At 56.8% G+C, this 57,671-nt stretch carries 39 protein-coding genes and 2 pseudogenes (1 of these 41 running past the window's edge); 18 read left to right on the forward strand and 23 right to left on the reverse strand.

Annotated features, from left to right (window positions below; all coding sequences use genetic code 11):
* Positions 1 to 541: 541 nt before the first annotated feature.
* Positions 542 to 760: a hypothetical protein gene (locus tag J5276_RS15105; protein ID WP_013760948.1), complete on the forward strand. Its 219-nt coding sequence runs from the start codon at positions 542 to 544 to the stop codon at positions 758 to 760.
* A 46-nt stretch (positions 761 to 806) separates the two neighbouring features.
* Positions 807 to 1,211, forward strand: a complete 405-nt coding sequence (locus J5276_RS15110) for a hypothetical protein (RefSeq protein WP_003518904.1) — start codon at positions 807 to 809, stop codon at positions 1,209 to 1,211.
* A gap of 110 nt (positions 1,212 to 1,321) precedes the next feature.
* Here J5276_RS15110 and J5276_RS15115 read toward each other — a convergent pair whose 3' ends face one another.
* Both J5276_RS15115 and J5276_RS15120 read right to left on the reverse strand, forming a co-directional pair.
* Positions 1,322 to 1,699 carry a hypothetical protein gene (locus tag J5276_RS15115; protein ID WP_035253150.1) on the reverse strand — a complete coding sequence of 126 codons (378 nt, stop codon included), beginning with the start codon at positions 1,697 to 1,699 and terminating at the stop codon, positions 1,322 to 1,324.
* Positions 1,700 to 2,023: 324 nt separating this feature from the next.
* Complete coding sequence (locus J5276_RS15120) at positions 2,024 to 2,377, reverse strand: cupin domain-containing protein (RefSeq protein ID WP_209159558.1); 354 nt, start codon at positions 2,375 to 2,377, stop codon at positions 2,024 to 2,026.
* A gap of 327 nt (positions 2,378 to 2,704) precedes the next feature.
* Here J5276_RS15120 and J5276_RS30785 point away from each other — a divergent pair.
* Both J5276_RS30785 and J5276_RS15130 read left to right on the forward strand, forming a co-directional pair.
* Positions 2,705 to 2,950, forward strand: a pseudogene (locus J5276_RS30785) (hypothetical protein); the annotation flags it as partial.
* A gap of 380 nt (positions 2,951 to 3,330) precedes the next feature.
* On the forward strand, positions 3,331 to 4,404 hold the full coding sequence (locus J5276_RS15130) for a GSU2403 family nucleotidyltransferase fold protein (protein WP_112493356.1): 1,074 nt from the start codon (positions 3,331 to 3,333) through the stop codon (positions 4,402 to 4,404).
* Between the two features lie 505 nt (positions 4,405 to 4,909).
* On the opposite strand, the gene J5276_RS15135 is transcribed toward J5276_RS15130, so the two are convergent.
* From J5276_RS15135 to J5276_RS15155, 5 genes are all read right to left on the reverse strand, one after another.
* Positions 4,910 to 5,281 carry a hypothetical protein gene (locus J5276_RS15135; RefSeq protein WP_113076846.1) on the reverse strand — a complete coding sequence of 124 codons (372 nt, stop codon included), beginning with the start codon at positions 5,279 to 5,281 and terminating at the stop codon, positions 4,910 to 4,912.
* Positions 5,282 to 5,697: 416 nt separating this feature from the next.
* On the reverse strand, positions 5,698 to 7,362 hold the full coding sequence (locus tag J5276_RS15140; RefSeq protein WP_209159559.1) for a type IV secretory system conjugative DNA transfer family protein: 1,665 nt from the start codon (positions 7,360 to 7,362) through the stop codon (positions 5,698 to 5,700).
* Positions 7,359 to 7,667: a mobilization protein gene (locus J5276_RS15145; RefSeq protein WP_019567428.1), complete on the reverse strand. Its 309-nt coding sequence runs from the start codon at positions 7,665 to 7,667 to the stop codon at positions 7,359 to 7,361. Before J5276_RS15145 ends, J5276_RS15140 begins: the two co-directional genes overlap by 4 nt.
* Positions 7,668 to 7,853: 186 nt before the next feature.
* Positions 7,854 to 8,780, reverse strand: a complete 927-nt coding sequence (locus J5276_RS15150) for a nucleotidyltransferase and HEPN domain-containing protein (RefSeq protein WP_209159560.1) — start codon at positions 8,778 to 8,780, stop codon at positions 7,854 to 7,856.
* A gap of 677 nt (positions 8,781 to 9,457) precedes the next feature.
* Positions 9,458 to 10,564, reverse strand: a complete 1,107-nt coding sequence (locus J5276_RS15155) for an IS110 family transposase (RefSeq protein WP_255610212.1) — start codon at positions 10,562 to 10,564, stop codon at positions 9,458 to 9,460.
* Between the two features lie 301 nt (positions 10,565 to 10,865).
* On the opposite strand from J5276_RS15155, the gene traA reads away from it, so the two are divergent.
* A complete protein-coding gene (gene traA / locus J5276_RS15160) occupies positions 10,866 to 14,666 on the forward strand; it encodes a Ti-type conjugative transfer relaxase TraA (RefSeq protein WP_209159561.1) in 3,801 nt (1,266 codons plus the stop codon).
* Between the two features lie 235 nt (positions 14,667 to 14,901).
* Here the strand turns inward: traA and J5276_RS15165 are convergent, their stop codons facing one another.
* A complete protein-coding gene (locus tag J5276_RS15165) occupies positions 14,902 to 15,474 on the reverse strand; it encodes a hypothetical protein (protein ID WP_219256714.1) in 573 nt (190 codons plus the stop codon).
* A gap of 73 nt (positions 15,475 to 15,547) precedes the next feature.
* On the opposite strand from J5276_RS15165, the pseudogene J5276_RS15170 reads away from it, so the two are divergent.
* Positions 15,548 to 15,667: pseudogene (locus J5276_RS15170) on the forward strand (transposase domain-containing protein); the annotation flags it as partial.
* 374 nt (positions 15,668 to 16,041) lie between these two features.
* Here the strand turns inward: J5276_RS15170 and J5276_RS15175 are convergent.
* The 8 genes from J5276_RS15175 to J5276_RS15210 all read right to left on the reverse strand — a co-directional run bounded on the left by J5276_RS15175 (position 16,042) and on the right by J5276_RS15210 (position 33,059).
* Positions 16,042 to 17,100, reverse strand: coding sequence for a DUF5655 domain-containing protein (locus J5276_RS15175; protein ID WP_209159563.1), 1,059 nt, complete (start codon positions 17,098 to 17,100; stop codon positions 16,042 to 16,044).
* Positions 17,093 to 18,187, reverse strand: a complete 1,095-nt coding sequence (locus tag J5276_RS15180; RefSeq protein WP_209159564.1) for a hypothetical protein — start codon at positions 18,185 to 18,187, stop codon at positions 17,093 to 17,095. Before J5276_RS15180 ends, J5276_RS15175 begins: the two co-directional genes overlap by 8 nt.
* Entirely contained in the window at positions 18,187 to 19,944 is a 1,758-nt protein-coding gene (locus J5276_RS15185) for a restriction endonuclease subunit S (protein ID WP_209159565.1), read from the reverse strand. Before J5276_RS15185 ends, J5276_RS15180 begins: the two co-directional genes overlap by 1 nt.
* Positions 19,944 to 21,503 (reverse strand): class I SAM-dependent DNA methyltransferase, encoded by a 1,560-nt coding sequence (locus J5276_RS15190; protein ID WP_247749970.1) that lies wholly within the window; start codon positions 21,501 to 21,503, stop codon positions 19,944 to 19,946. Before J5276_RS15190 ends, J5276_RS15185 begins: the two co-directional genes overlap by 1 nt.
* 15 nt (positions 21,504 to 21,518) lie before the next feature.
* Complete coding sequence (gene hsdR / locus J5276_RS15195) at positions 21,519 to 23,900, reverse strand: EcoAI/FtnUII family type I restriction enzme subunit R (protein ID WP_209159566.1); 2,382 nt, start codon at positions 23,898 to 23,900, stop codon at positions 21,519 to 21,521.
* A 114-nt stretch (positions 23,901 to 24,014) separates the two neighbouring features.
* Positions 24,015 to 24,269 carry a hypothetical protein gene (locus J5276_RS15200; RefSeq protein ID WP_209159567.1) on the reverse strand — a complete coding sequence of 85 codons (255 nt, stop codon included), beginning with the start codon at positions 24,267 to 24,269 and terminating at the stop codon, positions 24,015 to 24,017.
* Positions 24,270 to 24,507: 238 nt separating this feature from the next.
* Complete coding sequence (locus J5276_RS15205; protein WP_209159568.1) at positions 24,508 to 25,059, reverse strand: recombinase family protein; 552 nt, start codon at positions 25,057 to 25,059, stop codon at positions 24,508 to 24,510.
* A gap of 368 nt (positions 25,060 to 25,427) precedes the next feature.
* Positions 25,428 to 33,059, reverse strand: a complete 7,632-nt coding sequence (locus tag J5276_RS15210; RefSeq protein ID WP_209159569.1) for a CHC2 zinc finger domain-containing protein — start codon at positions 33,057 to 33,059, stop codon at positions 25,428 to 25,430.
* A 221-nt stretch (positions 33,060 to 33,280) separates the two neighbouring features.
* Here J5276_RS15210 and J5276_RS30790 point away from each other — a divergent pair, with 221 nt between their 5' ends.
* From J5276_RS30790 to J5276_RS15230, 4 genes are all read left to right on the forward strand, one after another.
* On the forward strand, positions 33,281 to 33,421 hold the full coding sequence (locus J5276_RS30790) for a transposase (protein WP_370647623.1): 141 nt from the start codon (positions 33,281 to 33,283) through the stop codon (positions 33,419 to 33,421).
* 14 nt (positions 33,422 to 33,435) lie between these two features.
* A complete protein-coding gene (locus tag J5276_RS15220; protein WP_209159570.1) occupies positions 33,436 to 33,798 on the forward strand; it encodes a transposase in 363 nt (120 codons plus the stop codon).
* A 303-nt stretch (positions 33,799 to 34,101) separates the two neighbouring features.
* Positions 34,102 to 34,368, forward strand: coding sequence for a DDE-type integrase/transposase/recombinase (locus J5276_RS15225; RefSeq protein WP_209159571.1), 267 nt, complete (start codon positions 34,102 to 34,104; stop codon positions 34,366 to 34,368).
* Positions 34,365 to 34,589, forward strand: coding sequence for an integrase core domain-containing protein (locus J5276_RS15230; RefSeq protein WP_209159572.1), 225 nt, complete (start codon positions 34,365 to 34,367; stop codon positions 34,587 to 34,589). The genes J5276_RS15225 and J5276_RS15230 overlap by 4 nt, the downstream gene beginning before the upstream one ends.
* Before the next feature lie 52 nt (positions 34,590 to 34,641).
* On the opposite strand, the gene J5276_RS15235 is transcribed toward J5276_RS15230, so the two are convergent.
* A complete protein-coding gene (locus J5276_RS15235; protein ID WP_209159573.1) occupies positions 34,642 to 34,956 on the reverse strand; it encodes a hypothetical protein in 315 nt (104 codons plus the stop codon).
* 45 nt (positions 34,957 to 35,001) lie between these two features.
* Positions 35,002 to 40,077: a hypothetical protein gene (locus J5276_RS15240; protein ID WP_219256716.1), complete on the reverse strand. Its 5,076-nt coding sequence runs from the start codon at positions 40,075 to 40,077 to the stop codon at positions 35,002 to 35,004.
* 111 nt (positions 40,078 to 40,188) lie between these two features.
* On the opposite strand from J5276_RS15240, the gene J5276_RS15245 reads away from it, so the two are divergent.
* On the forward strand, positions 40,189 to 40,791 hold the full coding sequence (locus J5276_RS15245; protein WP_219256718.1) for a hypothetical protein: 603 nt from the start codon (positions 40,189 to 40,191) through the stop codon (positions 40,789 to 40,791).
* 88 nt (positions 40,792 to 40,879) lie between these two features.
* Here the strand turns inward: J5276_RS15245 and J5276_RS15250 are convergent, their stop codons facing one another.
* From J5276_RS15250 to J5276_RS30380, 4 genes are all read right to left on the reverse strand, one after another.
* The gene (locus tag J5276_RS15250; protein WP_209159575.1) at positions 40,880 to 46,138 is read right to left on the reverse strand and encodes a hypothetical protein; all 5,259 of its coding nucleotides are present in this window, start codon (positions 46,136 to 46,138) and stop codon (positions 40,880 to 40,882) included.
* The gene (locus J5276_RS15255; protein WP_209159576.1) at positions 46,138 to 47,385 is read right to left on the reverse strand and encodes a hypothetical protein; all 1,248 of its coding nucleotides are present in this window, start codon (positions 47,383 to 47,385) and stop codon (positions 46,138 to 46,140) included. The genes J5276_RS15250 and J5276_RS15255 overlap by 1 nt, the downstream gene beginning before the upstream one ends.
* Before the next feature lie 16 nt (positions 47,386 to 47,401).
* Positions 47,402 to 49,147, reverse strand: a complete 1,746-nt coding sequence (locus J5276_RS15260) for a hypothetical protein (RefSeq protein ID WP_209159577.1) — start codon at positions 49,145 to 49,147, stop codon at positions 47,402 to 47,404.
* Between the two features lie 250 nt (positions 49,148 to 49,397).
* Positions 49,398 to 49,643 carry a hypothetical protein gene (locus J5276_RS30380; protein ID WP_247749971.1) on the reverse strand — a complete coding sequence of 82 codons (246 nt, stop codon included), beginning with the start codon at positions 49,641 to 49,643 and terminating at the stop codon, positions 49,398 to 49,400.
* 259 nt (positions 49,644 to 49,902) lie between these two features.
* Between J5276_RS30380 and J5276_RS15270 the strand changes: the two genes are divergently transcribed.
* Both J5276_RS15270 and J5276_RS15275 read left to right on the forward strand, forming a co-directional pair.
* Positions 49,903 to 50,466, forward strand: coding sequence for a hypothetical protein (locus J5276_RS15270; RefSeq protein ID WP_209159625.1), 564 nt, complete (start codon positions 49,903 to 49,905; stop codon positions 50,464 to 50,466).
* The gene (locus J5276_RS15275; RefSeq protein ID WP_019566310.1) at positions 50,441 to 51,649 is read left to right on the forward strand and encodes an MFS transporter; all 1,209 of its coding nucleotides are present in this window, start codon (positions 50,441 to 50,443) and stop codon (positions 51,647 to 51,649) included. Before J5276_RS15270 ends, J5276_RS15275 begins: the two co-directional genes overlap by 26 nt.
* A gap of 100 nt (positions 51,650 to 51,749) precedes the next feature.
* Here the strand turns inward: J5276_RS15275 and J5276_RS15280 are convergent, their stop codons facing one another.
* A complete protein-coding gene (locus tag J5276_RS15280) occupies positions 51,750 to 52,838 on the reverse strand; it encodes a hypothetical protein (protein ID WP_209159578.1) in 1,089 nt (362 codons plus the stop codon).
* A 347-nt stretch (positions 52,839 to 53,185) separates the two neighbouring features.
* Between J5276_RS15280 and J5276_RS15285 the strand changes: the two genes are divergently transcribed.
* The 5 genes from J5276_RS15285 to J5276_RS15305 form a co-directional block, all read left to right on the forward strand.
* Positions 53,186 to 53,623, forward strand: coding sequence for a hypothetical protein (locus J5276_RS15285; RefSeq protein ID WP_209159579.1), 438 nt, complete (start codon positions 53,186 to 53,188; stop codon positions 53,621 to 53,623).
* A gap of 129 nt (positions 53,624 to 53,752) precedes the next feature.
* On the forward strand, positions 53,753 to 54,262 hold the full coding sequence (locus J5276_RS15290) for a cytochrome P460 family protein (protein WP_080850132.1): 510 nt from the start codon (positions 53,753 to 53,755) through the stop codon (positions 54,260 to 54,262).
* A gap of 183 nt (positions 54,263 to 54,445) precedes the next feature.
* Positions 54,446 to 56,200 carry a cytochrome c biogenesis protein DipZ gene (locus J5276_RS15295; protein WP_209159617.1) on the forward strand — a complete coding sequence of 585 codons (1,755 nt, stop codon included), beginning with the start codon at positions 54,446 to 54,448 and terminating at the stop codon, positions 56,198 to 56,200.
* A 46-nt stretch (positions 56,201 to 56,246) separates the two neighbouring features.
* Positions 56,247 to 57,005, forward strand: a complete 759-nt coding sequence (locus tag J5276_RS15300) for an alpha/beta fold hydrolase (protein WP_209159618.1) — start codon at positions 56,247 to 56,249, stop codon at positions 57,003 to 57,005.
* 201 nt (positions 57,006 to 57,206) lie between these two features.
* A protein-coding gene (locus J5276_RS15305; protein ID WP_209159580.1) for an alpha/beta fold hydrolase crosses the window boundary here: on the forward strand, positions 57,207 to 57,671 show its 5' portion. 582 nt of this gene lie beyond the right edge of the window; only the first 465 of its 1,047 coding nucleotides appear in the window; its start codon is at positions 57,207 to 57,209; its stop codon lies off the right edge, out of view.

Consider the following 57,671-nt stretch of genomic DNA (forward strand, 5'->3'; position numbering starts at 1 on the left):
TGTTATTGTAATCGATCGCCGCTAATTTTCGTCGCCTTTTCAATCCACTTCCCAATCAGATTCCTTCCCGCTTCCCATATAAATAAACCCACCTCGCTGTAAAAACCTATATAAAATCACATGGTTATAGCGGTTCAAAATTATCTGCACACAAACAGACGAACTTTACCAATCAAATCCCCACTCTCCCCTTAATGCGGTTAGTTTATAATTATTTATATGTTTTGTGCGTCCAGCTGAATAAATTATATGTTTTATCGACACTCTCGTTGATCCAATCCTAACCAAACCACCCACTCACCCTCACCAAAGGAAAATTCATTCCCGGAAACAAGTATAAATATACAAATATATGTATTAATAGCGATTACGAAGGTATAATATTCCACCTGTACACCCTGCAGCGCGTGCTACCCTCATCGCAATCGAATGACAGGTAAATACGGATCGTTCAGCCTATCAAAAGTTGCAAAAATGATTGACTATCGCGGCTGCGTGAGGGAGCCTCAGCAGGGAAATACGGGGAACATAACAAATCATCATGTCGCCAGAACGCTTTAATGAATGCCTGCGGGTGATCCGCTGGACGCCAATCAATATTGCCTCTGCCTTGCAATGTGAACTCTCATGGATCGAGGCGCTGGAAGCCGGCAACGATGCAGTTCCCGATGGCCTCGCAACATGGCTGGAAACGCTTGCGCAAGCCCATGAAGCATTACCGCCGCCATCAACCTACAGAGGAAAACGGTCGACATTATGATGCGGCCAACAGCTGAAAACCTTCACCAACAACCGGATTACGCAATATGAAACATGCCATCGCAATTCTCGGTCTGATCACCGTCTCCAGCCCGGCTTTCGCAGCATCGTGCGAGAAAAACTTCACAGTCTCAGGTGTGCCGATGGTCACGGCTGTCTCTTACAAATCCTTTCAGGAACTGCCGAAAGCCAAAGCACCCGCTGTCCTTCAAAAGCTAGCCCAGGCCGTCGCAGCAGAAGGTTTCTCAGGTATCCAGATCAACAAGGCACTGTCGTCAATCGATGCCCACCAGGAAACCAGCGGAAGTGGCAGGATTCAGACGCTGCGCGTTGTCGCCCGCCAGAAAGGCGCAGCTGTCCGGATCGATGCTGTTTTCAACATTCAGGCAGGACAGATCGCCGACAAGGATGTCATCCGCAAGGGCATCTGCGACATCATAAAAGGCGTGTAAGCCATGGCTTGAAGACACCCGGTACAGCAGCACCTCGAAGCTGACCTTGCAATCTCCGCAGCCGGCAACAGGCGGCGCGAAAGGAGCTAAGCGCCGCCTGCCGGGCTCTATCAGGACTTCATGTTCAGCAACTCAGGAAAATCGTAGTACCGCAGCCGCTTGTCACGGCAGCGGTAGTCATTCTTTGAGGCGTCCACGCTCACGTTGTGTTTTAAGGCTACGCCGATATAGGACCAATTCGGATCTGCACGTTCCGCCGTCCGCGTGCAAAAAGCATAAATCCGCCTTTCAGGATCGAGCAGAACTACGCTCGAAATCTCGGCTTTCGTGAAATCTCCGGGTTTGATGGTTCCGCGCAATGCGTCCACGTAGTCACGTTTAATCGATTTGGACGGAGGGCGCTGCGAATCCAAAACCGATTGTGGTGCCGGAGTTTGGCAGCCAGTCAATGACATCGCGGCAGCACAGAGAAGTAAAGCTGTCCTCATTCAATTCAATCCCCAAAAGTCAAAGCACAACACGCACAATGCACCCTGCAGCTATTGAGTTAAAATTGCGCAACACACACGGATCCACAGCCGAAAATAGAAAGGTCACGCTTCGATAGACCTGGCACTAACCATCAAACAGGTTGCGGCACGCTTTCGGCAGACGCAGGATCAGGCCTACTTCAACGCGCTGGCATCAATGATGGTGGCTGCATAATCGAGGCGGAAATCCACTTAGTGAAACGCCCGAAACTGTTCAAACAAACCGAGCCACCTCTAAACCGCCCGACTAAATCAACAGTATCGTCCCAAAGCAGCCGATGGCTACTCCAAGTCTTCTTGAGCAAATTCACCGGTAACATGAATATCGATCATCTCAAGACGGCCCGGACCCATGTTTACATATTTGTGCGGTAAGTCGGCCGGTCCGAACACGATCTGACCCTCCCTAGCGTCCAACTGCTGCTCCCCGACGGTAAAGAGCGCTCGTCCTTGCCGCACTATAAATACTTCATCATAAGGATGTTTGTGTAGCTTGGGGCCTCGGCCGATTTCGTCGGTGGTGTAAAACATGACCGAGACGTTTGCACCAAATACGCTCCCTTCGAATTCGCCTTGCCATACGCTCTCTTTCTCGGCCCATTGAGCCCGCTCGAGGAGCACTGCTTTCTTTTGCATTGAAATTCCTCTGCTGGTCAGGCCGGCCGTTCAAGCCCAGACTAAACACCAAACATGCAGCAGTGCAAATGTCGTTAATTGATCGACCGTGACGCTGAGCGATCTGGGCGTATGACTACCGTTAGCGCGAAGCGGAAGGCGCCTCTCAGGCCTTAGCGGACAGTCGGAAGCGTGATTTCGTTCAGATACTGCTCTGTAAAATTGCTCGCCTCTGTGTCCACGCGCCGTGATGCATCTGCGTCACAGCCTGGCGTCAACTTCAGGGCTTGAATCCCACCTTGAAGGCCTTCCATTGACGCCCGTCAGCCGTCCCGGCAACCTCATACCATGACCCAGACCAACAGTTTCCTTGCCGAACTCGTCCGTGACGCCAACCGGCTCGAGAACCTCGACGAGTTTAAGAAGCGCCGTATTCTCGAACGGGCCGTCACAACAATTCGCGACATGCGCGAAACAATCGGAATTCCCTCCGGTCCCGGTCGCGACAATGTCGTCGACATCCACACCGTCGCCCTTTCCATCGAACACGGATGGCGCAGCGATGACGACGTACGAAACGCCCTGCTGCACGCCAATGTACCGAATAGGGGCTTTGACCTGAGTGAAAACGCAAGTCGTGCGGTACATGTCTTTCAACTGACATGGGGGAGGATTTCCAAGTTCGGTACTCGCCAACTACGATCTCAACGCGGTCGCCTGGAACATCGATCCCATCCGCCAGAGCGTGTATCCCTCTCTACTATTTCGTTTGTGGTCGAAGGAGCGGACGACGGCGTTTCAGTCTGGCAGTTGCGGCCGTCTACAGTCTCCGCCTCGACGGCCTGAATGCAATGGTGTCGAAACGAACCAGTGTCCCCTTTCTGAATGAAAACGAAGCGATCTTGCCTCGCTCCATTGACATCTAACAGTATAGTTATAATGTTTTTACAAATTCATTATAACGGGATTGGGCGATGAAACAGATTGACCTCGTTTATAGAACGGCGTTCGCTGAACTCGCGCAGCGGACGTTCGATGCACAGTTTCAGGCAGATTTTCCCCTTGAAGGTCGGTTTGTTGCCGTTCCGGTCAAGGGCCGCAATTACTGGTATTTTGATCTCCCTACTCCCGAGGGTAAGGACAAGAGACGCTATGTCGGCCCGCAGGATGACGTCGACATTACGGCTCGGGTGAAAGCCCATAGACAAGTCAAAGACGACATCCGGGAGCGGCGCAAGCTCGTCGGCATGCTGCTGCGAAGCGGTGGCATGTCCGCGCCGGATCGCTTCGCTGGTGAAGTGACCAAAGTACTCGCTGACGCGGGCCTATTCCGTCTGAGGGCACTCCTCGTCGGTTCTGTCGCTTTCAGCTGTTACTCAGGCCTCCTTGGCGTTCGTCTCCCTGGTACCTCTATGCAAACGGGCGATGCGGACTTCGCGCAGGACTTTGCGATCTCGGCGGAAGTCGAGGACAGCCTGCCTCCGATCCTCGATCTCCTGAGGTCTATAGACAGCACGTTCAGGGCGGTCCCGCACCAGGCCGATAACGCAAAGGTGGTGGCCTTTTCGAATTCGGTAAACTACCGCGTCGAATTCCTGACGACCAACCGTGGATCGGACGACTACACGGGCAAGCCGTCCCCAATGCCTGCCCTTGGAGGCGCGTCTGCTGAAAACTTGCGGTTCCTGGACTTCCTGATCTACGAACCCGTAAGAACGGTACTGCTGCACCGGGAAGGTGTTAGCGTGAATATCCCCGCTCCCGAGCGGTATGCCATCCACAAGCTGATCGTTGCATCCAGGAGGCGCACGGATGCCCTCGGGCGAGCCAAGAGGGATAAGGACCTCGTACAGGCCTCGCTGCTGTGCGAGGCGCTCGTGGAGACGCGACAGAGCTATTTGCTTGCCGATGCCTACCGCGAAGCGTGGACGCGCGGAGAGGCGTGGCAGCAAGCGATCCTGTCGGGCCTCGTATTAATGCCAGACAACGGCAAGCTCGCGTTGGCAAATGCCCTTGGTGTCACGGTAGACCGACTGGGTAAGGCGTAGGGAAATGGACGCAGAAGACAGCACATGCGACCCGGACCTCGCCAAAGATGCGGCGGGCGCTTTCATGGTCGTTGACGTCGCAGACCTGCAGCAGGCCTCCGTTTTTATGACTTCGCAGCAAAACGCACGCCTGTCCTGTTGCTCACTTCGGAGCTATGGGGGAGTGCGTTCCCGTTAGGACACTCTCCCACATCAGTTGATCCTGATGGATGATGAGCAGCGCTTGTCACGCTGAAACCGCTGTGAAATCTCCGCAGGCGGCAAGAATGCATCTGAAACACCCATTATAATGGGTCAATTAATTGAAAATCCGCCATAAATGACCCACTGAAATGGGTCAATATACACTGCCTGACGCCCATGCTGCGAGACGGAGGACATCAAGTCCGGCTCGCCACTGTATTCGTGTGGAGGAGATTATCGAGCCGGAAAGCTTGATCTGCACCTGTGGCGGCGGAGAGGACGTGTGGGGCACATGCGTCTGCCCTTTCACTGCAGGAAGAGCTCAGAGGGGATACTTTTGATCGCAGAAACGGACGAGTCCCGCCGTCATTTGGGTATCCTTTTCCATCATGGTAGCGAGAATGCCGCGACGTTCTTGGTAAATTTGTCTTGCTTCTAGTTTAGGTCGCCCTATGCTTTCAAATTCTTCCTCAGAAGCCTTCAACTGCTTAGCGAATTTCTGTTGGTAATCGACGGATTTACCTTTTTCGCCTGCCTCTTCGTAGCCGTCGGCAAGGAGGGCGAACAACGCGCCGCATTGGATTGCAGTGTCGTTGTAAGGTGCTTTCTCATATGGAATTCGCGTCTGCGCTTGGACCGGCGATCCGCTAATGGCCACGCCCAGAGCAATACACGATAAAACGACGCTCCGCATATTCGCTCCCAAAGCAATCTCACATACAAATTGTCAATGCCAACACGACCAAACTTTACCTCGTATTTCTAAACCATTCGATGAGCGCATTAGGAAAACTGTCTCGAACGTCTTTGGTCGAAAATTCTCACAAAGACCGAGTCGAGGTGTAAGGCGCACACCGAATACGGTGCACGTCTCGTGTCACTACGAAGACGGGCTTGGCAAAAGTGAAACTCTCTCCATCAGTCTCGAAGCTCTCGATTTTCTGCCGAACAGCATTAAGCGGTCGGACTTTGATATGGCCGAATAACTTGCGTTCGCGAACCGCGTGGCCAGTGAATTGCGCGCAAATTGCCTTCACATCAAGATAGCCGGAAGGCCGCGCATACAAGGATTTGATGGGTTGTCGAACTGCCTTTTTACCACCATTCCCGTTAAACTGGATCGAACATCTCCCTGAATTCCGGATCGGCAAAGTAGGCAAGCTTTTCAGCGAAAATTGGTCGTTGCCCGGCCAGGAACAGCAATTGTCCGTGCGCCGGAAGATTGCGCACCTCATCAGGGGTGAGCAGCGGCCGGCCGGTATGTTGCTGGCTGTAGGAGATCCCCGTCTTATCGGAATCAAGCGCTCTCGCCATGGTCTGGAACACCACCGTCTCCTGCCCGAGCAAATCAGAGATGAGGCGGGCGCTGTCATGATCGTTGACGCCGAAGACCTGCAGCACGCCGGCATTTGACAGGAAGGTTCCGGCGCGGTGACCGTATGTGGCACGCAGCTGATGGATGTCCTGGAGGATGGGCCAAAGCTGGACACCATAACCCGCCATCAGACCCATTGCGCGTTCGACTGGTGCCAAATGCCCAAGGGATGCGAACTCATCGAGCAGATAGAGAACAGGTGTCGCCGGCTTTGCCGGATCGCGGGCCATTTCGAGCAGGCTTTGCGAGACAAGCAGTCGCAGCCAGCGCGAATAGGTCGAGAGGCGATCAGGAGGAAGGACGAGGAACACCGTCACATTGCTGCGCTTGAGATCGGCAAACCGGAAATCCAAGCGGCTGAGGACGGCCGTCATGCGCGGTGAATCAAGAAAATGCGTATGGCGTTGGGCTGCGGAGAGAACGCCTGCGGCTTCGCGATCGGATTTTCCGAGGTGGCGGTTTGCGGCACGCGCGACAAGACCTCTTGCCGCATTGCTGTCCTGCATACGCTTGAGCAGTGCTGCAAATTGTTCCGGAGCAAGGGTCAGATACTCTCGAAGTGTTGCGAGGTGTCTGCGTCTCAAAGGTTCAGATGCAACGATCTCGAGCAACAATCCGCCGATAAGAGCTTTTGCCTCCTCGTTCCAATGCGCCTCGCCCGCCATTCCCGGTTCGTCGAACACGAGGGCATCGGCAAGGGTGCTGGCGTCGTCCGCGACATCGAGGCCGTGGGGATCTAGCATGGCCAGGGGATTGAACGCTGCCGAGGGTCTCCCGGTAACACCAAAAGGATCGAGCACATGAACCGGCCCGAATTTCTGGCGCGCACGGCCGGTGATTCTTGCATTCTCGCCTTTTGGATCGACGCAGATCATGGACCGGTCGGCGGTCAGCAGGTTCGGGATGATCGTGCCGACACCTTTACCGCTACGGGTCGGCGCCATCGTCAGGAGATGGGCCGGGCCATCATAGCGCAGAGGCTTGGCCGTTTTCGTATGACGACCGATCAACAGGCCGGAACCGGATGAGGTTAGTGCGGCTATCTCCTTGTGTGTCGCGAAGCGGGCAGAGCCATGGGTATCATCGTCACTGTCCCCAAAATGCAAAATCAGTGGAGTGGTGATGAACCAAAAGGTGATAACGGCGAGCGACAGCAGGGTTAAGAGACCTGGGATAATGTAGACAGGCGAGCCGTGCCCGAAACCCATTTGATCAAGGAAGTGAGCGCCACCCATGCCGATCACAAACGTGACGATGAACAGGATGAACATAAATCCGAGGAGCCGTTTCCAGATCCGGAAGGGCATGGTGATTAAAGCCAGGAATGCCCAAAGCGGATCACGCGCGGCGGCTCGCATCATGTTTTTGAATGCGTCGCGGGCAAGTCGCAATCGGTTCATGGAGCACCCTGCACGCCGTAACCACTCTCTGCCGTGCCCGGCTGTACTGGTCCGATCAGATCGGTGAAGAGCGCCTTGTCACTGTCGCGTGTCAGAAAACCCGGTAGTTCGCGGCGCAGCCAGTCACCGAGTTGTTTGTTGAACTCCTGATCATCCGAAGTCTCCAGGTGATGCAGAACGAGCGACCCGATCAGGACCTTGCGGCGCATATCGTTGTTGCGCTCGGTTTTCGAGAGACGGGCCTTTAGGGCCGACCGTTGCGCATCCAGTTCAGCCAGACGCTGTTCGATTGTTTTCCTTGCCACGATTATTCCTTTCGATTGCGGTCGCACCGGAACTGCAGCTGTTGACCACGGCTTCGTTCCTGGAAGACAGACCAGTTTCTATGAGGAGATCGACATAGCGATAGCGAGAGTTGGTTGGACCGTATGGTTCATGACGCTGCGGTGGCTGTTACCTGAGTTCAGGAAAGTTTGTGCCACCCGTGAAGCTCAGTCGCTGGAATTTGCGGCTTGTCTCGCGGCCCGTTCAAGGTTTTGGAGATGTTCAGCGCACACCACTTTAACAATGTCGTAGAGCACCGACGCTCGGCCCATTATCCAAGAGAGACCTTCTTCAGACATCTCATAGTGTTCAGAATACCTGGCTTTCACATACGCCTCATTGAGTAGATTAAACCAGCTGACATATCTGGCTTGGTCGCGAGGCCAAGCGTCGATCAGCCTGACATCACGATCCTCGGAAAGTCCTCTTAGGAATTTGAGGTTATGGGATGCTGGCGTGTGATTTGTAAGGGTAAGAAGTAGAGCGCCGTACATATGCTCCACTGCTTGGTGCAACTGAAAGGCAGTGCCCGGAAGGTCTCTGTTTTGCAGGCCGAATAGTGAGAAATTCACGAAACTATCGATCACCTTGAAACGATTGGCAGCATTCTTTCGCGCCACCTCAAAAGCTTCGTGCGGCATCAAGACTTTCGGCTCGGCGAGTTCTCTGTCATCAAGTTCGTAGAGCGCAATGCCATCCCGTCGGATATCGCTGAAGAAATATTGCCCTTCCTGCAGAAAATTGCTGATCTCGCGAGCGCCATGGACAATGAGGCTAACAGGCGTCTCGATCTCCTTGTCCCACATCAGCCGATCGGTCGCCTTGTCCCAGTACTTGGGATCGGCCAGTTCCTTGTTGCTGACGATGACAAGGATATCGAAATCCGAGCGGTAGCCTTTCGACGTATGCGGCTCATCCACCCAGGTGCCACGCGCGTAAGAACCGAACAGAATGATTTTGAAAATCCGTCCATCCTTCTTGGCGTCAGACTTGGAGCGGTCCACCAGATCAGCAAACTCTTCCTGAATAATTCCGACGACACGCGCGAGCTCGCGTTGCTTTCGTTCTGGCAAATGTTCAAGGCTGGTCTTCATGTCTGCTCCGCTTATCGACGGTGTCCTGTATGGGCCATTCCAGAGGCCTTTGAAACTCCGATTTTTGGTAGCCACCAAACGAATGCCTGTCTTCCTGGACGATGCACATTCGATCTTGAGGCAACCGGCTCTGATTTGTGCAAATGGTATTGGAATACCCTCATTCCTCAATAGCGAACATTCAATGGTACTTTATCCTAGGTTGTATATCGCGTCCCGGTTTTTCCCAATCGCAGGCGCTCCGGGCGCCATACGGTGGCCGACTGAGTGGAGCGCAGAGGTTACGAAGGACCGTTAACGACGCACCCTGTCGAACCGCTGCAGCCAGATGCCCGCCTGCACTGCCGCTCACTTCGACGCAATTTTGGTAACGCAGTCACGTCAAGAAAGGCACGGTCATTGAGGCGGCCATCACCATCCAGACAGGAGTGCGGGCCGCCCCCTAATTGGAAGCGACCCGCTAGATGGATGATCGAGGGCAAGGCAATTGGAAGCGCTGCATGAGTCTTGACGGCATTACCTTTAAAGATCGCCATTATGCGAAACGCAGAGCAAACGCCTGTATAAAGAACGTATTCTAATTACAACAATATCCTCGGCCTATTCGCTCTCTAGTGCGCTACCCGTTAGCTTACCGCCGACCACCACCTATTCAAACGCCCAAGATTATCGCTGCGTCACGCTGAGGCTTCTCGGCCGTGCGTCAGATCGTAAACTCCCCCGTTTGTCAAAAGAGCCCAAATGATGCGCGCGAGACGGTTTGCCACCGCGATAGCGGCAACTTTGTACGGTCGTCTCGCGCGCAATCGAGCGGCCCAACGACCGATTGGAGTTTTCTTATCTCGCATCATGATTACTGTGCCCCCGAGATAAAGCATCCTTCGGAGTTCGCTATTCCCCATTTTCGTAATGCGCCTCAGAACCGAACGACCTCCGCTTGAATGCGTGCGAGGAGTAAGACCCAGCCATGAAGAGAAATGGCGGCCAGACGGAAACCGATGGATATCAGGAATTGTCGCAATAACGCACATTGCAGTTTTCGGGCCAACACCAGGTATCGTCAGAAGCCTACACGCGTTCTCATCGTGTTGGACACGTCGCTCAATCTCTTTGTCTAGTTTCGTGACCAAATCATTCAATCGATGTATCTGGTCGCAAATGTCGGTGAGAGCCTGTTTCATAACTGTCGGCAGGACGGTATCTGCTGCACTTTCCATCAGTTTGAGTAATTTAGAGTAATTTTGAATGCCCTTTGCCGCTACCAGGCCGGCCTCCGCTAGGTGCCCCCGCAGCGCGTTTACGAGTTGAGTCCGTTGTGAAACAAAAAGGCTGCGAGTTCGAAAAATCGTAATCGCCGCTTGTTGGTTCAAGGTCTTGACTGGAACGAAGCGCATTGTCTTTTGCGTAAGCGCAACATTGATCGCCTCCGCATCGTTGGCATCGGTCTTGCCCCGTTTTACGAAGGGCTTCACGTAACGGGTATGGATCAACCGCACGTCATGCCCAAATTCTAGTAACTGGCGTGCCCAGTAATAACTTGTAGCGCAGGACTCCATTCCGATCAGGCATGGTTTGAGCTTGCTGAAAAACTCCAGAACGTTCTCGCGTTTGATCTTCGTGTTGAAAAGGGTTTCTCCGCTCGCATCTGCCCCATGCGCCTGGAAAACCTGCTTGGCTATATCAAGCCCTACCGTCGCCACGTCCTGCATCGGCAACTCCCTTGAAACCTTGGGGATCGATGCCACGATATCATCGCTCGATTTCAAATTGATGATGTGAAGCACATAAGGCCGTCTTCGGTGTTCGTTCAGGCCTCGGAGAGCCCGCTGATCACAGTCTCGATGTCCGCTGACATCGACCTGACTGAATGCCCCATTTTTCAGCGGGGGAATTCACCTCTTCAAACTGAGGCGTTTGGCGCCTATTCAAAAACGCGAGATAGTCTTTATTCGACCACTACTTTTAGTAGTCGAAATGCCCGTTCGATGTTGCTAGCGTCGCCACCGGTAAACAGACAAGGGCGCACTTACGACTTGCGGCGCGTTTGAGCGCTTGGTCTCCCCGTTTGCGTATCGGAGATTTCGTTTGGCGATTTATCATCTCAGCACGAAACCTGTCTCGCGCTCATCTGGCCGCAGCGCTGTCGCATCCGCCGCCTACCGTTGTGCTGTTCTTCTCGTCAATCAACGCGATGGCCTTGTGCATGACTTCACCCGCAAAGAGGGTGTCGAGCATAAAGAGATCGTGCTGCCGCAAGGCGTGTCTGCCGGCTGGGCTTTGGATCGCTCGGCGTTGTGGAATGCTGCAGAGTTTGCAGAAAAGCGAAAGGACGCCCGCGTCGCGCGCGAATTCGAAATCGCGCTTCCACATGAGCTTTCGCCAGAGGGGCGACTGAAGGCTGCACGCGCCTTTGCTCAGGATCTGGCAAACCGCTATGGCGCGGCCGTGGATTTTGCAATCCATTCGCCAAGTGAGCATGGTGATATCAGGAACTACCATGCGCATGTGCTGATGACGACGCGACAGGTTGGCAAAGCCGGCCTTGGCGAGAAGACCTGTCTTGAGCACAAGAACGCACGGCTGCTGGCAAATGGCATGGCGACAACCGACATGCAGCTTCGCGATATCCGGCAGTCATGGGAAGGCATCGCCAACCGTCAGCTTCAACGCGAAGGCCTGGATGTTCGCATCGATCATCGCTCGCATATGGAGCGCGGTCTTGAGTTGTCGCCGACCGAACATATGGGCGTGCATGCGTCGCAGATGCGCCAGCAAGGAATGGCCGTCGAGCGCGGGCGGCTGGATGACGAGGCAGCACGGCAAAATGCCGAACTGATCCGGCAAAAACCGGAACAGGTTCTGACGCTGATCAGCCATGAGAAGAGCGTGTTCGATCGCCACGACATTGCCAAGACCTTGCATCGCTACATCAACGATGACGCCCAAACATTCCAGAACGCCTTTGCGGCTGTTTTGGCATCACCAGCGCTCGTGGAACTTCAGGCTGAGCGCATCGATGCCGAGACAGGCGAAGTGTCCAAAGCGCGCTATTCGACACGAGACATGATCGATCTGGAACTGCGCATGGCGCGATCGGCGGAACGGTTGCATCAGGCGCAGTCCCATGGTGTCGATCCTCGCCATGTCGAGCGTGCGATGGAGAGGCAGGATAACGCTCTCCGGAGAAGCTCCGGCGGACCGTCGGCTGCGAGCGATCCGTCAGCGGGATTGTCCGACGAACAGCGTCATGCGATCGAGCATATTACAGGTCCAGAATGCATCGCCGCTGTGGTCGGGTTTGCCGGTGCTGGAAAGTCCACCATGCTTGCAGCCGCTCGCGAGGCGTGGGAGGCTCAAGGCTATCAGGTCCATGGTGCAGCGCTGGCCGGAAAGGCAGCCGAGGGTCTTGAGGAAAGTTCCGGTATCCCGAGCCGCACCCTGGCGTCATGGTCTTACAGTTGGGACCATGGCCGGGATCTGATCGGACGCGGTGACGTGTTTGTCATTGACGAGGCCGGCATGGTCGGGAGCCGTCAGCTTGCCCGGTCCATCGGAGAAGTGGAAGAGCGCGGCGCAAAGATCGTTCTTGTCGGCGACCATGAGCAGCTGCAGGCGATCGGAGCCGGTGCACCCTTCAGGGCGATTGCCGAGCAGATTGGTCACGTCGAACTTTCAAATATTCGCCGCCAGCGCCATGATTGGCAGAGACAGGCATCGGTTGCCTTTGCGACCCACAAGACGGCCGAGGGGCTGGCCGCCTATCGCGATCACGGCGCCATCCACTTTGCGGACAGCCGCGAGGAGGCGATGGCGCAGATCGTGCGTGATTATCTTGCCGATAGTGAGAAGCGTGCCGATGGCACCCGGGTTGCCATGGCGCATCGCCGTGCCGATGTGCGCGCCCTCAATGCCGCCATCCGCTCCGAGCTTCAGAACAGACAAAGGCTGGAGCGCAGCCCCGGGCTGAACGACGGCGCGGACCGTGGAGACCGTGGGAATGGTGCGGACCGTGTGGGTGATGAGGATGTTGGAGAACGCGTGTTCCAGACCAATAACGGCAAGCGCGCCTTCGCCGCCGGTGACCGGATCATCTTCCTCGAAAACAACCGCGACCTCCGCGTCAAAAACGGCATGCTTGGCACGGTCGAGCATGTGGAGCCAAACAAGATCATCGCCCGGCTCGATGGCCGAGGCGGCGACAGTGTCAGCATTCCCACGGACAGCTATCAGGCCATCGACCACGGCTATGCGACGACGATCCATAAAAACCAGGGGGCGACGGTCGATCGCGCTTTTGTGCTGGCGTCCAGCACCATGGATCGGCATCTGACCTATGTTGCCATGACCAGGCACCGCGACAGCGTGCAGCTCTATGCCGACATCAAGGAGTTCGCCAAGGCGGGCCGGCTGGTTGATCACGGCATTGCGCCCTATGAAAACCATCCGCAATCACGCGAGAGCTACTTTGTGACGCTGGAGAATGACAAGGGCGAGCGGCATACCGTGTGGGGTGTTGATCTCAAGCGGGCCATGCAGGAGGCATCTCCCGCAATCGGGGACAGGATCGGGCTTCAGCATGAAGGCGCCACGCCTGTCACGCTTCCGGACGGCACGCAGGCCGAGCGCAATACGTGGCGTGTCGTCAAGGGTGACGCGTTGGCGTACCAGCAGCTGACAAACCGCCTGTCGCGTTCCGGCGCGAAGGAAGCCACGCTGGATTACATCAGCGACTTTGCCGAGCGGCGCAGGATCGCAAGCGACCCATGGATCGTAAACGACCAAGGGATCGGGCAAGAGTTTGGGGTGAGAAGCGAGATTGAACTCGCTTCCGCCAAAGATGAGCGTCAAGAGGTCTTGTCCCGTGCGGCCCATCTGCAACGGGAGCAGCAGGACCGGCCATCAGAGCATCAGCAGGTTTACGAGGAACGTGCCGGCGATCTGGCCGGCCCTGTTCACCGCGAAGATCCTCGCAATCAGTTCGCCCGAACAATCGATGACGGTCGGCGCGACGACCGGATAGAGGACAGCAAAGGATACCGCCGCATCCGGTGGTCCGAGCTCATGTCGCAAGACGGCGCCGTCCCTCCCCCCGCAGAAACTGTAGTCCAACAATCGCTGATCGAAACCGGTAAGCCAGCTCCGCTGGTACCGGCGATCACCCGTCACGACCGCAGCATCGAAGAGGGAGCACGGGAAAAAGCGATGTCTGTCATCGACCAGAGATTCGATACGGTGGAGTCCGTCGCGCGGCACGTGTTCCGTGACCCGGTCGAGGTCACCGCGAGACTGCGCACCGCGATGACCGAGAAGGAAGGCAATGGCAACATCATGGCAAAGGCCATGGCCGAGCAACCCGAGCGGTTCGGGGGACTACGCGGCAAGTCAGGTCTGTTCGGAAACAACAAGGAGCGGAAGGAGGCGCTGCAATATGCAAGGTCTCTGTCTGCCCATATCGGCTATGTCTCCGAGGCATGGGAGCGCCGGCTTGGCGAAGAACGTCAGAGCGAACAATGGCAGCGCGAACAGCGTGATGTGATCGAGGTCCCTGCCCTCAGGCCGCGCAGCGCCGAAATCATCGCCCAGGTAGAGAAGATACCCGTCGACCAGCGGAACCAGTTTATCTCGGAGATCCGCGCGTCACCTGAGGGCCGAGCCGCGCTCGATGAGGCCAGGCTGGTAGCCGAAGCGCTCACGCGGCGGTTCGGTAGTTCCGATCCTCGCAGGTTCGCCGAGGAGCTTGCGGCACGCCCGGAGCTCGCAAAGCAGGCCGAGCAGATCAACACAATCGCCCGCATGGTGCATCGTACACGCCATGCTGAGCTCAGCCATGACCATGCGCTGAAACAGCAGCATTCCCGGTCGCAGGGGCTTGGGTTGAGTAGATAATGGGTGCCGAAGACAATATTGGCGTCTTTTAATCGGTGCCCCCTAAAAGTGCGCCGCGCTTCCAGATTTCCTAGGCGTCGCGATGGACTTGACCCGTCGCGACCGGAGCATCCCGTTCCGACGTGTTTGGCAAGCGCCGTTTGCCGTGCAACTTGACCACGCACGTTTGCCGTTTCGATCGACTTCCGCGCCCAGGCGGATGGCAATAATGTGTGAATTGCAGCGATCAGTAAGCTTATTCCACAATCAGAAAAATTCGCCCGATTTTGATCCTCGGCATTACCACCGGCCTTATCTCAACGTCGTTCTCTGCGCCGCGAAAAAGATCGAATTTTCGTTCGCCTTGGAAAGTGATTTTTGACCGACCTGATGTGAACGAGCAGCCCTTTGGGCACTGGATAGTCAAATCAGCAGACTTGATTGCCCCTCGGCGACGCAAGGTAACATCCACTTTGACGCCTGATCCTGAACCAAAAATGATCTCGCACTTACTATCGACCCGGCAATTGGCTTCACCGACGATGGGCTCTGCAAGCCCATCCAGCATGACAGCGGCTTGAATACGCCGCTCATCGAACTCAGCAATTTGGGCTAAAGCTGTAGCTGTTGATTGGGCAACGCACGCCACTAGCAAAAAAAAGACAACATGTGCCTTGAAGTATGCGGCCATCGCCCCGGCTCCGCCCGCTTTCATCGCACCATAGGAGTTGAACATTGTGACCCAATGACGGTTAAGCGCCGACTGCAGTCTTCTGAGCACATGACTGTTCCCTGTAGTTCCACGGCAGCAAGTCATCAATCTGGCCATGCTTGTGCCCGCTACGATGCCGGAGGCGTTGGTAACAAGTTGATTACTCGGCATAGTTCGCCGGTCGGCATAAACTGCAAGGATGAATTCTGTCGATCCCCAGGCTTGGCTGACGCAGACGCTCGAGCGCCTACCAAATGGCTGGCCTAGCAGCGAAAATGATGCACTTATGCGGCAGAGCTACAAGACCTGACCGGCCTCAGCCTATCGCTTACCGAAAATCAGCGGCAGACCATAAAAAGAGAAAAATCATAGCGGGTCTTACGTCGCACTCGAAATGCGGCATACCTGCAAGGGTATCGTGGGTTCGAATCCCACCCTCTCCGCCATATTTTATAATTTTAAACATCGTTTCAGTGGGTTAGCTAGCTGATAACTGGTAAGGCCCACAAAACAGCCCACTAATTAAAACCGCTTTTTTTGTATTGGTGAGTCTAGGCATAGGCTGCGGCTATCTCAGCGCGACCCTAGATCGGAAAATGGAAAAAAGTCTCCACGTTTCCCTTGCAGCTACCTAGCACTACTCCCGCAACCAGTTCGCGGACTATTTTGTCATGCAATTTTTGTTTAGGATGCTTCGAAACTTGCTACAATCATTGGAAACACCTTTTCGATGTCCTTCTTCGACTTGATTGTGATCTCGAGATCACCCGTGCCGAAGTGCCCGATTTGGCGCACGTCACGCATCAACACTGAGTCTAGCTCAACGGCGTCAGGATCAAGATTCAGATAAACGCGCACAACGCGTTTCTGATTGTATATTTGGACGGACGCGAAATTCCGATTTCGACGGAACGCCATATAATGCTTCTGTGGGTGAACAGTCACATCATCGCCTAGGCCACGAAGCATTCCGGCAAGTTCGTCGTAGATCGCACGCAAGTCCTTTGGTGCTGCGTCGATCTTATCATTCACTGTGACGACCGGCTTCCCGGCCTTCACTTTCGCTCCGCCGCCTCGGCTTGGCACGGCCTCTTCCAACTCTTCGGCAAGTTTCGGCAGGACAAGAAGCCTATGTATCAGCCCTTCAACCGTGTCGAGTATAACGGCAATTTGCTCTTTCGTCGGTGCCCAGCCGCGATGAGCTGCGGCATTACCCGCGTCGACGACCGGGTTCAGGATTTCGCGCTCGTGTAAGGAGAGCTTACCTTCGTCTTGAAGTGCCTGAAGGCCTTTTGGGAAGTTTCCTTTGTCCCCCACTGTAAGCACAATGAGGCGGTCAATCAGCGTTCGTGAACCAAAAGTTGCCAGATAATGCGAACCGTTTTGAAGCGACTTGTAAATTTCAGCAGAAATCGCCCGTAGAGTATCGTCTGGCAAGTCGTCGAACCAAGTGGGGGACGCTCTATAAGTCACGGGAGGATAAATTTCTTCATCCCACAGCATTTCCTGATGCACTGTGCCTGTTGAGGGATCTTGGAAGTGGTCTACGTTCTCAGAAAAATGGGTTTTTCTTATCAAGGCTATGTTTTCGCAACCGCAGCATTCCGCAACCAAGTATCGCGAAATTAAATCGGTACCGCCTCGATAGTCGTGCTCGTTAGTCTTATATTCCGCACGAATAAAATGTCGGGTATTGCGCTTACATTCGTTGCAAAAGAATTTTTCGATTGTCTCGTCAGTCATCGCGCGTTGATCCCGCCTTGCCTTCGCATTTTTCACAGCCGGACCAATATGTACCTTCGGCGTCGCCCGTGAACGGTTCGCCGCACCATTCACAACATTCAATTTTTTCAGGCCAAGCAAAACAATTGAAACAGAATGCGGTCTCGCCGTCATCAAGCGTACCCGCCGTTTCAGGAATGCGCCCGCACTCGGTACAAAGGGCGGCTTGATTGGGCTCATCGTGATCCGCTTTACCTTCGATCGTATATTCGTAAAGGACATCACTCAAATCAATCGAGGTGGCGCAGTGCTCGCACTCCCACGACTCGCATTCCTCAACGGCAAGTACGGTCTTCTTACCGCAATTCTCGTCAGGACAAATGTGGAGAAGGACGCTTTCCTTGGCGAGGCAAACTCGACACTTATGCTCCTGTGGGCCGATTTCATCGAGTACTTGCGCTTCGAAACCGCAAGCACTGCAAGTTGTTAAGATCGCGCCTTCTCGTCTCGCGGATTCAAGGTCAGGCCGGATTTGATCGTAAACCGTGCGCAGGTACTCGCGGTGCCCCTTCATTGCCGTGTTGATGGCTGCTATCGGTCCATGAAACCCCTCAAAAACGTCTTGCCATTCATCGCCCAGCAGACGACGGAGGTAAAACCATCCTCTGCATTGTTCCAAGACCACGGCTTCCCGCTCTTTGGCTTGGTTAGGCTCGTTCAGGTCGATGGGATGGTGAAAATGAACCATCCGATTGCGATGCTTTCGCAATTCTTCGAATGAGTTAGCTGCACTAGGCGGGACAGTGACCTTGGCTACCTTTTTCAGACGTTGAAGTGCTTGCGTCAAACCGACGGTTTGCGCTTGACCGTTCAGAAATTCATCAATGTCCGCCTTGTTGGGGTCGGCCACAATTAGCGTCCAATGCTCGTTCATCAGGCGCGCCTTCAAGAGCAGCTCAACTCCGGAGTAGAAATTAATAACGGAGTATTTCAGTGCGTCTGGAGAGCCGCTGTCCCACAGCTGATCGATAGCCTTTGCAACGAAGTCGAAGCCGTTTTCGCATAGGCGCGTGAATTGCTCGTCGTCGGTCAGCTTTCCTTTGGCCATTATCCACCTGTATCCGGAAGCAAGCTCTCAAGCTCCACCATGACATTTTGAATTGACACTTCAGTCAAGCGCAGTTTCTCGATCTTGGGACGCCATTCGTCGTCGGCCGCGATGTAGGAAAGGACGGCAGCAGAGGTTGGTCGGATGTCCTCATGCTTCAAGGCAAGCATGGCGTAGTCGATGGTCGCCAGCGTTTCCCACAGGTCGTTGGATTTGTATTTGAACCGGTCGCGTACCCACGCGGCGGCGGGTGCGAACTGGTAGCGCTCAATCCATCCGTCCATTTCTGTGGCGGCGTCGCCCAGCGCGTTGCCTTCTCCGTATTTGCCTGTAGCGCGCTTGATCCAGTTCTTGTCCGTGGCAATCTTGATGCCGCCGGAATAGCGCATTTTCGGATTGTAGGGGCCTGCAGCCTTGCGGAGATAATCCTTGTCGAGCGCGCTTTCTCCCATCTGGCGTCGTGCGAAGTAGACTGCCTTTTGTAGGCGGAAGTTACCTATTGGTTGGTGATCGTTTTCGTGGAAGGCTTTGACGATAGCTCCGACAAGAACGGCCTCCTTGAGCTGAGTATCGCTTTCAGCCTTTTGCTTGGTTGAAAGCTGAACCACGTTTGAAGCCGAAGTTGCCGAATCGACTTCGCGTGCGTTTGCTTGCCGCCCGAAAATCTCGTGTAGCATGGCGGGGATGAGGGAATCCGCGTCCTCCGCTGTAGAAGCGCGAATGGAACGCACTTGTTCGACCAAGGCGTGAAGGCTGGCGAAGTGCTGTTGCACCTTTAGGCTGGGAACGGGAACTTCAATGGCCATCAACGCTTTCTGGCCCAATGTACGATTGCGATCTGCGCTTCCAGGGGAAGCCGCGCCGATCTTTTCCAGTCCCTCCCTTGATTGTAAATAATACCAGAGGAAATTACTAGAGATAGCGTTGGGCTTCGGGACACATGTCAGATACCGGTGGGAGCCGACGCGCAAATGATCGTTCTCACCGGCAACGCCAAACGCGCCCTCCCAAGCCTTGATATTGCTAAAAACTAGGTCGCCACGATGTATCCAGAACAGCTTCTGCCAAGTTATCTCAGCTCCAACCAAATTTGGCTTATGGAATAGTCCGCGTCCAAATGAACGCGCCCCCAATTCGGGATATTCCACGTCTGGCCTTACGTCGACAGGACGCCTCTTCAGTGGAGCGACCTTGTAAAGCGGCACGTACTCGACACCGTCGATTAATTCGTGAAACGCGTTCGCCAACATAGTAGTAGTTTGGCGTTCGACCGCCTCAAGCTCGTTCTGCCTATCCTTTAGCTTTGAGTGTACATAGTCTAGCCGCAAGACAATTCTCTCTTGCTCATCGAGAGAAGGTATCGAGATTTCAAGACCATTTAGTTTTTTTACCGTCAAGGACACGTTTGAGGTGCCCTTCATCAACGGCACCAGGATTCTGTCTTTCAACGCAGTGAGGTAGTAAAATAGAAATTTACAGGAAATATTACCTGTTTTTGGGACAACAGCGGCAAGTATGCTGGCTACAGCGAATTTTCCTGCTTGGTAGTGGAGTCGATTTATTGCTGCATTACCGTGTCCTGTCGAGGACACAAGAGGGATGCAAACCGCCTCGCCTTCAAACTGAAAATGCTGCGAAGTCTTTCTTTCTTCGGCTGTGACTACCAAAGGGAATTCGCCAGGAATCTCATTGGCCGCTGACGCAACGCCCTTAATAATGTCGCAGATATCACCGAGCTTAAACCGTCTCCAAGCCACTATGCCATCTCCGACAGCATGCGCTTGATGTCGCTCACGATGGCAAAAATACGCTGTTCTTTGGTTTCAATGCTCTCGATTATTTCGAGCGGCGAGCGATGATCGACTAAACCGCGTCCATTGGGGTTTTTAAGGTCGAGATTGCAAGCAACAATCCGGCCTGCATCGTCGGTTTCAATAAGGTCGGGGGCATAAGCTTTCCATGCATGCTCGCTCTCTTCCCGCTTGCTCCACCAATCGAGACAGGGCCTGAGTTCGTCGAAGGTTAGCGGAGCAGTTTTAGAATATTTCCTTCGCCCTTCAGGTTTGGGTTGTTCGTAGAACCAAATGTCGCTGGTTGACTTGGCCGTGTCGAAGAAGATGACGTTTGTGGGGATATCTGTATAGGGCGAGAAGACGCCTTCAGGCAGACGCAGGACAGTGTGTAGATTGAATTCCTTCAGCAGGTCTGCCTTGACGCGCGCCGCAATGCCGCCGCCAAACAGAACACCGTGTGGCACGACAACGGCGGCGCGACCTTTGCCGCCCCGCTTCAGCCGCCGCATTATGAGTTGAAGGAACAGCAGCGCCGTTTCTGCCGTGCGCCGGTCTTCCGGGAAATTGTTCAGGATGCCGGTTTCTTCCTCTCCACCGAAGGGCGGGTTCGTCAGAATAACGTCTACACGGTCGGCCTCACCGATTTCCGCCAGACGAACCGTCAGAGAATTTCCAGGAGTTATTTGGGGCGCTTCCAGCCCATGGAGCAAAAGGTTCATTTGCACCAAGAGAAAAGGGAGCGGCTTTGCTTCGCCGCCATAAATGCTGGACGACTGAAGGACCTCACGTCTTTCGACAGTATTGGCTTGCTTAGCCATGTGCTCATAGGCTTCAGTCAAAAAGCCCCCCGTACCACAGGCCGGATCAAGGACGGTCTCGCCCAGCTGCGGGTTCGTGACTTCTACCATGAAGCGTACAATGGAACGTGGCGTATAAAACTCGCCAGAATCGCCCGCCGCATCACGCATTTCGCGAAGCAGAGTTTCGTAAAGCCGACCTAGGGTGTGGATTTCGTCTGAGGAATTGAAATGAATGTCGTCAATGAGATTGACAACATCACGCAGCAGATAGCCGCTCTCCATTCGATTTGACAGGCCACGAAAAACCGTCGCAATGACGTCCTTGCGCCCCCGTGCACCATTTTCTCCGCGAAGATTTCGCAGATAGGCAAACAGGCCTGGGCCCTCAGTTCCGTCCGGACGTACAGCTACGTCCAATGTCAAGAATTTAATCAGATCTGGGCCGGTGATGCCACCTTCTTCAGCAGCCCAATCGCGCCACCGATAGGGTTCCTCGATAGCGCCGCGATACGCCTTGCCCGCGATCTCTGCGCGCTCCTCCTCAATATACTCCATGTCGTCTAGGAACTTCAGGAACATAATCCATGTGAGCATCGGCAAACGGTCAAGGTCACCGCTTAGTCCCTTATCCTTCCGCATGATCTTGCGCGCCGACTTGATGATGCTGTCGAGGCGTTGCGCCGTTGTCTGTGGCTGCTTTGATTTGTTGGATTGCCGGGCCAAGGGTATTTCTCTTTCTTATGCATCGTATAGGCGTTTTTGTAGTTCGTTCACGGCTTCACGCATGGCCTTACCGCCGCCAAAACGTGCGGCGATTTCCACAACGTTTCCCCAATCGTTGAAGGGTGGGATTTCAAGCACGTCCGGCATTTTGAATTGTGCAGTGCCATGTTCCGCGTATTTCTCAATCAGAGCGTCGAGCACTTCACGGGCTTTTACGCCGTGCTGCTCAAAGAACGCAGATTCTTCGCGCTTCATGCGTTCGGCTCGTTCACGGCGGGTACGAAGCGGTGCGTTGTAGGCGAGGTGGCAAAGCAGGTCAAACAGATCGGCATCGGGCTTGCCCACTGCTTCGCCAAGCGTTTGCGTGTCAATTCCCTTGTCTTCGAGCTGTTCGATAATGTCGGCACGACGCGAAGGGTCTAGCCAATCTTTCCTAAGTTCGGAAGCGTTAGGATAGAGCGTTCGGACCTTTTCCCCAGTGTAGTCGGTCAGTTGACGTACAGCGAGCTGCCTCCCGTCAGAATCGAGTTCGTAGACTAGTTGCCGGATGATCTCGACGCTGCCACCATCGTAGTAGAATTTTCGCGGCAAAGCCAGTTCGATGTCGTCAGTGAGCCTCACGCCCATGTTATCAATTTCGGTTGTGTCGATATGCTCGCCTGGAGTATGGGCTTCACCAGCTATTTCATTCTCACCAGTGACATCTCCATCTTCGTTGATGACCTGTTCGCGTTCTCTGACTGGCTCGCCATCGAAAGTTGGATCGGCAAACTTTTCGGTGGCCGTGCCGGTATAATCAATGATGTTGAAGGCCAGTTTTCCGTAGTCGGGCCTTAAACGTGTTCCACGCCCGATAATCTGCTTGAATTCGGACATTGAGCCGACGATACGCGCCAAAACGATATTCTTGCACGTGGGGGCATCGACACCCGTAGTGAGCAGGTGCGATGTAGTGAGTATGACAGGTGTTGCCTTGTCGATATCCTGAAACTTAGCGCGGTATGCAGAGCCAATGTCACCTTCATCGGAGGTCACGCGGCACACATAATCAGGGTTTTGTTTCACAAGGTCCGCATTGAGACGTGCAAGTGCATTGCGCATCTCCAGAGCATGTTCTTGATCGACGCAAAAGACGATTGTTTTCGCAAAGCGATCCGTTTGCTTCAGGAAGCTTGTCAAATGGGTGGCGAAAGCGTCGGTTCGCGCCTTCAACGCAACCACGCGTTCAAAGTCGCGGGTTCCATACTGTGCATCGGGAATCTCTCGTCCGTAGCGGTCGAGTTCACCATGGGACGGACGCCAACCAGCAGCATCGAAATCGGAGATAACGCGGTGAACACGATACGGTGCCAAAAAGCCATCGGCAATGCCTTGGGCGAGGCTATACTCATAAATTGGATCGCCGAAGTAGTCGTAAGTATCGGCGTTGTCCTCTCGCCTAGGCGTGGCTGTCATGCCGATTTGATAGGCTGGTTCGAACCATTCCAGGATTTCTCGCCAATTGCTATCATCGCGGGCGCTACCTCGGTGACATTCGTCAATAATGATAAGGTCGAAAAAATCCTTCGCATATTCCTTGAACAAGCCGTCGCGGGATTCGTCACCTGCAATCGCCTGGTAAATTGCGAAATAGATATCGCGTCCCTTGCTCATTTCTCCGCCACTGATCTTGAAGCGGGCATCGCCGAAGGCACTAAAATCTTTATCTTTTGGGTCGTCTACTAGAACGTTGCGGTCGGCCAAGAACAAAATTTTTGGCCTCCGGTTTTTTCCCTTCGGATTCCAGCTACCGTTCCAAAGCTTCCAACAAATTTGAAACGCAACGGCCGTTTTGCCAGCCCCGGTGCAAAGGGTTAGCAGGGCGCGCTTGCGCTGCTGAAGGATTGACTGCACCGCACGATTGACAGCAATTTCTTGATAATATCGAAGCGGCTTGTCCTTGTCGGGGAAGGTCGGCGAGAGCAAGTGCTCTTTGACGTCGTCGTCAAGTTTCTCGGATTGGGCAAGACGCTTCCAAAGCTCTTCGGGAGATGGAAATGCGGTCAGGTCGCGCTCGATCCCGGTAGTGTAGTCTATCTCAATGATTTCCCGGCCGTTCGTCGCATATGCGAATTTGAGACCAAGGATTTCCGCATATTCTTTGGCCTGCTGAAGCCCGTCAGCAGCGTGCCTGTATTTGGATTTCGCCTCCACTACGGCAATGGGAAAATCCGGGCGGTATCGCAAGATGAAGTCGGCACGCTTTTGCCGTCCCCGGCGCGCCTTGCCGCCAACGAATACTATACGCCCGTCCGTAAATGACCGTTGCTCGTTGATCGCATAAGGCGGGTTATCCCAGCCAGCCTCGTTAAGCTTCGGAACGACAGCCTTTCTACAGGTATCAGCTTCGGTGTCCAAATTCCGCCCCCTCGAATTCCCGAACAAACTAGCTGCCGATGCGAAATTGCCCAAGAGGAAATGTGAGATGTTTCAGAGGAATACAAAAAACTAGGTGTGCGGTCTTAACCCCTTTCAACTCACCTTTTTGCCGTCGATATACAAGTTGAGTCGAACAAGGTTTCCGCGCGGGTCGTCACTCTCCACACGGACGTAGTGACCCTGGTTGACGATGAGGTCGATCATCTCTTGTTCGGTTTGGACTAGCACTCGATTCCTCACCGTATGACGCTTGCCACCAAGGCGCGGGTCACCAAGAATGAAGAAACCATTTTCCTGAATTGCATAGCGCTTGCGACCTGTTCTGGGCTCCAATCTGTAAACACGCACTGTGACCTCCTAAGTGCTCGAATCAACGGAGCGACGCATAAAGGCGTTGTTATCAGTGGAAAATTCGCATCGGAAGTGTGTATCTCCGCGTGCACAAAACTTGATCCGCGTGTTTTCCGCTGCGGTGTAGGTTCCACAAAATATGCTCTAGATGGCGGACATAGCCCTATGAACCCTATAACCTTCTACGTGAGTGAGTTTCGGGCAATATGCCTATTATGAGTTGAACATCCGACTGCTACTTCATCCGAGCCGAGAGCACACGGTATATCTGCATTCGCGAACAACTGAGTTGTTCAGCGATTGATGAAACTGAGTATCCATCGCTACGCATTTTTTCGATCAAATCATGGTCAATGCGCCGTTTCCCACCTTTATATGCGCCGAAGCTTTTCGCGCGCTCAATTCCCTCACGCTGGCGCTCTTTGAGAAAACGTCGCTCCATCTGCGCAACCATTCCAAGGACTGTAAGAATGACTTTGCCCATTTCGCCTTTGGTTGAAATATGCGGCTCAAGTACAGTAACGAATGCGCCCCGTTGCTCACATTCGTACACGATGTTGAGAACATCGCGGGTGTCGCGACCGAGCCGATCAAGACGCGTGACGATCAACTCATCGCCTTCGCGCAAAAACTCAATGACTGTTGCCAACTCTGTGCGCGCGTCGCGACTTGCGCCAGATACCTTCTCGCACCTTATAATTTGACAGCCTTCGGCTCTAAGCCGCTCCCGCTGGATTTCAAGATCCTGATCAAGAGTACTAACGCGTGCGTAACCAATTCGGGCCATGTGTAACCTCAAGCTTTAGGCTTGAAGCTACCCTGTAACAAATAGCCGCTGTCAACCCAGATGTTACGCACCGGGCCGTAACCTTTTATAGTCACGTCAAGGTATACACTGGTGTTTCAGTCGTCGGCGAGTGTCGCGAGCTTCGGGTTCGTTATCAAGCGAGTACTTTTCGCCCTCTTCGCGGACGGTCGGGCGAATTTTGCCTTGATCAAAAAACAGACAGTTCGGCTGTGCGACGAATGCGGCGAATTAGCACGATAATTTAGGCCTCTTGGATGACGATGATTTTTCCGCTCGTACATCTGTTAGGGAAAAGAGATGTGCTAGTTTTCCCGCTCGATGCTTTCGACCGGTTATCTGTTCGCTTCTCAGCCTTCATCAAATTCTTGAGGAGCAATCCAGTGCCAAGCTGCCTCCCGTAGACTTGGCGAGAGCTGATCCGCATCGATTTCCCCGGATAGAGTGCTAAGCTCGGTAAGCTGTTCTTGGAATTCGTCCAGCTCCAAATCGACCACCATCCAATCGACCAGCGCCGGGCTGGGAAAGGCTTCCGGCATCGCTTGCAATCCAGAAACCATCGTCTTGGCCCGATAGGCCATTCCGGGAGAATGATGATAGAGATTGGCTAACGACAGCGCCGCTGCAACAAGTTCCCTACGTTCGGCGGCATTGAGTTGAGCCGTATTCTTGGATGCATGCACCTGAAGAAACGACGCTATCCGAGCTGAAAACTCGTCAATTCCAATCCTCGACGATGCCGAAGTCTGGTGGAGCAGGAAATTGTGTCTGGAGGGGTCGAGGAGCGACTCTTTTGCGTCGTTAGGATCCAGCCAACCTGCTTTAACGGGGTGCCACCATTGCCTATCCCATTGTCCTTCGACCGGAACGAAACGGTGAGCTTCAAGGATCGGAATGTGTGCCACCAACCGCATCGGAGGGCCTGACGTTTGTGAGCGTGGCCTATCTTCAACTGTTCTCTCGGGCCGGATGTCGCCGATAATAAGAGCATTCTCTTTTTGCCCTAGTGCGCCTCGGTTCGGGTTGTTGACCGACAGCATTCCGGGAGCAGCCCCATGGTAGGGGCTGGCGATCTGCGGCGCATTCCGCGTTTCCCAGCCGCTGGCACCGACAAAGCAACTCCCACCGAGTGCCGGATAGTGAGAAGAATTGCAAAATGCCGTCACGATTCCACTCGCTAAATACGCACTTTGGGCAAAATAATGATAGTCGACGTCCCGACTGGTGGCGCAGGGAAGAAATAGGAGAGTTCGGCGGGGTTTGTGACCGTCCTGTCCGCTGAACATAGCAGCAGCCGTAGTTGAGTCTCGCACCATGAGCTCAAGCCACTGTTCGGCGTCCATATTGTAGCGCTCACAACTCGCATCGAGATGTTGGGCGAAGTTGTTCCAGTTTAGAGGGCCGTTGAAGACGAACAGTTCGCTGCAAACTAACTCACTGACAAAGGACTCGATTCGGTTCAGTGAGCGGCTTGACGCCATAAGAGGGCTCAAGGGCTCCCGCGAAGGCTTAAAATCCTCGTACATGCCAATGGACGGATACTTCTTCCTGCGGTACCTCAGATTCTCTGGAAGAGCGAGGCTATAAATGGGAGCCTCATCGTTTGTCAGTCCTTTGCCGTTGAAAGCGAGCGTCGCCCCTTTTTGGGTTTCCCGGAATAGGACGCTTATAACCGCTTCCATCGACTGTATATCCGAGCGACCACCGGGAGCGACCGGAAGGAATTCGTCATTGGAGGCCGTAAGTGCGAGTTCAAAGCCGTGCTGCTGCCGGAAGGTGCCGGCCCATATGGAGGTCTTGTACCCCTTGAGTTGACAGTGTTGTTGCGCCCAGTTCACGGTTTCCGGTCGAACAGAGTACTCTGGCAGGACGAGTGCTTCGACTTGGAAACTGTCGCAGCAAGCCAGTACTTCCTCAAGCACACGTCGCCGCCGATGCTCTTCGAAACTCAGTTGATAATCAACTGCGCCAGCCAAAATTCTGGGGCTTTTGACTTGATCTCCGCCGAGACGGAATTGGGTCGTCGTCTCGGGATAATAGCTGTCGACAAAATCGTACTGAAGGATCGCGACGCGGCCATAGCCCGATTGCGCGATGCCAGACTTGGCGCCACGCTTGGTCCAGGCTGTTCGCTGCAGGTGACGGAACTCAGGTGCCTGACTCCGTATCCGTTGCCCCAGCCTGTCTTCTGTTTGGGTTAATACTGGCTCTGAGGTCGCCGGGGGCAGGACTTGGCCCGCCGAAGAGATAACCGGTGCCGGTAGCGTAGCGGCATCGACGCTTTTTGGTGTTGTCGTCTCGCTTTCAATTGCTGAACTTGAACCCTCGTATTCTATCCCACCTTCTTCCTGTTGGTTCTCGAGTCCGGTGATCCGCGATAGGCTTTCCGAGACGAGTTGTACGAGCAAGATATTGCCGGATGTGTCTGTCAGAACGGAACAAGGCGTAACAAGACGATTATTCGGCCCCGCGCGTGTCTCCACGCGATCGATGCGCTCATTAATAGTCGACGCAAGACTGCAACGCCACCAGGGCAGCGCGTATTGCTCGCCGTTCGCGTCAACGAATTCGACCTGAGGGTCGCCGAACCTGAGCGATCGGAGCGGTAGGGGATTGGCATTCTGGATGATACCGACGTCGGCAGCAAGCGAGATTAATGCATCCCGCGCGCGCGCTAACACATCTCGAAGCGCCGGGCGATCGATCGAACTAGCGAGTTCCCAAGGCCAGGCGTCATGGACCGGGTCAGCAGCGTCTCGCTCATCAACAAAGAGCGACAGCAGATGCAACCCCAGACGCCTAAGCGGCTCAGCAATATGTGTGTCCGCTAAAGCGAAGAATGATGGTCTTGGCTGCTGGTCGGATGTCGGTCCCGACCCATCCATTTCGAAATCAATTGCTCCGGTCATGACGCATGCAATGACCAACCAGCCCGTCAGGGAGATGCGCTCGATCTTCGCCCGTCCTGGTAGGGAACGTAGTTCGAGTGCTTCTAAAAGCGTGGGAAAGAGCAACTGAGTTTGCCCACCAAGCTCATATGTAGCCTCTCCTGCATCCGAATCAGCAAATCGCGGCTCAACTAAAACCGCAGCACCAGGTGTACCGAAGGTCGAAAGATTCGGCCGGACGTTAGAGAGGCGGTCTAAGTCACGGACTGACATGCGGGCCAAGGATGCGAGCACGAAGTCCCGCAGTTGACTACGAAAGGCGGCCAGTTCGAAGCCCAGAGCGGTCGTCTCCAGAGCATGCCTGCATCGGTCAACGTCGGCGCGATTTGCAAAGCCGGACAGGGCATCACCCGCGCGTATCAGAGCTCGAACAGGGCGGGCAAGAGCAGTCTGCACGACTGGCTGATCGAACAGCCCTTCATCGTCTCCGTTCGCCAACGTTCGCAGGCCCAGCAATTCTAGAAACCGAGCCCATGATCCCGGGACGGCGTCTGTCGACGCAACCTGCATCCGTATACGCATGGCCCGACCGGACAATAGGAATTCTAAAGCTAGCGGTCCAAAACCATCCCCGCTTTCAGCAGCTTCTTTTAAAGCGTTGACGGTGCGAGTAATCGCTCTGGGCGTCTCCTTTGACGCTTGAGCCGCCGCAACCTGTGCGCCATTTATCCATCGGCCCTTGAGCCGCGAGAACGCCATTCGTTTGAGGCGATCTTCCAAGCGGGCACGATCGTTTTTGATGCCTGTTTCTTCGTCAGTCTCGTCAGCGATCGCAAAGAGATCGGCAACGGCTTGGCCGATCCTCCACAAGTCAGCGCCGGCGTGGGGTGACCGCTGAACCGCCACGCTGTTCCCCCGGCGCTCGAAGACGAGCTGCTCAACCGCCGCGCGTTCAAGTCTCCAGCAGAGGCAAAAATAGGGGGACTCCACTTGAGAACCGACCGACGACACCGGGCCTATCAAACCAAACACGTGGACAAGAGGAGATAACGCGGAATCATGGTTGATCTGGGTACGAAGCAGCCCCTCAAATACCTCGGAGATCATACCTAGGTCTGACTTGATAACCCGGTCGTTGGTCTGGGGATCGAGCAAGAACTCGGTCCCCTGGGGAAGAGGTGCTGCGAAAGTGCGCAAGCCGCTTACCATTCCTGCAGGCTCCCAAGCCAGCTCGGGAGGGAGATGATCCAAAGGATCCGTATCGCCCGTTACGATGATCGCACGTATCTCACTGACGTCAGGGTCAAAGCAGAATATCCCAGGCTGCCCTGCGATGGGTGGGAGAGGAATGATAAGGGAGTTATCGGCGATTGTCGCGATCAGCTCCGGCCGAACCAGAAGCGCTGGCACTTTGTTGGGTCCATCGGACAGACCAAGGAAACTGGCAACAGCGCGCATCCGGAACGCATCAGAGAGGGCCGCCTTCGAGCCGGCGAGTGTAAGAAACGCCTGAGCTATCTCGCTTCCTCGCGCAGGCAAGGCCAGCGATGCTAATGCGGCGTTCGCGGCTCCCAGTACCGCGTCAGCGATTGCGTGAGGCGGGAGTTCTCCCAAGTCGGTCAACACTGCCCGGTCTTCACTCGCTGTTTGGACCTCAGCAGCGATAGTGTGAAAGATGAGCCTCGCATCATCGGACTGCGGATTTGCTAAGCCAGACGGCGCAAAGGTGCGCAGCCAGCCGATCCGCACGCTCTTCGAGGAACTCTGATTTGGGGCTTGATCCAACGAACGGGTCGCAACTTTGAAGTTTGCCGGAAGCTGGACGTTTCGAAGTCTTACGGCTCGCGCTGCGCGCTCTTCTAGGGTAGCTCTTTGCAGCTCAAGTTGAGCACCGATCGTTTTACGGACAATCAGCTGATCTTCAGGCTTGATAAAAAAGTCCTGGAATCTATCCAGCAGATTGTTGTTCAAAATCCAAGAGACAATATCAGCTTTCGCTTTGGAAATGGAATTGCGGACCTCTGCTGAGAATGTCGGGTTATTCTCTGGCTTGCCCAAGATCACCCGGTCAAGCCCAGCAAGCACAGAGAGGAATGGTCTGGCTGCGGCTAAGGCCTCGGCTACAGGTCGATCTTTAGTCTTAACACGCAGCGGCCGTTCAAACGCAGTCGACACGCACCCGAACAATGTACGTACATGCGCTTCGAATGCGTCCGCCGACGTCCTTGTAGCTTCGGGCGCCTCATTTTGGATTTCGAGGCTCGCGCGAAGTAGGATGCGCCGGGCGATGTGCCCGAGGTCGGATTGGCGCAGATCATCCGCGCCCGCAATTTTGGTCAACATTTCGTCGAACGCTTCCCGCGAGGTTTGCTCGGGGTCGTCAAAGGCACTCCAGTAAAGGAGGCTTAGCGCCGTTCGGCGATCTAAGCTTGGTATATCGGCCCAACCTGTGCGGACGTCTGCGGCTGGACTGGGCTGGTCATCAACTTCACCATAGGAAACAAATCCCGCTCCCCGCCGCTCAACGACCCAGTTACGTGCTTCTTCCGCACTCATTGGTTCGAGATGTTCGGACTTGTCGTTAAGTTCCAGTCCGAGTTTTTCAAGCCTGACTTCAATGCTCGAACGGAGTGCTCTGAGATCCTCTGGCGTTCGAGCAGCGATTATGATGTCATCAACATAGCGTGCATAAAGGCCGCCACGCGCCTTGGAGTTACCATCGACCTGCACCGCTTGGTCAAGAAGACTGACGCGTTGCTCAAGCTCCGCGTCAAGACCAAAAAGCACAATGTTGGCTAGGTATGAGCTGAGGGCTGGACCTTGAGGAAGCCCCTTTGAGCCACTCTGCCGGTTCACGGCTATGCCTTTTCCCGGACAGGCGTAAGTGTATCCGTCCTCAAGAGAACCGAAGCTATGCTCAAGGACCCAATTGATGAGGGCTTCCCGCCTATCTCCATCGACCAGCGCGGTTCCGAACAATGGAGCGATACCGGCAGCGTCTAGTGCTTCAACATCGGGCAGACACTCCCGTAATATTGCTTCGATCGCATGGCGGGGTACATGATCGTAGAAGCCCTTCACATCAAGACGAGCGATATGGATCAAGCCCCCCTCCATCCGGTCAATGCGACGGCCGATGTGAAGGATGAAACTGTTCCAGCAGTCCAAGAATGGCCGAAACATGTCGCGTCGCCGGGTTCTGTCCGGGCGCTCTTCCAGCGCTCGCATGTCGACCTGATAGCCGAAGCTCACGGGAGAAGTCGGTCCGCCGAGACCGGTAACTACCAGATCGGGCCGGTCCGACCAGTACCGGACGGCGGGTATGCGTTCCGCGATATCACTCCTGTCAGGCCTGACACGGAGCAGTTCTGTGAGAATGTATTGCTGCTGAATCGCGTCTTCTGGCGACGGTCCGCACTTTAATCGAGGCGCGCCTGAATCTTTAGGCTCATAGTGGGCAAGATAGGGCCGCGTAGGTCTGTCGGCCGCGCCGAGTTCATCCTCAATCAATTGCAGGAACAACGGCGCGGCCTCTTCGATGCGATCCCAAGCCGCAACATCGACGGGATACTCCCGGCTATCGGTGGACTCTCGCGCCAAAATCAGGGCATGGAAGAGACTAGCGTCATCGTTTTGTGCGAGTTCCGAATATGGTACTGGGAGAGAGCGGCTGATCGAATCTCGAAGTCCAGATTTTTCGGCTTCTCGCGCCAGACGCTGAAATGTTCTGGAGAGCTTTGGTGACCCAAGCGCCGGATCCATATTTAGGGTAGTTCGATCCGGCGCAGTTTGAATCCAGATTTTTTGCCAGTCTAGGCCGCGTAAACGTCTCGCCAAGCGATTCTGCAACATGATTGACCCGCTGGGATCCAACGTGTCTATCATGGAGGGCGTATCAGCGAATGGCTGATTCAGGCTCACAGAGGCGAGAGCATGAAGTGCCGAGGTAAGTGCACCTCGCAACAGCTCGGCGGCCTCGTTAGGGTTTAACCCTATTAGAAGGCTATCTGGATCTGCCTTTTCTTCTTCTGGGCGGTCGAAGCCAACCACATCGACTAAGAATCCATCCTCTGCTCCTGCGCGGAGCAGTCTGGGGATGTTGTCGGCGATGCCCCTACGGCCCCCCTGGTCGGCGTCATAGAAAAGGTGGACTCTCAAAACGGCACCAGCCACCGAAGCATCCCGCGACAGACCGGAAAGGAGTTGAACTTGTTTATCGCTTAGACTCGAACCGAGCGAGGAAACGGCGGCGAAACCAAAGCTCTGAAGACGAAGGGCGTCGAATACGCCTTCGCAAATGAATAGGTCAAAGCGATCCGGGACTGCGTCGAGCGAACCGACTAGATTTTTTGCTTTCTCGATACTGCGTCGAACTCGATCTGCTCCGAACAGAATTTCAGACTTTTTGAAACCGGCGGTGAACCGATATTTTGGGCCCTCCCCCGCTAGTTTGCGTGCCATGACGCCGACCACCTGACCGGCTGGCGTAGCAAGTGGGATGATCAGCTGAGTGCCTTGCGCGAAGGGAGACAAGCTCGTAGAGCGGATAGCCGCATCCCCCGTTCCACTTAGGTGGGCAAGTCCCACAGAGATCGCCTCATCTTCACTCTCACGATCTCCGCGTAAAGTGGTCAAGAAATCTCCGACAACGCCGATGGTCAACCCCGCATCCCGGAGTTGGTCAACTTCGAAGCGCCGAGCATCCGCAAACTTCTTCAAGGTTGCGCCATCTTCCTGAGCGCGCCAAAATTCCAATGCGCGACGGTAGATTCCCTGCCTTCCGGTTGATCGGCGAATAGCCTTACGATCCAGCTCGAGAGAGAAGTTCGCGGCTAACCAATCGATGGCCGGGACAAACTCAAGCCCAAGGCGCTGCTTAACCAACTCCACCGTGTCACCATGCGCGTGACAGCTAAAACAGTGGTAGTGTGGGTTCTCGCCCTCGAACAGCCGCAGAGAAGGCGTTGTGTCGTCATGAAAGGGACAGAGGGCAACTTTGGGCGAGCGCCGGCTGGCGGCCACCTGAATTCCAAGGCGCTCGGCGACATCTGATATTTTGAGTTGACCCACCTGATACTTCCAATCGTCCACCACCCCGCCCCCCTGGCGATTTCGCTCATCTAACGCAAAGCTTTGCTAGCCAACAATCCCATCCCAGAATACCTATCCGGTAGAACTGATCTATGCAATCTTCGAGAGCATTGTAGCCCATACTTTCCACCGAAGGAATTTTCGTCACAGGATTGGCGTATTGGCCTGCTGCCGGTTTCGTGGACACCGAGTTAAGTTGTTTCCAATGAAACTGGAGCGCATGAATGCAACGAAGGAAATTCAGCCGCGAGCGCAAGCTTGGGGCAGTGAAGTTGGTGCGAGAGCGCGGGGTCAGTGTTGCGTGGAGTGAACCCCTCGGGCTGGACCACGGGACACTTAAAAACTGGTACACTCTGCGGGCCTAAATCGGAGAAGGCTCATGAAGTCCCGAGGTCCATATCGTCGGCATTCGATGCCGTTCAAGTTGCAGCTTTGCCAGGATATCCGCAACGGCGTCATCGGACGGCGTGATGCACAGCGGACATACGGCGTTTCGGCCAACCTCGTCCAGTTGTGGCTAACGCAGTTCGATCGCGGCGAACTGAACGATGAGGAGGCTGAGGCGAGCGTTATCGCCGAGTACGAGGCCCACATTGCGGCGCTGGAACGCAAGGTCGGCCAACTCACCATGGAACTGGACCTGGTTAAAAAAACTCCGCGTCAGCGGACCGCCGGCGACAGTGGGAGCTCCTCCATCATTACCGGTCCCCGGCCTGCTCTGTCAGACGGGGGTGCAAAATGATCGATCTTCCAAGACGCACTTACTATTACCGATCAACGGCAAAAGCTTTAAGTCTCGGCGACAGCGAGCTCGTTCCAATCATCGAGGACATCCAGGACGAACTGCCTTGTTTCGGATATCGACGCGTAACACACGCTTCAGCGACGAGGCCATCTGGTCAACCACAAACGTGGCGCTCGGATCATGCGAGCCAATGGCCTCGGGATTAAGCCCCGCAAGCGGTAGGTTCGCACGACCGACAGCAACCACGATTCACCGATCTACCCGAACCTTTATCGCAATGTGATCCCGGCGCGGCCCGATATGGTCTGGGTGGCCGACTTCACGTATATCCGCATCAGCGTTGGCTTCTGCTACCTTGCTGTCATTCCCGACGCCTGCAGTCGCAAGGTTGTGGGTTACGCGCTGTCGAGACGCCTGGATACACCGCTGGCATTGGCAGCGTTGCATTCGGCCATTGACAACAGAAAACCTCCTCCTGGCTGCATTATCACACCGACCGCGGATGCCAATACGCAAGCGAGGGCAATCGCCGCGCACTCAATGCCGCTGGTCTACGGTGTTCCATGAGTGCGGTCGGAAACCCGTATCACAATGCTCAGGCCGAGAGCTTCATGGAGACGCTTAAAGTGGAGGATATCCATCCCGCCGGTTACGAGACCTTCGCAGACGTCGCCGAGAGATTGCCCTGGTTCATTGAAGATGGTCACAATGCCAAGCGGCTGCACTCAGCCTTTGGCTATCTATCGCCAGCAGAATTTGAAACCCTACTTGCCCAGCAGGCGGCTTAGTTTCAAGCGCATCGCTGGTCCAGCCCGAGGGGTTCACTCCACAAGTCGATCTTCACAGCTCAAGAATGCCCTCCACCTTCCAGGTAACCGACGTTCCCGCCTCGTCCGACAAGCCGCTTCCTGAGCGGCCGTCCGTCACGGCTCTCGGGTCCAATTGCACCAACTTACCGACTCGATGTCCAGATCCGGGAGCGATAAGCTCCAATGTTTCTCCTACGATGCGGTAGTGGCCGCGTTTCGTCCGGAACACATCATTTGCCCCGTTGCTCTCGGATTTCTCCCAGCTGGTGTCGGCTGTCTTAACGTGCAGGCCCGCCGAACGCGATCCCCCTGCAAGCTTTACGATCACGGTTATGTCTCTTGGCATATGATTTCCCTTTCCAAATGTACGATCGTCCCGCGTTAAGGGCCCTTACAGACGGGGCTTAAACGTAAAGGGGACCTGAAGCTCGAGAATCAGGAAGCCCTCAGCGTCACGCCACTGGATTTGAGCCCAGATTTCGAGCGCCAGGACCTCGGATGGTAGCAATCTGCTGAACAGTGACACCATTTGGTCGGCCGGCACGGTCGCGCAAATCTGGCGTACCGACGTGACATCGCGCGTTGCAATCGGGTACACAGCATTATCGCTACCGTAGCGAGCACTGAGATCGACAGCGGTTCGATTGACCGTCGCCGATAGTGACAAGTCTCCATCGTTCATCCATTCCCATTCCCACAGCGACTGGGGATCGTTATGTTCGTCGGCGTTCAGGAAGACGGGGACCGTCAGCATGGCAGGCAGCCCCACCCCGGCATCGAAAGGATCGGCTTTGTCGATTTTGTCTAGCCAGTCTTCCATGGCGTTGATTGGGTCCGCTCCCGCCTCCACCACACGAATTTCGCGGCCCGCGTCAGGCACGTGATATTCGTTGAGGACGTCGGCGCCGATTATCTCGGCGCTGCGTCCTTCCGTTGCCCATTCACTATAGCCGGCCGTCAGGACGAAGGAAGGATTGATGTCCGGTTCATCGTCACCGTCTATATCGATCCAATTGCGCAAGATGCGCATGCGCACGCGGCTGACATGGAACGGATGGTCGAGAACACTGACGCGCACAAGTGCGGAGCGGTGTTCGTCGAGGACCATTTCATCATAGGCTGGATCATCGGTGGCATCGACCCTCGTCTGTGCGAGTACTTCGAAGCCGACGATCGACCCCAGTTCGCCCATATCCGCGCCGATCCGTTTTTGGTCGCCGGTTTTGGCTTCAACGATTTTCCAGGCCCTGTCGATAACCGAGCGCGCGATACGAAATCGGCGCCGCAGCGGCTGCTGCGTGCTTGCGTGGCGTTCCTGGTCCGGGCGGGCGATAACCGACCGGCCAAGATAAGGCCCCTCGGGTGGCGGCAAAAGCAACCAATTCGAAAGGCTTGTATTCAGGTCATCGGCAGAGATCGTTGGCGTGGCGCCAAGGTTGACGCCGCTTCCTGCAGCGCGCAATCGGCGAAATGCCTGCAACAGAGGGTCGGTCTCAGGCGGGGGCGAGGTCGCGGCAGTCACTTCTATCGGCGGCGCCGAGCGCCACATCTCGACCTCGAACTCATAGAGATCGTCGTCGATCTGCTCCACCAGTGTCGCATCCGATTTTTGCAGATCGATGGCAAAGAAGAAATTCGATAGGCCCGTCGTCAAAAGGTGCCATCCTCTCGCCGCCGGAGCTTCGGCTCGCGCCGCCGGCAACGCTGCCGCAGCAGGATTTCCGCTGCCGGTCGCTGCCCGGATCCGACGGTATAGCCGCTGACCGGCACTAGGCGATGCAGCGGGTAGGGACACGGCGGCCAAGATCGTGGTCGCCTCACCGTAGGCGGCCGGCCATTGTCGCGCCGGTGAGAGCATCGGCAATCCCGGCCCCGGCGCAACGCCCGCGAAATTCAGTGCTATCGGTGACCGCGATACATCCAAGCCTGCCAGTGTCCTCGGCGCGACGCTGCGGGCGAGCGGCGGCACGCGACGCTCGGGCAAAAGATAATAGGCGTTGCGCTGCCGCGTGTCGGCGCCGCCGCGTTCGGTAACCCGCCAGGCCGGAAACACATGCACCACATTGGCTGCGATACCTCGCGGCTGGTCCGCCGACGGCGTATCTATCGCGTCCTCGCCGCGAAGTACAGCGACCCCCGAGGCGCCATCCGCTGACGGCTTCGCGATATCGTTGATGCAGCGGCGCAGACCCCATTCCCGATCATCGTTTGGATCGATGCCGCTGTAGACATTCTGCCCGATCGCGATAGCGTCGTCATAAACACGGTCTGGTAGCACATCGATCAGATAGGCGAACATCCGTTTGTCAATCAGGCCGCCGCGCAGACTGCCGGAATCGAAGGCCGTCTGGTCCACGATCTCCTTTCCGTCGTCGCCGATCAAAAGCTTGCTGATCGTCAACGACAGGATCTGCGGGCTGAACGTGTCGTGATTGAAGGGACAGGCGGGATCTTCTCCAGACCGCTCGACTTCGGTGTTGAAGGGAACGATCGCGACCGCTCGGGCGCTGGTGTAGAGCGTGGGGCGCTCCGCGAGCATCGACCAGATTGCTGCGCGCGGCCTTTCCGACGCTGGGGCCAAGCTTTCCAATTGGTCGAGCAGCTTGCCGGCGTGCCAATGCAGCGCCGGTCGAGAATCCTCGGCCTCAGGCTCAGGGTCTTGTTCGGCCTTGTCGACGCGGTCGAAGAGGCCCATTAGACGAGCGGCAATTCCGCCCTCCCCGGCTAGCATCATGTGCAGCTCGCGCCGTAGTGCAATCGCACGGTCGATCGGGGAAGCCCGAATGTCGATCCTATCGTCAACGGGACGACCGGCGAGGACGTCTTCGATCAGCGCAAGCAAGAACCCAGCGAAATCGAAGGTCGCGCTGCGATCCTTAAGGGCCGGATGTGCGGCCGGCAGCATGAACGCATGCGGCATGTAGAAGAGATCAACGACCCCGCTGACAGGCTCGGTCGGGGCCTGCGGCCGCAGGAGCGTTGGCGCCGCCGGACCCACGACGGCCGCCTCCCGTACACTGCCAGCGACCACCGACCAGGAAAGAGAGGCGGTCAGCCGCGAGTTGGAAAGATAGGCAGCAAGGTCATCCTTGGCAACGTCTGCTAGGGCGGCCCCCTGTTCCGGATTTGTCAGTGCTATTGGGATGAAGGCGGATTGGACCCATGCCGGTGTGGCCCTGACAGCCTGCGGCCGTGAAAGATCCAGTCCGACCCGTAACAGCGATGCGCGTTTTGCTTCGTCGTCAATTGATCGCTCATAAAGAACGGCCCAATAATTGTCGACCGCTGCGGAAACTGCATTTTCGAGCGCCGCCCTAAAGTCGGCATATCCTTTGTCAAACGAAGCGAACACCTTGCCTAGAGGTGTATCCGAGGCCGGGATCGAAATGCGGTAGTAGGTTGATTGGTTGCAATGCAGTCCGTCGGTCAGTGTGCCCACATTTCCCCGGCCAACGGCGGCGCGATTGTCGAAGACCCATTCTTCAATCAGCACCTCCGCCCCGCCTGCGGTGATCGCGTCGTTGAGATCCGTCAACGCCTGGTACACGATCCTTAGGTCATCTGGCTTACCAGCGATATAGTTGCGAAGCGCCGCATCCGCGGCATCCGCCCGGAACCCAAAGACTAGGCTAAAAATATCCAAGCGCTGTATCTCGGTTGCCTCGATCAATGGCAACCGCTCCGCTTGAGATTTGTCGGTGGCGGTGAAGCTTCCAAAATTGACCTGTGCCGGATTGACGATATCCGTAGTGCGTCTCAGGTCCAGTGAAAATTCCGGTACGGTGATACGGTAGCCATACTGATGCTCGAAATAGCCCCCAGCCGAAAAGCCCTGCCCCGCCCTGACCCAAGTCTCGAAGCGTGTCGCCTCGTGCAACTCACCTGCGTCCTTGGTTTGGTCAAAATATTCTCCGAGCCAATAAAAATTCTGCGGTCCGTTCTGATGAGTTGTACCACTACGATCCCAAGGGCGGTCGGAAACAGTCGCAGTGCCAACGGCAGATCCGGGAGGCAATGGGAGCAGAGCATCGGGGATTGAAAGCGGCCGCTTAAACCCGTTGCGTGGCCCGAACAGCGTGAGCCGGAGCTTGTCGGTGTTGGCAACTTGATCGACGAGCGGGGTTGGCGCGCCGTCCTTGCGAGGCCCGATGGCCTCAAATGGAACGGACCAAGTGGCTGCAAGCGATGTCGCCAACCGGTCTGCCGACAGACCAAGGCGCGTCAATGGCGCGACTGCGAGCACGATCTGATGCTTGTCTGATACCTGTTCCACGAGGTCGAACGGTTCGCTTCTTCCGTTCGAGGAAAGCACGACGGTAACCTTTGGATCCTTGCTGCCACCCGGCAATTGCGGGCGCCTGCCAAGTACCTGGGTTAAGGATCCATCCACCGCGGGATCCGGATCCATCAGAAGGAGTTCGCCGGAAGCATCGACGGCAATGTTGGCGACTTCCAATCGAAATTCGACTGCAGGCTGCGGGCTCTGCTGACCGTCAACGGTCGGAATCCACAGGAATGCGTTGTATCCGGTATCACCGGCGGCGATTGCGGGAAGGTATGCGGCGATATGTGCCTCGTCGGAGTGAAGCGACTCCGGGAAGCGCAGCGCATAAGCCAATGCCGCGCCCGCCCCAGTCACTTGGATATTGGCCACCTCCGCAGCCCGCCTTTGCCACAATAACGCCCCGGCGGAAAGTGGTGCAGCAAGGTCGTGGGCAAACAGCCCGCGTCGCGGTGGTGAGCGGCCGGGCAAGGTCCCGGCCGCCCCATCGTCGAACCGCGCCAGCGGATCGACGACATCCAGAAGTGCTTCGGGAACAGCCTGCAAGAAGCGCGCGGGCGGCGCCGCATCCGCGGCGAGCGCCACAAGCGGCGCCTTACGGGCCGCAAGCAGTGTCAGCCGCGACGGCTCGCCGGGATTATCGCTCTGAGCCCCTCGTTCGGGTCCTGGCGCTAGCGCAACGCTCACCGGTGTTGCCGCCATTGCGTCCCGCGCTATCGCTTCGAAGTAGCTATTGAACGCGGTTGCAAGGCCGGCAGATACTGGCAGCGGATTGCCGGCGATCGTCAGTTCGGCGCGATCAAGCCGCACCGGCGGATCGGCCGGATCGAAAGGCGTAATCCGGAACACCTGCCCCATCAACGAGACCATGTTCGTCACGAACCACTCGTCGGGTTCCAACCCATCAGGGTGGTTACGATTGTCTGAGAGTTGCGGTTGCAGCGTCATGAAACGCTTGGCATATTCGGGTGCTTCGGTAAGGCGTGATTTAGGCCAGGCCAGTCGTTCGCCGAACCCAAACAGCCGCTGCAGCGTAGCATCAAGTTCTTCCGGGGTGCGCTTTGCTATCTCCTTAAGATGAAACCAAAGCGTCTCCAGATACGAGCGCCCAGCTTCCTTGTCCTCGTCCAGAAAAAGGCCGTATGCACTGGCCAGAACATCGGCCGCCCAGCGATAGCGCGGCAACGAGACTGTAGGTGAGCCTACAAATGGTCCGGATGCGAGTCCGCCGATCAGCTGTGTATAAGCCCAGTCGACAGGTCTTACGCCATTGGCGTCGACGCTGTGGAGAAAGTGATGCCACCACGCCTGATCGCTGATCGGATGGGTAGCGTAATTCGGCTCAATAAGCTCAGTCCAGATCTGTTTTCTGGCATCGCTGTCGGGCAGCTGCGGCGCTTCCCGCGACCAAAGGCTGACCATTTCGGAAAAGAGACCAAGCAGCGCGTTTTCCACACTGCGCTTTTGCGGCCCGTCGCTGACCTGTCCGTCGAGATCGGCATAGTTTACGACCAACGGGACGGCTTGCGAGAGGATCGCAAATCCTGGCCAACCGTCGGCGAGGCCGGTACCAAGCTGGTCGAAGGCAGTGACCGCATTGCCGAAGGGAGTCGTGCCGCCGATAACGCGCTCGTCGCGCCAGGTTGGGAACATTGCGCCGGAGCTTGTCCGGCCGTCGATCATAAGCGACAGTCGTGTCTTGCTCGGGAAAGGGACCGGCAGTGCCGTGATCGATCCCGCCTGCAGTGCTTGGCCGATCGTCGCGTCGATGATACCAAATCCCTCTCCTGCAAGACGGTCGGCCGACCAGTTCTGGACATAGTCGACAGCCGAAATCGCGTCTGGATGCCCCGCAAGCAGGAAGGGCTGGACGATGACGAATGTCGCCGACGCGTCTAAACTATAGTCGTCGGGTGGTGGGGTCGTGCCACCAAGCAAGGCCGGATGAAAATGCGATATCGAAATATAGGGTTTTGCCATAATTGTCTCACCCGAAAGCCGCAGAACCGCTGATGCGCATACCGACTGAGCCACTGACACTGAATGTCCAGCTGAACCAGCCTGAGCCGACCCGTACCGATGCCGAATAGTTCGCCGACATCATCGCATCCCAGCTAATGCGGCTGCGGCCGCTCGGCACATAGGTTAGGTGCACTTCCACGAAGGCCTGCGCCGAAACACGGAAGCGCGCCGACAGGATCCAGACCTCAACACCGCCCTCCCCGTAGGCATAAACTCCAAGCGTCCCCACGACTTGGAGTTGCGCAAGCGAGCCTTTCAAGAGGGTAAGTGGATTACCGGAATTGCTGCCTTCTGGCAGGCGAAGTGTTGCCGATCCAACCAGCACACCAAACACCCCGATGCCAGCCCGGACCCATGCGATCCCGCCTGTTACTTCGAACATGTAACCAAAATAAAAGCCGGCCCCGGCGCTGAACGTCACGTAACGCTGGCCAGCCAGCACATCCGGTACGCCGGCCGGGGGGGCCAAGCTCGTGCGGCGTTCGACAAAGAAGCCGAATTTCGCCTCGTAGGTGCCGACCGGCATCGAGAACGAGCGCTCCCAGGCATAACCGCCCGGGCCGCGCCACGGATGTCCGCAATCGATCAGGAAATCCCAGGACGGGCTCCATTCCAACGCCATGACGCCCGAGCGCATTGTTGCTAAGAGGTCGAAGGCAGCGCAGCGGAAGGTCGTCCTGAAACGATCGAGCGACGGCTCGGCGCCTGGAATATATGCGAAGTTCAGCTCATCCTCGCCGGTCAACAGCTTGGCCACCGGGCCGCCAAGACGGATGCCGTAATAGCGGCCGTCCTGCATGACGAGGACGCAGGGTTTGAAAAGTTCGCCGAGATCGAAGCGGATGCCGAACAACCAGGGTTGGTCGGCGCCGATCCGCGCATTAAGCGTTCTGTTGCCCGCCTCGTCCTGTGTGATGATCTTGCTGATTGCGTCGCGTTCGTGGGCGACGTCGCCCTGCTGTCCCTCCTCCAACAGGGACTTCAGGAGCTGTTCGCCGGGATCGAAGTTACGGGCAATCAGCAGCCATTGGAGCCCGAAGAAAGCGTCACTCTCATCATCGCCACTGGCATACCAAGCGAGAAAGCCGCGGCTTCCACCCTTCTCCGTCTGCTGGGCGAAGAGCAGGCGCCGCTGGTCGCCTTCGTTGAAGAGCGACCATGACAGAAGGCGCAGGTTGAAATTCTCGACATCAACGACGCCGGCGGTGGAGGGAGCGGCGTGCTGATCGTCCGGATCGCGGACCGGAATAACATCAACCGTCAGGCGTTCGGCCTCAATCTCTAAGATACGCAGCAGCGAAAGTTTCAGATTTCGGGCATCGAGCGAGGCGATGCCGAAACCCGGCTTGCCCACCGCCGTACCAGGGCTTGCGACCGGCGCGCCGAGGCGTCCGACAAGGGATAGTTGGGTGCCGCCATCTAGGCCCGGACCGTTGCCAAAGCTGATACGTGTGTCCAGGAACGTATAGGCGTAACGCTCCTTGTCCGCCATGACCGGTTTGACGACCTGCATGGTTTCCCGGTTGAGATTTTCCGTGATTGCCTCGCCGAGATCGCGGATTAGGCCGACGCCAACAGGTTTGATCTCCAAGCCGGCCAGGCGAAGCTGCCTTTCGCTCAAGACGGGGAAGCGAATGGCCCCAAGGTCGATTGATAGTGCACGTCGCACCCCCATCGCCAGTGCTCGGCCGTCGGACAGCTTCGGCATGCGGATTTTCAAGTCGGACAGACGCACGGGGGCGTCCGGCATTTCAAAGGTAATGCCCGCAAATGTCGATGGCTGGCATTGGAGGTCGCAATCAGTCTCGATCGTTGTATCGCCATCGGATCGTCCGATCCGAACACCACGCAGTTGCAGCTCCTTCAAGAAATCGATATCGATCGGCAGCACCCGCGGGGTGTCAAAAGTTGCACCAAGATTAAAATCGCGAGGTTCGCCGGATGAAGCCGCATCCGATTCCCGCACCGCACCCGAAACAGTGATCGGATCCCAGCCGAGATCGCGTCTGCCGAAGAGTTCCTTGATATCCAGCCGGAATACGATTTCTCCCGATAAAACTGTCGTGTTGCGGATCGTCGCCTCGAACTTAGTCATCGACCAGCCGACATCCGCTGCGCCCCATTCGGGCTGACCACTGAGCTCCTCGCCCTCGCTCTTGACCCAGTCTCCTGTTGGCTCGGCGTTCCGCTCTATACGACCCCAAATCGTCAGGTCGACCCCTGCTAGTGCTTCGGGAGTCTGGCCGCCGACAGCGGCGTACCGGGCCGGCAAGTGCGAGAAACCGCACAGCGTGCTCATGGTGCTATCGCGCTGAAGATCTATCGTCGGATTAATGATCAGCACACCGCGCCATTCCGGACGGCGAAGATCAAGCGCCAAACCCGACGCGAAGGCATGAACAGGATCGTTTTCCTCGCCGTCTGCGGCCAGTGCAAACGGATCGGTTCGCCCATCACCGGAGTAGGTCTGCGTCACTTCCCGCAGGATAGTCTCGATATCGCGTCCGGCACCGAGTTTGACGATGACCGTGGTGTCGTCATCGAGCAACATATCCCATGCTTTGCCGCCGCCAAACACGCAGAAATCGAAGCGATGGTTCCAAAGAGCGGCGATCCGGTCGACGGGATGCAGATTGGTTGTATCACCGCTTAAGCCCGCAGCGCGGATCCGCCGCGAGGCAATAAGGAAATCCGGTGGTTCGAAAGAGAGATCCGCGAGGCGGACAAGCTTAATGCCAACGGTGTTGAGAACATCAAGCAGTGCTGTGGCTTCTTCCTTTCGGGCATTGATTGCGGCAAACACGTCCTTTGTGAATAATGGCCCGTACCGCTCCACGAGTGCATCGAGAACCTCGACTACTGCTTGATCGTAGCCAGCGTGGTCGGCCCATAAGGCCTGGATCTGATCGACAATCGGGGACAATCCTTGGAGCAGTTCGGCAATCATCCCGCTTGGCCGCTCGACGCCCTGGAAAAAAGAAGCGATAGCTTCGGCTAGCTCTGCCGTGACGAACCGTTGCAGGACCGGCAGATGTTCGGCAAGGTCTGTCACTTGCTTGACCGCACAGACGGCTTCAATCGCCCGCTTCAGGATCTCCATCGAGGCCGGTGCAAAAACACGTTGGAATAGGCGCGAGAGCGGCGTATTGGCGCCGGCTGGATCGATCAATTCGGCGACTTCGTCGGGAAATGCGTCGGCAAGGCTGTCGGCGTATTGTTCAAAACTTAATATCGCCGCCGGGCCCCGGGCGACCATGTCTCGGGCTTGCGACAACCGCGACGATGCTTCAACGAGATCGTCAAGGCTCCAGTCGTCTGGAGCGGCGAGTGTTCTTGGCTCCCCCACAAGATAGTTGCGAAGTGCTCGACGTGCCGCCCAAGTGCTATCCGGCTCGCTATCCTCCAAGACCCCATCCCAGAACCGGAAGAACGCTTCCACGGCTGGAGCAAGTGCTTGGCGAGCAGCGTCCAGCTTCCCGCGTGCCTCGGCGACGTCGTCAGATGCGCGAGATCCACCGAAAAGCAAGGCGGTTGCTGGATCTTCGGCGGCAACGAGAGCCGCTGGCTGAGCTGCCATGAACGCCGAGCGAGCCAAAATGGTATCGGCTAGTGCAAACGCGGCTGCGTCGCGACCGCCGCCCTTGGCCATCGTCGTGACGGGCGGCGTGGATATTAGCCGAGCAAAGGGCTGCGGTGTCGCCATTGCCCGATGGCCATCGATGTGTTGGAAGGCATCGACCTCTGCTCTAGGAAATGCCGCGACTAGGGTCTGATCCAAATTGCGCGTCCAATCCCGGATCATAGGAGCAAGCGGCTGGACCTCGTTCTGTCGCGGTCCCACCAGATCTGCGAGCGACCATGCGAGATCTATGATGGGAAGTGCTACGGTCGCATCGCGTCCGACAGCTCGGTACCGACGCAACCGAGGCATGGGCTCCTCGCCGCGTTCCGTAGCAGCGCGCTCCGGCAGATCTGCAACCAGCATTGCAGCTTCAGCTCCAAAGATGAGGCTGGCTTGCATGAAGAGAAAGTCGCCGCCGCTCGCGCGGTAAGGTTCAAAACGGATCGCTTCCGGCAGCCGAGCCTCGCCCCGCCTGATTGCGCCGTTTCGCGACCAACCGACGATGTCGCGCGGTGGCTGATTGCGAACTAACGCGCCCCCGTTGTCGACCCAGTATGGTGGCGCGATGGTTCTTCCGGACGCGAGCGGCGGCGCCCGCCGCTCGCGTCCGTACGTGGACAAAGGATCGACGCGGAGCAACTCGGCTTCGAAGTCGCAGACGGTCTCTGGCCTCCCAATCACAAGGGCGCGGTTCGTTCGACCGTTGGTGACGGGTCTGTTATTGCCCCGACGTTCGCAGAGCGGCAGCCGATCGGCAATACCCAAAACGAGCGGGTGGCCCTGCTCATCCTGAAGTGCCGGTACGCCAAGGATCAGCCTCTTGGCGGAGGGTGCAGTGAACCAGCCACTGATCTTCCAGCCATTGATCGTGGGGGCTAGGTCCGCCTCCAGCCGCGCCTCTACGGTGACATGCTGGAAAAGGAGCCCGTTACCGCGTGCGTCTAGTGCTGTCGTGGGATCGAGAACATCAGCATTGAGATAAATCGCACCTCGCCGCGGTTGCAGCAGGATTGTTGGGCCTGTGGCCCCGATCCTCGTCCCCAACAGCTGGAAAATCTGATCGATTCGATTTGTCGAGCCACTCCCGAACTGGTCGGTTAGCTTCGCGCGCGGTCGATTATCACTGCTCAACAAGTCGATGCCGGGTGCGGCGACGTCAGAAAGATCAAGACGCAGGTTACTCGCCCGCCAATATTGCAATTGGTCGAGGGTCAGGAATGCGCCGAGCGGATTACTTGTCACCGCTTCGAGGACTTCATCGCGCAGAGTGTGCTCATGATTCAACATCAATTGGCCGCCGATGATCGCGACGCCGGCTGCTGTCGACAAATAGCTCTGTCCATCTACAGTCAAAGTGACGCTTCCACTGCTCGCTGCATGGTCATCATCACGTAGGGCGACCCTGTCTCCCGACTTGGAACAATCAATGTCGCTGCGAAAATTTGCAAACCGGACCGCGCCGATTTCGCCGTCCAGCCGAACGCTCAGCCGCGTGTCGCCGTTCGTCAATTGTGCGGTCAGGCTTAGGGTCGGGAACACCGGCTGCGCGGTGCCCCCGCTTGCGATTGAAAGATCCAGGCCGAAGAGCGAGAGCGTTGCCATTATAGGGGCACTCCTGTGCAACCGCTGACCGCAATGGTAGTCGGTCCTGCGCGCCACTCAATCTTTCGAACGTCGGCGGAAGTCAGTCGAGCCAAGTCACCACGCACGATCTTCGGTTCCACGAGATCGCTGTCCCCGAGACGGCTAATCCTTCGGGACACGACCGCATCGACCACCGTGTAGGTCGGCTTTTCATCAACAACACGTATCCATCGGTTTCCGCTGCGCATCATCACGGCACCAATATACGCTGACCGATCGTTCAAGTGACAGATGCCGGATGCCTCCCAGGCGCTAAGCGACCAACGCGGCGGATCGCTCCCAAATGGCCGGACAGCACCGAAATCAACCTGGCCAAAGAGGGTCTGCGGTGCGCCGTCAGCGCCCGCATCGTAATAGGACGTATCGTTGCCTTTGCGTCCGAGCGACAGGGCAGCGACGACCCATGCGTTTGGTGCAAGTGCTGTTCCGGTTCCGTTGATCGCGCGAGTGGCCACCTTTGGCCGTCCGTTAACCGAAGCGTCACAGTCTCGAGCCGCTTCTCGCGGGTCGATAAACGTGGCGGTAAACGCACTTCTCTGCACCTTTGGAAGCACCTGGCAGAGCGAAGCCATGTCCGCAAGTACCCGCACCGCCGGCACGGTCCCGGGAACGTCCGGGGCCGTCGCACTGTAAACCTCGATGCAGAGCGTGCGCACGAAGGCATTCCATAGCTTTGCTTGGTTCTCTTCTATTGCGACAACGAGCGGAGCGCGCATTTTTGCGGTGACGGGGTAAAATTCGCTCGCTTCATTGCCGGCATTCCACTCAGTTCGGTTTGTCGTCAGAAAGGTTGCGAGAACGGCGCGCTCGTGTGGATCGATTGCCCCCCCAGGCTCAACAAGGCGAAGGTCGACGCGGGTTGGCGTCAGCGCTGGCGGAGTGGTATTCCGGGTCGGTGTCAAATCAAGATCGGTTCCCATACTCATTGTGACGAGGTTAAGGCGCGTGCCGACACCCGGGCGAACGGCGTAGAGCCGCTTGCCCTTGCCGTTCACCGAAGCCCAATTGCTGACCGGGCATTGTGTGCCTACGGCAGGCCGAGGAACGGCTCCGGCAGCAAGCGGCTGCAAGGATGAAACGGGAGCCGCCGAAAGGGGCTGGTCCAGCGCCAGCGCAGCGCTCGGGGCCAGATCTCCGACCACGCAAGACTGCAGACAAATGGCGCTCGCCAACGCGGCAACAATGCGAACGGGAAAACCACGCATGAATAGCTCCGTCGATCTATGATTTCTTAGGTAGCGGTGGCAAGTCACTGGTATCGAGCGTGAATGAGTTGCGGGTTTTCTTCAGTCTGGGCGTTGCGACGTCCTCTGCCAGTGCAAAGGCTGTACTTTGCCCAGCCTTCGATGCCCCCCATTTGAACTTTTGCGGTTCGGGCCAGTCGAGCATCTGCTTGCAATCCGCGAAAAGTGAACCGGCTTCCGCCGAGGTGGCAAGCTTCTCTCGCTCTTTCGGCAAATCCTTGACTGCCATACCCTTGAGCGCCTTCTTCTGACCGGGAGCGAGGCCCGCCAGAGCTGCAGCAGCCATCATCCCTTCGATCAGCAATGTCTCTTCCGGATTGCTCCATTTCCTTGGATCAGGCTCACTGATTCCCGCAAACGCTAGAGCAAGGCGAAGCGATGGGTGCTGAAACTTGGTATGGGACAGAAACCCCGCCTTCCGAATATGGCATCTGAGAAGTAGGGCTACGGATGCCTCCGACGTGAACAGAACCGAGACTGGCACGCGCTTGGTGCCAACTGTCGCGCCGGGGCGATCACTCGGATCTAACTCGTAGGCAAGAATGTCGCGCATGCGCAATCGGATCATATCCCACTGGCGTCGCCTGAACGTCTCGACGTTGCGGGAAAGTGCGAGGAAACGCCAGAACCAATGCGTGGTCCTGAACCAGTCCAAGTCCTCGACTCGGGTGATATTTCCCGTTGACGCTGTTCCGTCGATCGGTCCGCTCTGCCACCTCAGGCGCCCAGTGTAATTACGTGCTCCCCAACTTCCTGCAACCGTACCTGCCTTGCCTGCCGGCCAAGCCGGCGTCGGCGTTAAGGCAAAGGTCTCTGTCAGCTTTTCACTCGCACCCGCTGGGTCCTGCCCAGTCCAGTAGGCAAGAAAGGCTGGAAGCTCTCCTTCAGCTGCCTCTGTCGATGGCGGCAGCTTGGTTTTCGAGTTTCCGATCGCGAGCGTCCAATGACACGGCCCGAGAGATATCCACGCATCATCATAGCCGTTCACAGACTGGAAATAGCCGAGGCACTCGCGCTCGGCCACGACGCGGGCCACGCGGAAACTGCTCTTGACGGCATCGCTGGTGATATCCTTCCAAGCTTTCCCAATAAGAAGGTCAGGTAGTACCTCACCTGTCGAACTCATTGTGCGGCTGTCGGCCGTGAAGCCACCGCGCCATTCGCCATGTTGGCGAATGCGGCCACTTTTGACGAGCTGTCGCGGATCCGTGCCATGCCGCGCCTCGAACAATCCACTCAAGTCGCAGATGCGGATTTGCAGTTTTCCAAGCGGATCACGATCCGTCTTGTCGGCATGATCGACAAACCTGACGATGCGCGGATCATCATATCGCCAATAGTTACCGTGGATGGCGTCAGCGTCGCCATCGAGTGAAAGCCAGACCGGCTGGCCCCGATTGACGTAGATCTCGGTGACGACTGGACAGCGAAATTTCTTTGTCGCCCAGTAGTCGAGGCATTTCTGCACCTCGGCGCTGAGCACGCCGTCGACCGGCCCGACATAGCGATCATCGTTCACGACAGGTTTTAGCCGGTCGAGCCATCGCTTCCCCGTGACGTTTTCGGACTTTTCTTGCGCGACCGTCGAAAACCTCGCGTAGATTTGGAATTCGCGGAGCGCATGCCTGAGCCAGTTAGTCGGTTGATCACCGACGTCGAAAACCATATTGAAACCGAGTTCTTCAAGCCGCATTTTGAGGGCAGCAACCGCCGCAGGCTTCATGGAGGCCCTCCCCAGTTACCGGGCTTTTCAGAGATTCCGCACTCGGAGATTTGCGCAAAATAAACGCCGAACACACACAGTAATGCACCAGTTGTCAGGTGCCACTGGCATGTTCTTTTACTGAAAAATCCACGTGCAAACGGTATCAGCAACGCCATCCCAACCCCTCAATTGGAAAAAGCACCGAACTTTGCTTGAAACTTTACCGATAAAGATGGAACTTTCCACCTCATCCCCATCCAACACTCTGTCAGGCAATCGCCAACAATTCAAGATAGTATTTTAGCATCGAAACAACTTTTTGGCTCGGAGCCTGGGAACAAATTTCACACAGCAGATCACAGCGTTCGCAGAAGCGCCGACACATAGCTATCCCTAAGCTCGTGTGGGCGTCCTGCCTCAGCTCACTGCCAAGCTCGACCAATCCGGTTATAATATGGTCAGCAAGCACCCGGCTGATACGGTTGGCGATCATGTCTTCAAAGGTCGATGTCATTTTATAGATATCGACCGATCAACCAGAATTGCCGCCGAACATTCCAAGCCAACCTATGCCGGACGAGTTCGTCTCCTGCACGTAGTTTATGGAACTTTTCTCCAAAACGGTCTCCCGTTCTTTAATAGATCTGTCAGGCGCGCCGGCACAGAGGGCGACAACAACGCTCGTGTTGCCATGCGTCGAGCCAGTGCTCAGGCCCAAACCGTAATAACCTTGCAAGGATGACAATCCAGGCCGCGCACTGAGGGCTGCCCCAATGGCGCTGATGGTTCTCCGGGCAAGCGGGAACGTGAATTCCGGATTCACTGCCGGCACTTGTTCGATCACCGCCAACGCCAAGGATAGGCCAACGGCGGCGGCCAGTGCCACTTACGGCGCTGGCCTTTCCTGCAAGCGCAAGCACCAACAGCAACGTGTTGATCGGAAAGAACCGGAGAAGTCCCTCGATGTAGTTTTGGCGAAATGCACTGACGAGCCAGGCGGCAAATCCAGGATAATTCCACCCGAATATGCGGCCTGCCACTCATTCCCAAAGACCGGCTGCGGTGTCTTCCCCGGCCCTGAGGACGAAGAAATCTATCCGGAACAATATGGCCGCATCAAGCTGTGGTTCCCTTGGGATCGCAAGGCAAAGAAGGATGGCACGGATACGTGGGATAATCCGGCCCGCGCAGTGCGCAAGAAACATTGTGCAACGCACAAATTTCGGAGGAATAGTTATGAAATTCGGATTTTTAGATACATATCATCCGAAAAAATTCGGTTAAAACTCTCCCAACGCAAGGAGAGACACCATGACGGACACGACATCAGAATTTGATGGGTCAACGATTGGCCTGGAGGCCGCAGAAGAACCCGCATGGACCGCCGCAACCTGGTTTGCGGTTCTTTCGATGGCGGCCACCAGCTTTGCGCTGGTATCGGCCGAGTTTCTGCCAGCGGGATTGTTGACGCCCATGGCGCGCGATCTCGGTATTACCGAGGGTACAGCCGGACAGGTTGTTACGGCGACCGCTTCCGTCGGCGCTGTGACGGCTTTGCTGAGCAATGTTCTCATCGGCAAACTGAACCGCAAGACTGTGCTTGTTGGTCTCAGCGCGCTGGCGATCGGCTCCAACATTCTCGCATCAGTTGCTGCCGATTTCTGGCTATTGCTGGTGGGCCGGGCCGGACTTGGTATTGCGCTCAGCGGCTTCTGGGCGCTTTCGGTTGCCGTTGTGGCGCGGCTCGTTGGCGCTAATTCGACCGGGCGCGGCATGGCTATCGTCACACTCGGCGTTTCACTCGCCACCATTGCGGCTCCCTCCATGGGCGCCTTGATCAGCGACTGGGTGGGATGGCGCATTGCCATGTCGATGACGGCGGGGCTTGCGATTATTGCCATGCTGCTTCAGATATTCAGCCTACCCTCGCTGCCGGCAAGTACAAGCAACAGTCTTTCCGATGTTTTCCGCCTGACGCGGCGGCGCAGCGTTCAGCTGGGGATGCTTGCCATCCTGTTGCTGATGACGGGGCATTTTGCCGGTTCGGTCTATGTGCGTCCCTTCCTCGAACAGGTGACGCTGCTTGAGACCACGCCGATTGCTCTTGCCCTGCTCGGCTTTGGCGTCGCTTCCGTGATCGGCAATGTACTGGGAGGCCGCATGGCAGACACCAGTATCCGCCTCGCGCTTATCGTTACCGCCGCCCTGATGGCGTTTGCAACAATCGCCCTCGTCCTATGGGGTGTTCATAGCAGCGCCGCATTCGCGCTCGTCGCGCTTTGGGGTCTTGCCTTTGGCATGGCGCCCGTGGTGCTGCCGACCAACCTTTCCCGCGGCGCACCCGATGCTCTGGAAGCGGCAGGCAGCCTGATGGTTGTTTCTTTCCAGGTGGCTATCAGTATCGGGGCGGTTGTCGGCGGATACATCGTCGATTCCTACGGTGCCACTGCGCCGCTGGCGCTGACCGCGATCCTGGCGGCATCCACGGTCGCACTTGCCTTGCTGCAGCGTCGCGATTGACCCTGTCCGTGACGGCAGATACCTAAAACGAAAGTCCTGCCCGGAATTTGGTCCGGGCAGGACATTTGTGAAAAGCCGATTTTTCTTGCCGTCGCTCTGGTTACTTGCGGTAGGAAAGACCACCCCAGATACGGCCTTCGTCTCTGTGGCGGCCGCCGTGTACTGCACCAATATAAGCAGCGGCAGCGGAAACGAGTGCGGAAGCAGCCAGCAGGAACGCAGTCAGAATGCCTGCGACGCGCGCTTTTTCTGCAGCATCCGCAGCTTTGGCCTTGGCATCGTCCAACGCCTTCTGTGCCTCAGCCTTCAGGGTTTCGACCTGCTTCTGTGCTTCATCGACCTTCTTCTGCGCTTCCGCCCTGACGGCCTGCACGCGTTCAACCGTCTGGTTTACGCGCGTTTGCGCATCCGTCTGGCTGATGTTTGTGCGGGCAGCGACCTGGTTGGCAAGCCATGTCTTATCGGCATCGGATATCTCACCGGTTGCAAGCAGATTGCCGAGGATGCCGCTGATCTGGCGCTGATAATCGCCGGCGCTCTGGTCACCCGTAAAAGGGGCGGCGGGCGCATCGGTTCTCAAAAGACTATCCGTGAAATAGTCGATTGGATTGGCTTTCAGGCCCTGCGGAAGCATCTGCTCGATGCTGGGCGCTGCAGCCTGACCGGCGCCTTGCGCCAGACCACCTGCTGCACTGCCAGCTCCGGAAATAATGCCGCCCGCAAGTTGGCCAGCACCCTGAACGGCGCCACCGACTGCCGAACCCGTTGCCTCAACCGCAGTCTGCGCCACGCTGCCGACAGCCTTGGCACCACCGGACAGCACGCCGAGCGCTAGAAACGCCGAGACGACTGTTCCGAGGCCCCACACGACCAGGCCATTCACGCCATCGCGGACGGTCAGTTCATTCCTGTCGGCAGCGCCGGCAGGCCGACGCATGCGGCCGGCAATATAGCCACCCAGCATGTAGGAGCCGACCATGGAAATGATGACGAAGAGCGCGGTTATGATGAGCCAGACTGTGCTGACCTCGCCACCATTGTCCGCCGAGATTGAACTCAGGCCTAGGCCGCCCGCAAATGCGGTGAGAATAGCCATGGCGCCCGAGGAAATGACGGCACCGGCGAAAATCGCGGGCCAATCCACATAGCTGCGGTTTGGATTCGTTTCGATACCCGTTGGATCAACCATCAGCGTAGCCCCAACAATGAGAGGATGAACAGGACGACGACGACGAGGCCGACTAGATAGATGATGGAATTCATGCGATCTCCTCCGAATGGACGATCAATCCTCCGCGTAGCGGCGATTATATGCAGTGGGACATGCGAGCTGATTGCTCCTTCACCAAACTCGCCGCGCTCCAAAAAGTTTCACGACTTCTCGTTGCTTCGGAATGATTTTGCGCAATTCCGCCGGCGAGGTGACGAAAGAAATGTGCTCGTGGTCGCCAAAGAGACGTCGCCGAACGCAGGCAAGCAGCATGACCAGCCAGACACAAGCCACCCGAACCAGATTGCGAGCGAAGGAGATATACCATGTCTGCAATCGATCGAATTGGCTCCACCGCCTCGCTTTACATACGCCCGCGGCCACAGGACGTTTACCAGGCCGTGCCCAATCCCACACCCGAACGGTCGGCATCGTTGATCGGAGGGGGCGCCGCGCCTTCGCTCTCCTCCAATCTTGCCAACGCACTCTGGTCACTCCGGGGGCAAGAGGGCGGAATAGAAGAGACCCCGCTTGAGGGCGGCGGCACAGGCTCGGATGAGGCCGAGCTTAGCCGCTGGGCAAATATGAGCCTTGGTGAGAAAATCCGGGCCCAATATCTGGAGGCGCGGGGATTGTCCGAAGGCGACCTTGCCGCCATGCCGCCCGACGAGAGGAAGGCAATAGAGGACGAGATCCAGAAAGCGATAAAGTTCGCGATGGAGGCTCCAAAAGACGATGACGTGAGCGTGCTCGCCGGCCTTTAAGCGTGACATGCCTTCGGGGGCACTGCGCACTGCTACGATCTGATACATAAATGCGGGTTTCAGGAAACATGCCGGATACCTGCAGGGCAGATCATTGCCTGATCTATTTCGGATCAGGCAGGAGTTCCCATGAAGAGGCAGATTTTCTTCGCCGTCGCCCTATCGGGTGCGGCAGCAGGTTTTGGAACCGTTTATTCGCGCTCAGCGGACACGCCGCCGGAACTTGCCTCTCCCATCTATGGTGTCACGCTTCCTGAAGGATATCGTGACTGGAAGTTCATCGCGCCCGCGCAGGAAGCGCCGCCGCTGGACGAGCTTCGCGCTGTTCTGGCAAACGATGTCGCCGTCGACGCCTACAAGAGCGGAACCCTGCCCTTTCCCGACGGCTCGATACTGGTGAAGCTCGCTTATAAGCGGCAGCAATCCACGGAGTTTCCGCCGGCCACGGTTCCGGGCGCGGCGACCACAGTGCAGGTGATGGTGAAGGACTCCAGGAAATATGCCGCCAGCCACGGCTGGGGCTTCGGGCGGTTTGTCAACGGCAAGCCGGTGGATGCCGCCCAGCATGAGACGTGCCTCTCCTGCCACGAGGGCAACGTCAAGGACCATGATTTCGTCTTCACGCGATATGCACCGTAACCGATGCCGGGGCTCGGGCGATTTCGCCTTCGCGACTGTTCGCGGAAAGGCGGCCTCTACACTCGATTACAAATTCACCGAAGCCCGGACACATCAGGGATACGTGAGGCCGAGAGATTGGCGCCATCGCCGGGTCGCCTTCGCCGCCCGGAGCCCCGAACTCCTGCCTGAAAGGACACGATGATGACGTTTCTGGTCATTGCCTATCTCGGAGGGGCGCTGACAATTCTCAGCCCCTGTATCCTGCCCATCCTTCCCTTCGTTTTTGCGCGGGCGGGGCAACCGTTCCTGCGCAGCACGCTGCCACTGCTTACGGGAATGGCGGCAACCTTTTGCGCCGTCGCCACGCTTGCCGCTGTTGGCGGGAACTGGGCGATCAGCGCCAATGAATATGGCCGGCTCGCGGCTCTTGCGCTGCTTGCGGTCTTCGGTGTCGGCCTGATTTCGCCCCGGGCGGCCAGCATCACCACCCGCCCGGTCGTCGAACTCGGCAACCGGCTCGCCAATGCCGCCGGCAAGCCCGGGTCAGTACCGACGATTGCGGGCTCGCTGATACTCGGCATCGCCACCGGCCTTTTATGGGCACCCTGCGCGGGACCAATCCTCGGGCTTGTTCTGACGGGGGCGGCCCTGAAGGGGGCCAATCTGGAAACGAGTCTGCTGCTTGCCGCATACGCCGCCGGGGCAGCGACATCCCTTGCCGTTGCCATCCTCGTCGGCGGCCGGGTATTTGCGGTTATGAAGCGGTCTCTGGGTTTCAGCGAGCGGATTCGCCAGGCGCTTGGCGCGGCGGTGCTTGCCGGCGTCACGGTCATCGCGCTCGGTCTGGATACGGGTTTCCTGTCGCAGATTTCCTATGCGAGTACGGCACCCTTCGAACAGCAGGTGCTCGATCGGCTCCACACCGCCAAAGCGCCTGAAGCGGCGACCGAGGCGGGCGCCAGCGCCAGCGCTGCTGCGGCCCGGTCGGAGCTGCCGGTTGAGGGCAAGGCTCCATCCCTCGACGGCGCCGTCGAGTGGCTCAATTCCTCACCGCTCACGCGCGAACAATTGCGCGGCAAGGTCGTCCTCGTCGACTTCTGGACTTATTCCTGCATCAACTGCATCCGCACCATTCCCTATGTGCGGGCCTGGGCAGACAAATACCGGGATCAGGGCCTCGTCGTCATCGGTGTCCACGCACCCGAATTCGCCTTTGAAAAAAAAATCGACAATGTCAGGCAGGCCGTCGCCGGCTTCAAGATCGATTACCCGGTGGCAATCGATAATGATTACAAGATCTGGCGCGCCTTTGATAACAGCTATTGGCCGGCGCATTACCTGATCGATGCCAAGGGCCAGATTCGCTACCACCATTTCGGCGAAGGCGATTATCGGCAGACAGAAGAGGCGATCCAGGACCTGCTGCGCGAGGCCGGCAGCAGCGCTTCCTCCAGCGCACCGGTGAGCCCGGAGGCGACAGGGGCTGAAGCCGGTGCGGATATCGGGCACATGCGCTCCGGCGAAACCTATATCGGCTACCGACAGGCTGAGAATTTTGCATCGAACGAGGCGGTGCGCGCGGACACGCCGCGCGACTATTCCGTCACAACGCCTTCTCTCAACGAATGGGGACTTTCCGGTACCTGGACGGTTGGCGCGGAGGCGGCCACACTTGATGCGACTGATGGCGGCATAACCTACCGCTTCAGCGCCCGTGACCTGCATCTGGTCCTTGGACCGGCAAGCGCCGGAAAACCGGTTCGTTTCCAGGTCACCGTCGACGGGCATCCGCCGGGTGCGGATCACGGCGCCGACACGGACGCCGAGGGCAATGGCGTTGTCACCTCAACCCGTCTTTACCAGCTCGTCCGCCAGTCCGGCACCGTCGAAGCGAGAACCTTTGCCATCCGCTTCCTCGACCCCGGCGTGCAGGCCTATGCCTTCACGTTCGGCTGAACCTGCATTTTCCTTCCACTTCACATTAAACCAAGGGAAAAACATGATGCACCGTCGTCTCATGCCAAAATTCGCGATCGCCATCGCAACCACACTGATCGCTTTTGCCGCACATGCGGCGGAGGTGAAGAATATCGTCATAGTCCATGGCGCGCTGGCCGATGGTTCGGCCTGGCGCCGCGCGACAGAGATCCTTCAAAGTCGCGGTTTCAACGTCACGATCGTGCAGGAGCCCATCACCTCGCTTGCCGATGATGTAGCGGCCACCAACCGTGTCCTCGATCTCCAGCAGGGCCCGAGCCTGCTCGTCGGGCACAGCTACGGCGGCATGGTGATTTCGGAAGCCGGCAATCGACCGGACGTGGCCGGGCTGGTCTATGTCGCCGCTTTCCAGCCGGAGAAGGGAGAGAGCCTTCTCGACCTCGCCGGCTCCAAACCGCCGGCCGGCAACGGCATCAAGCCGACGAAGGATGGCGCGTTCCTTTACCTCGATCCAGCCGTCTTTGGACAAGATTTCGCCGGCGATCTGCCGCATGAGGATGCAACCTTCATGGCAAGAGGTCAGGTCTTCGCCGCCAAGGCCGCCTTTGCCGCCAAAGCCGGCGAACCCGCCTGGAAAACCCAAAAAAGCTGGTCGATCGTCGCAACGCAGGACCGGTCGATCAACCCCGAGCTCGAGCGTGACATGGCCAAGCGCGCTGGCAGCACGGTGACCGAGATTGCGGCAAGCCATGCGGTCTTCGCCTCCCAGCCCGATAAGGTTGCAGACGTCATCGAACAGGCGGCCCGGGCATCCTCAAAGTAAGCGCACCTTCGTAAGATCAAATGCAGCCGCCCCGGATGTCGGGGCGGCTGATTGCGTTGGAAGGGCGAGCCAAATGTATCAGTCTGTATCCGGAATGCGCCCTGCTACAAAACCATTCACATTCGCCTCCCTTGGGACACATCGAGGATACACGCACCCTGTTACCTGCCCGGCATCCAACACGGACAGGAGAGACAGCAAATGACTTCCGAGATCAATTTCCAGCGCCGCCGCTTCTTCGGCATTGCCGCAATGACGGTTGCCGCCGTCGAATTCGGGGCCACAGGCCTTGCTCATGCCAAGGGCGAAGCGCCTGCGCCTCAGCCGTCAACCGGACGCGACGGAGCGACCTCCTTTGGCGCCCTTAAGCAGGTTGAAGCGGGTGTACTCAGCGTCGGTTACGCAGAAGCCGGCCCCGCAGACGGCCCAGTCGTGCTGCTGTTGCACGGATGGCCTTATGACATCTACAGCTATGTTGATGTCTCACCCATCCTTGTATCGGCTGGATATCGGGTACTCATCCCCTATCTGCGGGGATATGGCACGACCCGTTTTCTCTCGGACGACACGGCACGCAACGGACAGCAGGCGGCGCTTGCGGTCGACATGATCGCCTTTCTCGACGCACTCGGCGTCAAACAGGCCGTCGTGGCCGGTTATGACTGG

The organism is Agrobacterium sp. S7/73 (assembly GCF_019355535.1).
Taxonomy (GTDB): Bacteria; Pseudomonadota; Alphaproteobacteria; order Rhizobiales; family Rhizobiaceae; genus Agrobacterium; species Agrobacterium tumefaciens.

What these genes read in the sequence shown, in the direction of transcription:
- J5276_RS15220 (WP_209159570.1), top strand. Translation starts at nt 33,436, where the DNA reads ATGAAGTCCCGAGGTCCATATCGTCGGCATTCGATGCCGTTCAAGTTG.
- J5276_RS15180 (WP_209159564.1), bottom strand. Translation starts at nt 18,187, where the DNA reads ATGGCCAAAGGAAAGCTGACCGACGACGAGCAATTCACGCGCCTATGC.
- J5276_RS15150 (WP_209159560.1), bottom strand. Translation starts at nt 8,780, where the DNA reads ATGAAGACCAGCCTTGAACATTTGCCAGAACGAAAGCAACGCGAGCTC.
- J5276_RS15285 (WP_209159579.1), top strand. Translation starts at nt 53,186, where the DNA reads ATGTCTGCAATCGATCGAATTGGCTCCACCGCCTCGCTTTACATACGC.
- J5276_RS30790 (WP_370647623.1), top strand. Translation starts at nt 33,281, where the DNA reads ATGCAACGAAGGAAATTCAGCCGCGAGCGCAAGCTTGGGGCAGTGAAG.
- J5276_RS15105 (WP_013760948.1), top strand. Translation starts at nt 542, where the DNA reads ATGTCGCCAGAACGCTTTAATGAATGCCTGCGGGTGATCCGCTGGACG.
- J5276_RS15225 (WP_209159571.1), top strand. Translation starts at nt 34,102, where the DNA reads ATGGTCTGGGTGGCCGACTTCACGTATATCCGCATCAGCGTTGGCTTC.
- J5276_RS30380 (WP_247749971.1), bottom strand. Translation starts at nt 49,643, where the DNA reads ATGACATCGACCTTTGAAGACATGATCGCCAACCGTATCAGCCGGGTG.
- J5276_RS15295 (WP_209159617.1), top strand. Translation starts at nt 54,446, where the DNA reads ATGACGTTTCTGGTCATTGCCTATCTCGGAGGGGCGCTGACAATTCTC.
- J5276_RS15300 (WP_209159618.1), top strand. Translation starts at nt 56,247, where the DNA reads ATGCACCGTCGTCTCATGCCAAAATTCGCGATCGCCATCGCAACCACA.
- J5276_RS15280 (WP_209159578.1), bottom strand. Translation starts at nt 52,838, where the DNA reads ATGGTTGATCCAACGGGTATCGAAACGAATCCAAACCGCAGCTATGTG.
- J5276_RS15115 (WP_035253150.1), bottom strand. Translation starts at nt 1,699, where the DNA reads ATGAGGACAGCTTTACTTCTCTGTGCTGCCGCGATGTCATTGACTGGC.
- J5276_RS15230 (WP_209159572.1), top strand. Translation starts at nt 34,365, where the DNA reads ATGAGTGCGGTCGGAAACCCGTATCACAATGCTCAGGCCGAGAGCTTC.
- J5276_RS15135 (WP_113076846.1), bottom strand. Translation starts at nt 5,281, where the DNA reads ATGCGGAGCGTCGTTTTATCGTGTATTGCTCTGGGCGTGGCCATTAGC.
- J5276_RS15255 (WP_209159576.1), bottom strand. Translation starts at nt 47,385, where the DNA reads ATGCGTGGTTTTCCCGTTCGCATTGTTGCCGCGTTGGCGAGCGCCATT.
- J5276_RS15120 (WP_209159558.1), bottom strand. Translation starts at nt 2,377, where the DNA reads ATGCAAAAGAAAGCAGTGCTCCTCGAGCGGGCTCAATGGGCCGAGAAA.
- J5276_RS15290 (WP_080850132.1), top strand. Translation starts at nt 53,753, where the DNA reads ATGAAGAGGCAGATTTTCTTCGCCGTCGCCCTATCGGGTGCGGCAGCA.
- J5276_RS15250 (WP_209159575.1), bottom strand. Translation starts at nt 46,138, where the DNA reads ATGGCAACGCTCTCGCTCTTCGGCCTGGATCTTTCAATCGCAAGCGGG.
- J5276_RS15110 (WP_003518904.1), top strand. Translation starts at nt 807, where the DNA reads ATGAAACATGCCATCGCAATTCTCGGTCTGATCACCGTCTCCAGCCCG.
- J5276_RS15165 (WP_219256714.1), bottom strand. Translation starts at nt 15,474, where the DNA reads ATGGCCAGATTGATGACTTGCTGCCGTGGAACTACAGGGAACAGTCAT.
- J5276_RS15275 (WP_019566310.1), top strand. Translation starts at nt 50,441, where the DNA reads ATGACGGACACGACATCAGAATTTGATGGGTCAACGATTGGCCTGGAG.
- J5276_RS15245 (WP_219256718.1), top strand. Translation starts at nt 40,189, where the DNA reads ATGCCACCACGCCTGATCGCTGATCGGATGGGTAGCGTAATTCGGCTC.
- J5276_RS15235 (WP_209159573.1), bottom strand. Translation starts at nt 34,956, where the DNA reads ATGCCAAGAGACATAACCGTGATCGTAAAGCTTGCAGGGGGATCGCGT.
- J5276_RS15175 (WP_209159563.1), bottom strand. Translation starts at nt 17,100, where the DNA reads ATGACTGACGAGACAATCGAAAAATTCTTTTGCAACGAATGTAAGCGC.
- J5276_RS15270 (WP_209159625.1), top strand. Translation starts at nt 49,903, where the DNA reads ATGGCGCTGATGGTTCTCCGGGCAAGCGGGAACGTGAATTCCGGATTC.
- J5276_RS15140 (WP_209159559.1), bottom strand. Translation starts at nt 7,362, where the DNA reads ATGAACCGATTGCGACTTGCCCGCGACGCATTCAAAAACATGATGCGA.
- J5276_RS15130 (WP_112493356.1), top strand. Translation starts at nt 3,331, where the DNA reads ATGAAACAGATTGACCTCGTTTATAGAACGGCGTTCGCTGAACTCGCG.
- J5276_RS15260 (WP_209159577.1), bottom strand. Translation starts at nt 49,147, where the DNA reads ATGAAGCCTGCGGCGGTTGCTGCCCTCAAAATGCGGCTTGAAGAACTC.
- J5276_RS15205 (WP_209159568.1), bottom strand. Translation starts at nt 25,059, where the DNA reads ATGGCCCGAATTGGTTACGCACGCGTTAGTACTCTTGATCAGGATCTT.